The sequence below is a fragment of the Bacillus cereus group sp. MYBK95-2 genome (assembly GCF_051915225.1).
GTDB lineage: Bacteria > Bacillota > Bacilli > Bacillales > Bacillaceae_G > Bacillus_A > Bacillus_A cereus.
On sequence record NZ_JBQAEH010000007.1, the window covers coordinates 1 to 57671 of the forward strand.

Here is a 57671-nt window from a genome sequence, read left to right on the forward strand (position 1 = left end):
TACTTTAGTATAAAAGAATAAGATGGGACGCTGTATGCGATGAAAGTCGCACGTACAGTGTTAAGCGGGGGAAAAGATGGAGATAACTTCAAAGTCTTACCTATCGCAACTATTATAAAAAAATAGGTGACTCAACAATTGTGCTAGCCGAGTCACCTAGTACTATCGAACCAAATAATGTACTTTTTCTATATGTAGTTATGGGGAGTTCTTAGAGGCTAGCCCAATAGACAGTTAAGGGACAAATAAAATCATTTTAGAGAGTTTTACATTTTATTATGTTAATGCTACAACAGCAAGAGTTAAGCCCAACGTATTCAATGTATTAGAATATGGTCCTACATTAACAGTAAGAGTACTTGTTATACCTGGAGGTGTAGTGAAAATTGCGGGTGCTGATACAGAAGTGAATCCTGCAGTATATCCTAGAGAAGTACCTGAGCCAATGATAGGATTATTATTCAGATACATAGTTATACCTGCCGAATTACCTCCTGGTTGAATAATAACTTGCACTTCATAGATTGCCAAATAGGTTCTTCCACCTTCAAGTAAAACAGTTGTTGGTGGTGTGAATGAGATTGCCGTACCATTAGAATTTACCACGGTATCTAGTGGAATCGCAGAGTTTACAGAAATTATTGATGGGGTAGTTTGAACAACATTTAAACTGTTAGCCGTGGGAGATGGACAAGAACAAGGTTTGTGAATGTTAGAGTTGTTATCATTTTGGTAATTCACAAATAATCAAGCTCCTTTGCGTAAGATAATTTTTTATCTTATATAAAACGTAGCCTTTTTGTATCTAAGTTATTTTTAATAAGTTTTTAAAGATAAGTCGAATATTGTTGGTCAGTCGACTTTTGAAATTATTTGAAACTCTGGGATTTTAAAGTGCGTTTGATAAATATATATGAAAATTTTTTTAAGGACATTACTGTAAGTTAGGAAACATAATAAAAAACGGGAAAATGAGGGGAGTAAAAGGAAAAGAACCCTTTATATAAAGGGTTTTTCTGGTGATTTAATATATCAATCACATTCGTGGTAATATTCATCACATGAATCGTTATTATCGTTACAGCATATACAAAATGTTTTTTGAACAAATAAACTAACTACACTAGTAGAACCTTCCTGCTTTGTAAGAGTAAGACTTTGAAAATCTTCAACTTGAAATATTTTTGTTTGAACAGGTTGTAATGTAGTAGTAATTGGTACGCTAAATCTTCTTGTTAGAATAGTTACTTGAACGGGTGCACTCATACCGACAACGAATAACTGAATTAATGTTTTATTATGATTGTTTGTAAAATCCTCAAATACAGTTTGTGGAGCGGTGGTTTCAATGAAAACTGACACAGGTATATTTCCATTTGCATTTTCTGCAGAACCAGCTATCGTATGAGTTTCAATAAAACAGTTATTTTTTTGATTGTTGGAATGTGATTGGTTTTTATAATATTTTTTACCATCTTTATAAAAGTAATCAGCCATATGAATTTAAAGCTCCCTTCTTTTAGATATCTATATAGTCTATTTAATAAAGTGAAGTAGTGCTTGTACAACATAATAAAATCCGCTCTCGTAATTATCTAAAAATGTTATTTGGAAATTAAAGAGCGCCATTCAAGGCGCTCTCGGATAAACATTAATATTGAAAAAGAATACCACATTATATTTTATGCATGTTCTTAATAAATGTGTAGTTTTTTAGCAAAATCCTTATTTGAAAACAAGAAGCCCTAGAGTTAGGGCTCTAAGGCTTCTTATTTTGGTATTCTCACATGGTTTTTCAAAAAGAATAGAACATATTGAAGATAACATGTGAATGTTTCATAAATGTATCAAAAAAGTGAACAAAATTGCTAGTGGAGAAGAAGCAGAAATGAAGTTTCTAATACGTAAGTACGTGAAAGGTATTATTTCCAATGAATAAAATGCGCATGGGACACCTAATCATTATTTTATCGGGGGAAAAGAATATGTTATGAACTTGGTTGAATGAAAAAATGAAAATTTTACTTTTAGAGTGAAACTAAACAAAAACGCTATTTTATTAGAAAAGGAGGATGAAAATGGAGGTCCAGTTAATTCACGAACAAACATATAAAAGTCAGTATGATTTAGAAAATGCAGTAGAAAAATTCTACGATAGTCTCCCAGAAGAATTCGGAATGTTAGAGGACGAGGATATCAAGAAATTTGATCATATAAGCGGAGTATTTGAGGCGACGGCCGTAATGAAGAATGGTTTGAAATTGAAGGTAGAAATATTCTTTGCGGATTGATGCAGACGAAGATGAATCATGGGTTTGTAAAGCTTATCAAGTAGCTTAATAAAAACTTCATTTGAAAGGAAAGTGATCAAGGTGGAAGTTCAATATGATGCGCAGGGCCGAATGAAGTATCATCCCGATTACCATCCGAATCATAAGAAGCCGTATACAACGAAAGGATTAGCCTACATATATAAGTATTATGGATTCGGAAAGGTGAAGGAAATTGCTTTAGCATTAGGAAGAACGGAATTAACGATAAGGCAGCTAGTAAATACTCTCCGGAAGGAATGTTTGAAAAATATAAAACTATAGGTGAGTAATTACAATAAAAATTTCATTTTATAGAAATAAAAACCCTAGTTTCCTAGGGTAATGGTATAACAGCCAAATATATTTTATTCGTTTATATCGTAACTTAATATTACGTTAAATACATCAGGTAAATGAAACCAATTGTAGAAAATAAGAGTAGTTAACAAAAGCTAACTGCTCATCTCCAAGGGGGAACAAGGAGAAAATCTAATGTCATATATAGTATTGACGTAATATTTAGTTTTATTCGTGAAGAATTACATTTAACTTAATGCATAACCAACGATTAAAGTTAGTGTTAAAAACACTGATAATAACAATGTTAGCAGAACTGTTACTATGCTTCTAAGCATTGCTATCCAATTACCTGCTTTAGAGAAGCCTTTAATACCAGCAAAAAAAGTTCCTATTGAAAAAATGAGTACAAAAAATAAAGGGTGAAAATAAACGATATTTATAAACGACGCATTCATTTCAGGTGTGCATATTTCAAGATATATAAGAAAAAAAGCAATGCAAATGAATGAAAAAATAAAAGACCATAGATTTATATTATGCTTCATAGGTTGCTCCTTTGTTATCAAAATATTTCTATTAAATTGTAATAGAAAATATAGGAAAAATATAGTGGTTATAAATTGGAATGAATTTTTAAACAAAATAAGCCTTTTGTTTAAAGAAAAACAAGCTACCACGTTACAATAATTAGAAATATTTTCTAAGGTATCCTTAAGAGGGTGGGAATAGAAAGAATATCTTCGAGAGGAAAGGAATTAATTTATATTAGGAAATTGGTTGGGTAAATTAAAATAACCTAAATGTATACAAAGATATAAACTTATTAATAGTCATGACAATGAAGATTTTAAAACTGGTAAGATGGGGATATTTAGTTATTGTAAATGTGAAAAGTGCTGGAATTGTTCTAAAGGAAGGAATATCTGAAATATAAATATAATTGAGGGGAGTGAAATAATAATGGAAACTAGTACTTTTTTAGGGCTGTTCTGGGGATGGATGACGGTTATCGTATCGGGAATACTTTTCGTCCGTCCATCTGTGCTACGTGACTTAAAAAAATTAGTGGTTGAAGACAGAGGATTTGGTATTATGTATGGTTTTCTATCGATTTTCCTAGGATTAGGTACTGTAATTCTACATAATGTATGGGTATTCAACTGGCAGGGATTCCTAACGGTTATTGCATGGCTTGCATTATTAAAGGGAATTTACATAATTGCATATCCTGAACCCTCCAAGAAAACAGACTTTGAAGTAAGGATACTATCAACACGTATAGTACTCGCTATCATTGGTGCTTTGGCTTTATGGATGCTTATAGTAATCTATATAAAATAATCTTTTTTTAATAAATAAAAGAGCCTGATATGAGAGAAAAGGCCTTTTCAAAAATTGCATATGAGGAAAATCAATGTCAATACTTAATACCAATAAATTAGAATTAATTCCAGGTATTAAGTATTGAGAAATAAAAAATATTTAACGCAACAAAGTGGTTAACTTTATGAGCTAACCACCTGTTCCACAAAAGAAAATTAGGCCCTACAAGTAATAGATGTGTAATTTAAAGTTACAGTTATAGTGTAAGCGAGATTGAAAATGTTATACGAAAGTAATTTTGTTTAAAAGTTTTATTTTGTCATAAATAAAAGAGCATTTAGCCCAGCCTAACTGCTCGATACAGAGGTAATAGTCTAGCTACATAGATATTATATGCTGAGTTATTGATTTTATTTGTGTAAAACACAAAAGAGCAGCTAACAAAACCTAGCCGCTCTAAACAGTGATGTGTCTCTAGATGTAGTTGTAGTATAAACAGAACATTGAGTTTTATTCATGGGGAGATAGAAATGGGCTTGAAAATAGAATATAGTCCGGCTAGAAAACTAGAGGACACCAATTTTTAGAACTGCGATAAAATTGTTTTAAGAAATGGTGGTCTCTTTATTTTGAAAGGGGATTTAGGAAATGAAGGTATTAGAATAGAAATGGTTAATAAACGCATAGATTGATAAAAAGTAAAGGGCAAATCCCTTATGAGAATAAGGAATATTATCATTTTTGTTACTGTTTTCTTCTATCTTTATATATAATTAATTTGTATTTTATATATAAATTAGGAGGGAATTTATGACTACAAATAAGGACTACATTCGTTATATCCGGGGAAAAGTAGGGCATGATTTAATATTTCTTAATTTTGCTGGAGGTATTGTTTATAACGAACGAAATGAAATTCTTTTACAAAAACGGGGAGATAGAAATGAATGGGGTCTTCCAGGTGGTGCTATGGAACTTGGAGAATCTCTTGAAGAAACCGCTAAACGAGAAATATTTGAGGAGACAGGATTAAATGTTGAAGTTGAACATCTTATAGGTGTCTATTCTAAATATTCTGGTGAGTTTCCGAACGGAGATAAAGCTCAGACTATCACTCATTGTTTTCAATGTAAGCCAATTGGTGGAGAACTTACTGTAGATGGTATTGAGACTTTGGATTTGAAATACTTCCCAATTGACCAAACGACTTAAGAACATAAAATCAAATTTAGATGAGCAAAGCTATTTCAAGTGAATAGAATCCATTCTTTAAGAATACATAAAAAATATATATACAAGCGTAGTCTAATCACTACATCATTGGTGAAAGTAGAATTCTATAAATTTTTTGGAGGAAGAGATATGCAAAAAAAGGTTCTCCTGTTTACAGATTTAGGGATTGATGATGCCTTTGCTATACTGTACATCTTTTTTCGTAAAGACATTCAACTTGTAGGAATTGTGGCCGATTATGGAAATGTATCAAGAGAAAATGTAATAAGAAATATAAACTATTTAAAGTACATTGCGGGAAGAGAAGAAATACCTGTATTCCTTGGTGCTTCTGTACCGTTGACAGGTATATTAATTCAGTATTTCCCTGAGGTACATGGAAAAGTTGGATTAGGACCTATTATTCCACCTGAAATTTCATATCCAGTTTATCCTTTAAATGATATTTATCAAATTATAGAATCAAATTTAGAAGATCTTACCATTATCAATTTAGGAAGACTTTCTTCGCTAGCTACGACTTTTGTATTAAATTTAGAAACAATGCGAAATGTAAGAGAATGCATTTGCATGGGGGGAGCTTTTTTCTATCCAGGTAACGTAACTGCTGTGGCTGAAGCTAATTTTTACGCAGATCCTTATGCAGCAAACTTAATTTTACAGCATGCAAAGAACTTGACGATTATTCCTTTAAATGTGACTCAACATGCGATTGTTACACCCGAAATGGTCCAACAAATTGATGCATTTCATCGGAATACACAGGATCTTGCAGGACTCATCATCAAACCTATGTTAGATTATTATTATAATTTCTACTCCAAGTCTAATCCTGGTATAAGTGGAAGTCCTATGCATGATTTTGTAACGGTGTGGTATTTGCTGAATCAAGAGGCTGTTAGTCTTTCAAGGGTACCCATTAAAGTAATTCCTGATCAAGGGGAAGGATTTGGTCAAAGCATTGCAGACTTTCGTTTTGTTACTAATCCAGGCTATAAAACGCATAATGTAGCTTTTCAGTTTGATTATGAATGGTTCAAGAAGGATATTATGGAAACGTTCCTAAAGAAGAGAGTGTAACAGACTTTATTCACTTTACTTAACGTATAGAAATCCGACTTTTTTAGGTTGAAATTCTCTAACATACAAAGTTTCCCAATTGTTGGTACATTAAACTTTTAACTTGATGACTATGTTATTCTACCCCATTCTATACAGTTACTCATTTTTAATGTGTTGTGTAACTCAAAAGAGGAAGTGTTATGAAGCTATGAATATCAAGGGCTGTAGCATTTGACTTAGTTACACAAAATATAAGATATGGGTAAGTGAAGAAAAGGTATAAAAAAGGAGCATAGTTTGTCCAATAGATGTAATGCTCTATTACTATTAAGTTAAGAAATTCATTGTTTCCGATTAATTGCATCCGTTTTTTGTGATTGTTATTGATTTTAAAAAATAAAAAATCGCCTTATTAAAGGCGATTCATTTTGCATTCTTTTGATAAATAAATATCTTTTAAAATTAAATACAATGTTCTACATTAACATGTTTCTGGATCTTTGTCTTTTTTTCTAAGACCAAATAATCCTAGTAGTCCCAATAAACCAAGCCAAGCCCAATTATTATTTTTATTCTGATTATCATTTAAATCATTTGTCGTATTTACATTTCGAGTTCTCACATCATTATTAACTCTATTCATGTTATAGTCATTAACTCGAGTTGTAATTAGTACGAAACGTTCATAAAACCATTTTTAATATACATGATAATAGTATAAACTCTATATTTCCTTTAATAATTTAGGGCTATATCTTTTCTGCATTAGCCGCTTTTAACCACGCTTCGTAGAATTCTGTAACTGATGCATACCGTTCTGCACGATTTTCATTTACAGCACAATAGGCTACCTCATATAATTCCTTACTTGCTTCCCATTTTATAAAAGAACGATCTTTTTCGCCGCCTAAAAGTGAGAAAGCCATTGCTCCCATATTAAATACATTTGTTCTTTCATCAATTGTTGCATTTAGTTCAAATTCCTCTGGTGACATAAAACGGGAGGAACCCCATAGCCGGCCCATTCTATTTATGTAAGGTTTCTTACTGTATAAATCTATATCACAAATTTTTGTCTCGTTTGTATTAAAATTATATAAAATACTACCGTCATAAAAATCTATTGCTACATAGTTTTTCTTTTCTACATAACTATGGAAAGAAAAAATGGAATGTAAGGAATGAATTCGTTCTATAGCAGATAAATGCCTAAATTTATAAAATGGTGAGTTTGGATTTTTATATTTTTCAGGAGGTGGGAAACTCCAATGCGAATGAAGACATTCACCATCAAACCAATCGAAAATTAATACATATCCAGATTGGACTGGAAAATGATTAATTAGTCTTATGAGCGATTCATGCTTTAAATCTTCATAGATAGTAACTGAATTTTTTAGCCTTTTAATAGCATCACCCGTTGTTCCTTCATATGTAATTGTTTGTGCTCCTGCGTATTTGATAAATTTCTTATGCCCATCTTTTTCTACACCAAAACTTATATTCCCTGAATCTTGCTGGTCAAAAACTGCAAATACGGTCCCTAATTTAATAAGCCAATCAAAATTATGATATTCTTTTAATTGGAATGTTACGTTATTTAACTGAATTTCGACTGAATTATCTTTCATAGATTACCTCACATTTAATATAATTAAGTTGTACATTCCACTATTCGACATATTTTATGGAAATCCTATGCTAATAATATAAAATTTTATAAATATAATGATAAATACTTATAAAGAGGTGAATACAATGGATCAACAAATTGTTATTAAAGCATATCAAAAAGACTGGGGTGAAGAGTATATAAAAGAAAAAGAGAAATTTTGTTCCTTGTTAGGACAAGAAATAATTGCTGTTGAACATATAGGGAGCACAGCAGTAGAAGGATTAGGAGCTAAACCTCTTATTGATATGATGATTGGCGTAACAGAATTGCAAATAGCTGAAAAGTGGATTGAAGTTCTATCGGAAATTGGATATGAGTATGTTCCAAAAGATGCAACGAATTGGCGTTTTTTTAGAAAGGGAAAATGGAGAGCGGGTACTCATCATTTGCATATTTATATTTATAATAGTGATGAGTGGAGAAACAATATTTTATTTCGTGACTTTCTAATAAGCCATGAATGGGCACGTAAAGAATATAGAGAATTAAAAGAGAGGCTTGCTATTACATATGCTTTTGATCGTGTTTCATATACAAAGGCAAAAGCGCCGTTTATTCGAAAAATATTAGAATTGGCTAGAATTCAATAAATTTATAGATTCTTATCTAACTAGTTTTGAAACCTCTTCCTATACTTTTTATAGGGAGAGGATTTTTTTCATAACAAAATATATAATTTCTAATTATTGGAGGCAAACTATTTTATTTATTTTGATATTTCTAGTACATTGGAAATATTAAGGGGGAATTAAGCAATGAAAGCTATTGTACATCAATATGAAAAAGGATTAGAGGGGTTAGAATATAAATTTTCACCTGAGATAAGTCCTAATGCAGGTGAAGTGAAAATAAAGTTAAAAGCTGCAGGGTTGAATCATAGGGATTTATTTATTATAAACAATAGAAAAGAAATGGATCTACCATTAGTAATAGGTTCAGATGGCTCAGGAATTGTTACAGAAATAGGAGAAGGAGTTTCAAATATTACACTACATACAGAAGTTATTATTAATCCTAGTATTGGATGGGAACATGCTACTGAAGTACCGGAGTTACCGGAAGTACTAGGTGGGCCGAAAGATGGAACGTTTGCTGAATATGTAATTGTACCGGCTGAAAATGTAGTAGAAAAGCCGGCATATCTTACTTGGGAAGAATCAGGTGTTTTATCTTTATCCGCATTAACAGCATATAGAGCACTTTTTACAAAGGGTAGATTGAAGTGCGGTGAACATGTTTTAATTCCGGGAATAGGAGGTGGTGTAGCTACATTTGCCATGTTATTCGCGAAAGCAATCGGCGCAAAAGTGAGTGTTACTTCAAGGGTAGAGAATAAAAGGGAACTTGCTGAAAAATATGGTGCAGATATTTCTTTTAATAGTACCGGAAATTGGGAAGAGAGCTTACAAGGTGAAAAAGTAGATTTAATAATAGATAGTATAGGCCCGGCAACTTTCTTGAAATATTTTGATGTATTAAAACCAAATGGAAGAATCGTGAATTTTGGTGCAAGCTCAGGAGATAAAATTGAATTACCATTACGCGCGCTATTTTACAATCAAATTGATATTATGGGAACATCCATGGGTAGCCGTGAGGAATTTAATGAGATGATAAAGTTTATAGAAAAATATCAAATTAAACCAATTATTGATAAAGTTTACTCGTTAGAAGAGGCAATTCGAGCACTTAGCCGTATGGAACATGGAGAACAATTTGGAAATATTGTACTTCAAATGAATTAAAAAATATGATTTTGCAATTAGTATATTTAAATGAATATGTTATGTATTTCAAACATGAAAAAAATACGAACCGCCTTATTATAAAGGCTTACCGGCTTTATACATAAATAGCGTATAAAATTTGTTTAATAATTGTCACATGAGTAATAGTAAAATGAGAATTAGATGAAAAAAGTTTAAGCCTATTTTCATAATGGTATTGTATACTGTGTAAATCAAGAACACTTGTATGTAAGGAGAGAGTTTAATGAATTACACAGTATTTCAGTGGTTTAATAATTTTGCTGATTCATCCAAACTATTAGATACGTTAATGATTGCTATTACAAATAGCGCTGCATACGTAGCCGTTCTATTTATGTTTATCTTATGGTTTAATAATGGAAAGAAAGAAAAGGCAATTAGAAAACAATATACAGTTTTATATACGACGCTTTCGGTTATTATTGCATTATTAGTAAATGTTCTTATACACGCGGTATATTACCATCCGCGTCCGTTCGTATCACATGATGTACATCAATTAGTACCACATGCAGCAGATTCATCATTCGTTAGTGATCATTCTGTACTTGTATTTTCAATCGCCTTCGTATTTATTCTTAGAGGAGAAAAACTGAAATATATCGCGCTATTATGGGCAGTACTAGTCGGTATATCACGTATGTACGTAGGTGTTCATTATCCTTTAGATATACTTGGTGCAGCATTCTTAACACTTATTACGAGTGCTTTAGTAATGCAAAGTACACGTATGTTTGAACCAATAGCGAAACTTGTATTCAAAATGTATGCATTAGTAGCGAGACGAATTCCTTTCTTAGCGAAATATAACCATATCGCATAATTTTCCTATAAAAAGTTCCCCTTTGGACATCCAGAGGGGAATTTTTTTATAGGAAATACGAAAAGAGTTTAGAGTGCTCTGTAATCAAGTTGTACTAATTAATATTCTGAAATTTCACGCACCGTATTTTAAATATATAAAATAATAACACAAAATAACAACAGTTAGTTTTGCATTGTTTTAAAGGAATTAAAAAGAAAACTTCGAAACATATAGTATCGTAAACAAAAACTACAAATTTTAAAACGGATCTTCGTACGAATCCATTCCAAAAGAGAGGAGATAAGTATGCAAAAACTCCAAACGAATAAAGGCGCTCGATATATGATGATTGCTTTTATTGTTTTGTTTCTTATTATGATTTTGCGTATATTCTATATTCAGGCAGTAGGAGTCGTGCATAATGTGAATGTAAAGGATCTCGCGAATGAACAACATAATAAAAAAGGTGTTTTAGAAGCGAATCGTGGCACTATCTATGATCAAACCGGAAAGGTGTTAGTACAAGATTCTACAACGTATCGAGTTGTTGTGAATTTAAAAGGAAAAGATAAAGTGAAAAATAAAGATGAAACCGCACAACAATTAGCCGATGCGCTTGAAATTGATAAAGAAGAAGTATTAAAAAACTTTCATGAAGGGCGTACGCAAGTTGAAATTGGGAAAATTGGTCGGAACTTATCTAGGGAAAAGAAGGAAAAAATTAATGATTTAAAAATACCAGGTGTATCCTTTATGTCGGAAAAAGCAAGAGTGTATCCGAATGAAGACTTTGCATCTTATATACTTGGTTTTGCTAGACCAGATGATAAAGGGAATACGGAAGGGAAGTTTGGGCTTGAAAAGAGTTTGGATAAATATTTGCGCTCTACAAACGGGAATATAGAATATGTGGGTACACGAAGAGGGATTCCGCTTACAAATGATATAGGTAAAGTAGAACCAGCTAAAAATGGGAATAACGTATATTTAACGCTTGATAAACAAATTAATAGTTTTTTAGAAGAAGCGATGAATATAGCGCAAGAACATTATGATCCTTCTATGTTAATTGGTATTATTGCTGATCCAAAAACAGGAAAGGTTTTAGCGATGTCTAGTAAGCCTAGTTACAATCCTAATGTAGGTGATATCGAATACTTTTTAAATGATCCGATTGCAAATGCATATGAACCAGGTTCAACAATGAAAGTTTTTACGTTAGCAGCTGCCATTAATGAAGGTGTATATAACGGCAAAGAATATTTTCAATCTGGAAAATATTCCGTTGGTTCATCTGATATAAAAGATCATAATGGTGGATTTGGATGGGGATCAATTACATTTGATGAAGGTTTTGAAAGGTCATCAAACGTAGCTTTTTCTATTTTAGAAGATCAGTTACTGAAACCAAATAAATTTAAGCAATATATGAATAAATTTGGATTCAATCAAAAAACAGGAATAGATTTACCTGGAGAAAGTAAAAATACTTTATTATTAAATACGCAAATTCAACAGGTTACAACTTCTTTTGGTCAAGGTTCTACAGTAACTCCAATTCAATTAATCCAAGCGGCTACTGCTATAGCAAATGACGGGAAAATGATGCAACCATATATCGTTGATAAAGTTGTAAATCCAACAAACAAAGAAGTTATTATGGAAAATCAACCGAAAGAAATTGGGAATCCGATAAAAAAAGAAACAGCGGACAAGGTTAGAAGCTTAATGGAGCGTGTTATAACATCTTCAAAAGGAACTGGTACAATGTATAAAGTGGATGGTTATCCAATTGGAGGTAAGACAGGAACAGCACAAATCCCGAATCCTGAAAATGGCCGATATATGGAAGGGAAAGAGAATTACATTTTCTCCTTTTTAGGAATGGCTCCAATTGACGATCCGGAGTTAATCGTATACTTAGCTATTAAGCAGCCAAAGTTAAAAGGAGATGAGTATGGAGCTCAGCCTCTTGCTGAAATATTTAAACCTGTTATAAAAAACAGCCTTGAATATTTAAAGGTGAAACCGTATACAGAAAAACAAATAGCTGATGCAGCGAAACAATCTCAATTAAAAGTACAAAATTATGTAAATCAATCGATGGATACAATAGAGAAAAGTGTAGAAAAAGAGAAGCTACAGCCGGTAATTTTAGGAGAAGGAAAAATAATAAAACAATATCCACAGTCTGGCGAGGTAATGAGTGAAGGTGATCGTATATTTTTATTAGGGAATAACGCACAAATGCAAAATGTAAAAGGGTGGTCCATGCGTGATGTTATGTATTTCTCTAAACTTTTGAAATTAGATTTGAAAACTTCTGGTACGGGTTATGTAACGAGTCAAAGTATTGAAAAAGGACAAGATTTACAAGAAGGAGATATACTAGAAGTAGAATTAGAACCGCCGTTACAACCGTTAACAGAGGCGAATACGAATTAATCCAGGCATTTGGAAGGAGCTGTATGCAAATAGCTCTTTCTTTAGAGTTGCGAGTAATTTCACGCACCGTAATTTTTAGAAAAAATAATAAATAAAAGAACTAAAAGTGACACGTTGTTAAATATCTGATTATTTTTTATTTACAGTTAAATGTATGTGTGATAATATGGAAAAAATCAAATGCAGTGAAGAGAAGAGTAAATAAAATGAATTTTTCACAGAGAGCTCCATTTAGCTGAAAAGGAGTAAAAATTCTTTATTGAACCAAGCCTCTGAGCAGCACATCGGAACCTATTATTAGGGGATGGTGTGACGGGAGCTCCCGTTATAGAGCTATGGTATAAGCATGAATTAGAATGCAGTACCTGATAAGGTTAGTATGGTGACATATTAACAAACTAGGGTGGCACCGCGATGATAAATCTCGTCCCTAAGATTAAAAGTCTTGGGGGTGGGATTTTTTTATTGTTGTAAAACAATTTTGAAAGCGGGGGCCAAAAATGAAAAATTTACTTAAAGATTGGAAATATCCTTTATTACTATTGTCCGGAGTTGGTATTGCGAATTTAGGGGCATGGATTTACTTAATAGCACTGAATGTACTTGTCTATAATATGGGTGGCTCAGCCTTAGCTGTTGCTACTTTATATGTAATAAAACCATTAGCCACTTTATTTACAAACGCTTGGTCTGGGAGTATGATTGATCGTTTAAATAAACGAAAATTAATGATTCACCTCGATATATATCGTGCGTTATTTATCGCCATTTTACCTTTACTTCCGTCACTTTGGATTGTTTATGTATTCGTATTCTTTATAAGTATGGCCAGTGCAATTTATGAGCCAACTGCTATGACGTATATGTCGAAATTAATTCCAGTAGAGCAAAGACAACGTTTCAACTCATTACGTACTTTAATAGGATCGGGTGCATCATTAATTGGTCCAGCGATAGCAGGGGTTTTATTAATTGCGAGTACACCTGAGTTTGCTATATATATGAATGCTATAGCATTTCTCTTATCAGGATTCATTACATTACTTTTACCTAATCTTGATAAGAAAGAAGCTTCGGATACAACAAGTAATACATTATCTCTTACAGTATTAAAAAAAGATTGGAACACTGTTATAAATTTTAGTAGAAAACATGTGTATGTCGTATGTGTGTATTTCTTATTTCAAAGTATGTTCGTATTAGCAACTGCTACTGATTCACTTGAACTATCGTTTGCGAAAGAGGTATTACTACTAACAGATAGTGAATATGGTTTTCTAGTTAGTATAGCTGGTGCAGGATTTATTTTAGGTGCCATAACAAATACAATTTTGTCAAAAAAATTAGCACCTTCATTTCTAATTGGAATAGGATCACTATTCATCGCAATTGGTTATTTAATTTATGCTTTTTCAAATGTATTTTTAATAGCTGCTATTGGATTCTTTATTTTATCTTTCTCTATGGCATATGCAAATACAGGATTTTATACATTTTACCAAAATAATGTTCCCGTTCATATAATGGGACGGATCGGGAGCATATATGGACTTGTTATTGCGTTAGTAACAATCTTTATTACAATACTATCTGGTGTTGCGACTCAGTTCATTTCTATACAACTTGTAGTTATTGTAGGGTCATTAATAATGTTATTTATTACTATCGTCTTGTGTGTGTTTACTTTATTCCCATCACAATCTAAGTTGTATTCTACTGAGTCAATAAAGTGAAAATTTAATCAGTGGGGGTCTTACTGCTCATAAATAGCGGGATAAATTTGAAATGAACTTTGTGTTTTCATTAATAATTTATCGTATTTAATAAGAGGGTTCTTTCCTCTTTATATGGAAAAATTAATAAGAGGAAAGAACAATACCGAAAGATAAGGGTGGTTGTCGTGATAAAAACAAAAGATGAAATTGATAAAATTGTAAAAGAAATACAAAAGAAAATAGATTTCTCTGGAGTAGTTTTAGTAAAAAAAGAAAAAGATTTAGTCTATGAAACAGCATTGGGTTACGCAAACCAAAGTGAATGTATAAACAATACGATACAAACAAGATTTGGCATTGCCTCAGGATGTAAAATCTTCACTGCAATTGGCATCTGTCAACTTGTTGAAAAAGGTGTTATTTCTTTTCATACAAAATTAAAAGATTGTCTAGAGATAAAATTTCCAAACTTCGATGAAGATATTACAATACATCAACTACTAACGCATAGTGCTGGTATACCAGATTATTTTGATGAAAGTATTATGGATAACTTCGAAGACCTTTGGAAACAAACACCTATGTATCTACTAAAGAGCGTAAAAGACTTTTTACCATTATTTCAAAACAATAATATGATGTTTGCACCTGGAAATAAGTTTCACTACAACAACGCAGGTTTTATTATACTTGGATTAATAATAGAAAAACAGACGGGACTTAAATTCACGGAGTATATAGAAACAAACATTTTTAATCCTGTTGGTATGAATGATTCTGGCTATTTTTCGTTAGATAGATTACCAAGACATACAGCTCTAGGATATATAAAGGACGAAACCAACCAAAATTGGAGAACAAACGTCTACTCTATACCAATAAAAGGAGGAGCTGATGGAGGTGCATATGTTACTGCACCAGACATGCTGAAATTTTGGGCGGCACTATTTAATAATGAAATTTTAGGAAAGGAATATACAAGGTTACTTTTAACTCCCCAAATTCAAGTAAATGATAAACAATCTTACGGATATGGAATATGGATTGAAACACGAGAAAACAAGGTATTCAAATATCATGTAATGGGATATGATCCAGGCGTCAGTTTTCGCTCGGCTATATATCCAGAATTAGGAATCACTTTAGTTATTCCATCGAATAAAGGGGCAGGACCCGAAAAATTAATGACAGAAATAGAAAGAGCTTTTTAATTATATGGATATAAAAGAAGAGATACGAAAATAATTTAAACGGGTTCATGCTTGTTTCTGTTTTGAAAAATATTTTAGTTAACGAGGAACCCTTTATTTATTAAATAAGGGGTTTTTGTAATTCTGCACAATTACATATAATTATATGGATTTTTAAATTAAAAAACATTACTATATAATTGTAAATTTTAATTATTACTTCATATGAAAGGATGTGTTAACAATTTGTATATGATCAACGGTAGTTTGTTTATTATTTTAGGGGTTATTTGTTATTTAATTGTATGTGGAATATTAATTGGTACCAAAAATAAAAAACATGTGATTTGGTGGAAAGAAATAATAAGTTTTTTATTCGTGGTCTACATTTGTATGGTTGTTGCAGTAACTTTATTCCCTTTACCAATCGGTTTTCCTTCTAATATTGAAAATCTGAATCGCTCGGTCAATATAATTCCATTTGCATCAATTATTAAAGACATCAATCAAATTGGTAGTGCTTATGATGGGGATGCCCAATTTATGATTGGTCTAATTGTAAGAAATGTAGGCGGGAATATTTTATTATTAATGCCTTTAGGATTTTTAGCACCAATTTTATGGGATAAATATAAAAAGTTCAAAAATACTATTTTATTAGGATTTACTATATCAGTTAGTATTGAATTGCTACAATTAATTCAGTCTTTATTTAGTGGAGTGAGACGTATTACTGATATTGATGATGTTATCTGTAATGTTATAGGTTCTATTATTGGATATTCTATTTATAATATCTTTTTAAAAGCCATTAATAAATTTAACATTCGAGTGTTGGGTAAAACTAATTCTAAAGGTGTGGAATTAGTTGATAAATAGGAGTTTAAACGAGTTATTAAAGGCGTACGAGTAAAAAGTACGTCTTTTTATTTTTATAAATAATGCTTAAGGCTGATGAGAAATCACATTTTCCATCTTACACTTGAAAGTAGCTATCGTATTTCAAGTATGGAATGAAAAGAGGAGAATATAATTTTTAAAGATAAACAAGTTTATAGGAGGATTCTAAATGGATATTTTACTTGTTGTTCTTATTATTGTTTTGATGCAAAGTAAAGAACGAAAAGTGAAAATAAACCGTATTTGGCTCATTCCGGCTTTGTTGTGCTTTGTAACAATCCAGTCCATTATTCATATGGGACAAATAACATCCCTTGTTTAACATTGCTAAGAACGGTAATACTAATTAACATTGAACTTTTACAACAAGGGATGATAATATGATATACATTTACACAGACTTCGGCGGTACTCATACAACTTCACTTGCTGCAGCGTATCATTTAAATAAATTACCAACGGATCGTAAGTTAACGAAAGAAGAAATTTTGAATGTAGATTACTTTAATAAATTGAAAACAGAAGATATGGGAAAAATTATTTTTCATGGAATCGATGAACATGGTCATCCTGTATATACGATTGGATGTGGCGCATCAAAAGTTGTTGTACCAGCGATGAAGCATTTAGGAGAAATCTTGCAAAAACATTATCAAAGTCATGAAAAGATTATTTTTTCTAATACATCACCAACCGTACCTTTACCAATGACTTTCGGTGGGCTGTTTTCTAGAAGGTTCCATATCGATTTTATTGGTGTACCGTTACTCGTATGGGGAGCAAAAATTTGCTGTGATAATATACAAAGGCTTGTTAGTTATACAAAAGAAGCTGGCCGATTAACGAATGATTATGTTGTAATTTTAGATAATGAAACTTTTAAATAGTATATGATAACAAGAAAATCGAGCAAATTCCTTGATTTTCTTTTTTATTTGTGAAATAGACAAGAAATAGTCACATTTAATATACATCTACTATAGCCAAAACAATAAAGTCCTGTTACTATTACAGGGATATTCTCTTTTCATAACATAAATATATAGAAAAATTAGAAAAGAGGAATTGAATTAAGGGAGGAACAACATGAAGCGTGTTGCTTGGATTACTGATAGTACAACTGCGAATTTTACAACAGAAGGAGATAACTTTGTTATCCCAATCGAAGTTATTATTGATGGAATTTCGTACAAAGATTGTGAAGAAGGTGTACGTGAACGTGTTTATAATGCGTTAAACGAAGGTAAAACAGTCACTACTTCACAACCTAATATTGGAGAAATGGTAGAGTTATTTACGAAATGCAAAGAAGAATATGAAGAAGGATTTGCAGTTGCTATTAGCGGAAAAGTAAGTGGAACCTATCAAAATATGAAGTTAGCTGCAGAAATGGCAGGTTTTCCATTAACGGTATTAGATAGTGAAACAACAAGTTATCCAATGGATGAACTAATTAGAAAAGCAAAATCGTTATACAATGATGGTATGACTTTACAAGATATACACAAAACATTAGTAGATGAAAAAAGAAGACCTTTTCATGTATTCCCAAAGAGTTTAAAAGGTCTATATGCAAGTGGCCGTGTAAAGGGCATGCAATTTTTACTTGGAAGTTTATTAAGTGTTAACTTAATATTAGAAGTAAAAGGTGGAGAGCTTTTACTTGAAAAGAAAGTTCGTAAAATCCAAAAATGTCGAGAATATATTAAAAATGAACTTGAAAAAGAATTACCAAAAGTACTTCACATGTTCCATGCTAACGATAAAGCTGGAGCTGAAGAATGGATTGCAGATATTAGACAAGCATTCCCTGAAATGGATTTCAAATTATATCCATTACCAATTTCATTTGCGGTTCATGCAGGTGAAGGAACAATAGCAATTAGTTATTAAGAAGAAAACCCGTGAATAATTCGCGGGTTTTTTTATTTATAAATGGTGCACACCACGCCACCATCAAGTTGAATTTTTATAGCACTCTAGAACGAAATTTGTGTTAACTCGAAACAAAAATCTTATTTTATCGTTTTTTGGGAGCAACCGCAATTTCTTGACTTGATTTGAGATTAAAAATATAAACCTTTTCCTACTGGCTGAACAGTTTCTAGTACAATATCAACCATTTCTTCATTAAGTAGGGTCCTTATAATCCAAGCTGATAGTTCTTGAGCAGCAAAACAACCCGCGGCAGTCGAGATATTTCCTTCGTTTACGAAACTTTGCTCAATAACGTCTACATCAAATTCTTTTAGCTGTTCTACTGCGGAGGGATATGTAGTAGCTTTTTTACCAGTTAGTAATTTTTTAGCTCCTAATAGTAGTGAACCAGAACACATAGATCCTATTAATTGTCTTTGAGGATCTACATGAATGCTATTAATATATTGTTGATTTTTATATAAATCCTTTACACCTTTACCACTTGCAAATATTACAGCGTCGGCAAAAGGGATATCAGATATGCTTCCTGTCATGGGAATACGCAAGCCAGACATAGATATATGAGTTTCTGCCGTTCCTAAAAGCTGGACATCCCAATCAGAAATACCACCGACTAAACGTACACGATTTAATAAATCCCATGGTAGAAAAACATCTATATCGGTAAAGTTATCGAAACAGACTATTGCAATTTTCATTTTCTAACCCTCCACTTATGTATATCATTTTATTAATAATATAAACATCTCTTTTTTATGTTCTATATGCAGTTATAAATCCCTGTATATTACACGTATATGAAGGAGGTGTAGTGATTTTTTAACTCCTCTAAACATAAAAAGATATAAAATCTTTTTCTTGGTTTCTATCGATTTTTTGTACAAAACCAAGATCTGTAACAATAACTCGTAAGGTATTGGGGATGAAAACCTTTAAAATTCTCAAGGAAATGGGTGTAATTTATTACACATACAAATAGAAATAAAAACGTCATCCTTTCTTATGAATTCTCAGATAGAAACACGTTTTTCGTTTTTTTTTTTGGCATTTTTTCATTAGCTTGCTAATCTATATATAATATGATTTTTATAATTTCCCTAAAATAATTTTGACGTATTTATTTTTTCAATATAAAATAATATTCATCCAAATTTAACCAACAGTATATAAAAGATGTATCTTTTTATATGCATAGGTATAAATCTCTTTAGTTTTAAGGGAAACGGTTAATATGAAAGTAAAGAAACTAGTTACGCTTGCAGTACCATTTATGCTATTATACGTGTCAGTTCAATTAACTAGAATTCTTCAAGGCCATTTCAGCAACTGAACGAAATCGGACTGGATATTAATTTCGAGAAAAAGTTTCCATATAAACAAAGTATTGTAATAAACCCCGAAAAATGTTAGAGGGTATACAAGAAGGTGACATCATTTATGTTACGGACTTAACTCGAATTACTCGTAGTACAAAAGATTTATTTGAATTAATCGATAACATACGGAGTAAAAAGGCAAATTTAATATCCTTAAAAGATACATGGCTAGATTTATAAGAAGATAATCCCTACATCCAATTCTTAATTACTGTTATGGCGGGTGTAAACCGATTAGAACGTGATCTTATCCGTATGCGATAGCGTGAAGGCATTGAACTAGCTAAGAAATAAGGAAAGTTTAAAAGTCGGTCAAAGAAGTACCATAAAAATCATGCAGGAATGAATTATGCAGTAAAGCTTTATAGAGAGGGAGATATGACTGTAAATAAAAAATTATGAAATTACAAATGTGTCTAGGCCTCATTATATAGAAAGCTATCGGAAAGGAACAGTTGATGAGTTATACCAAATATCGGAAATATATAATAGAAAATAAGTTTCATATAGAGGTGAAATTATATGCCTAAAATTGACAATATGCTAGCAATTCTATGGATGCTACGTTCAGGTGAAAAAATTACTGCAAAACAGATTTCAGAAAAGTTAGAGATAAATATAAGGACTGTGTATCGTTATATTGATACAATTTCAACTAGTGGCGTACCTATAATTTCAGAACCAGGCCATAACGGTGGATACACTTTATTGAACAATTTTGTAGAGGCTCCTCTTTTTTTTGATTTTGAGGAGCAAACTTCACTATTTCACGCTGCTGTTTTTGCAGAAGAAGCCGGATATTATGGAGGTGAAGCGTTAAATAGGGCCATTTCAAAACTAAGTAAATACTCAAATCAAGAGCAGGAAACAAAAATAAACCAACATTTAACTAGTCTTGAAGTAATAAGTCGATTAAATTCACTCTCTGTAGAAACTTTTTTGAAGGAGTTGGAGCAGGCCGTAGCTGACGGGTACTCAGTAAAAATTCTTTACCATAAAAGTGGCGAAAAGCAATTAAATTATAGATTGGTCGATCCATACAGAATTATCTATTGGAATAATAAATGGTATATGATTGGATTTTGTCATCTTAGGAATGATATACGTAGTTTTAGAGTAGATCGAATTGAAAGTTTAATGTTAACCGAAAATAAGTTTAACCAGCCAGAAAATTTTTCAGCACGTGACTTTTTTATAAAAAGTCTTCTTCCACCTATAGAAGATAAGGAAATTATTATTTCTTTGGTTATTAATGGGGATAAAAGTGTATTGGCTGATATTTGCCAACATTGGTTTTTAGGACATTATTTACAAGAACGGACTTCAAATCAAGCAGTGTTTCTTCTTGAAAAAGACATGATACACACATATGTACCTTATTTACTTTTACCGTACAATAAATCTATTAAAGTTATTGAGCCAATAAGTCTTAAGAATAGAATTATTGAAGTTCTGTCTGAATTAATAAAATTTCATCAAGTATGATAACTTCCCTGACGTTAACTGTCAGGGAAGTTATATTATAATAGCTATATAAATTGTGATTGGAGTGTTATTAGATGCAAACAAAAAAAGCTTTTTTATATGTATTTAATACAATGTCGGACTGGGAATATGGATATTTAATTGCTGAACTAAACTCAGGAAGATATTTCAAAAAAGATTTAGCACCTTTAAAAGTAATTACAGTAGGAGCTAATAAAGAAATGATTACTACTATGGGAGGACTGAGCATAAAACCAGATATTTCCCTTGATGAATGTACTCTTGAGAGTAAAGATCTTTTAATTTTACCCGGAGGGACTACTTGGAGTGAAGAAATTCATCAACCTATCTTGGAAAGAATTGGCCAAGCTTTAAAGATTGGCACTATTGTTGCTGCAATTTGTGGTGCAACTGATGCCCTCGCGAATATGGGATACTTGGATACTAGAAAGCATACAAGTAATAACTTAGAATATACTAAAATGGTATGTCCTAACTATAAAGGAGAAAAGTTCTATGAGTTGGAATCTGCGGTATCTGATGTGAATTTAGTTACTGCATCAGGAATAGCTCCTCTGGAATTTGCAATGGAGGTACTTAAAAAAATAGATGTATTTACACCAGATGCATTACATTCATGGTATAACCTAAATAAGACTTATAAACCTGAATACTTCTTCCAGTTAATGAATTCAATAAAGAAATGAAATAACTAAAAAGCTCAATTTCTCTATTTTGATTTGCAGAGAAGTTGGGCTTTTTAATTTTGAATTCCCTTATCGTTGTAAATTGGCATTTTCCTGATGCTATCCCTATGTAACCTTCTATAGTAATCCTACTCCAATAGTTCAATAAATCGATGCTATAATGTCCGTTTATAGGTACATTTCATTAAGTAGAAAGTAATAAATTTATTGAGGTTTAATAATTTTAATACTGATAATTTGACATACATAAAACCAAAAGTTGCATGTTATATTATTAGGCACAACAATATAAATAATGTTGATAAAAAAGGTGAAAGGATTTTTAAAGATAAAAATAGAAATCTATATAAAAAAATATCTAAATGGTAGGGATATTATGAAAATCGGTAAGTTTGGAGAAGTAAATAACATAAGTATTGATACAATTAGACATTATATGGATCTCAGTCTCATTATTCCTGAAAAAAAAGGAGGACACTATTTTTTTGATGAGTATTGTCAAACAGATTTAGAACTTATATTACATTACAAAGATTTAGGATTTAGCTTGAATGAAATTAAAGAACTATTTTTTTATAAAAATTTAGCAAAATCTATGAATTACGAAAAAATTACCTTTTACCAATCTTTATTTAAACTAAAATATGACGAAATGGAACAGGAAATAGAACTTTTGGAGAAGAAACGGGATAAATTAAAGGAAGCGTTACATAATTTATCTATAGAAACTGAAATCTCGAGTTCAATTTTAGGGGTAGATTTAAAAGTACTTCATTTATTTAAATGTGTTAAGTGTAACGGAAATTTAATTCTTGAAGATGGGATTATTAATAAGAATCAAATTATTGAAGGAAAGTTAATTTGTAATTGTGGTGAAGAATACGCGATTATTTCAGGGGTTTTAACAGCTGGTAACTCGTTGAAAGCGTATGAAAAGACATCACTTGAAGATTCTATTTCGGATTATATCCATGAAACCGATACTGCTTTTTTGGAAAATGTTCAAAGAGGAGGAGAATGGTCAAAAAAGAAACTAATGCAACTAGATTTAAATGAAAAAATACTACTTGATTTAGGGTCTGGTATTGGGTTCTTTTTACGAAATATTTATGAAGAACTACCGGAAGATTGTTTATATATTGCTGTTGATCGAGATTTGAATAAACTTTTACTTTTAAAAGATGTAATTGAGAGAAGAAATGTGAAAAGAAATATTGTATTTATTTGTGCCGACTTTCTAAACATACCTATTCAGAGTAGTTCTATTGATATTGTAATTGATCAATCAGGTACAAGTAATTATAGTTTTGAACATGAGGAGTTCTTATTGCGCGAATTAAATTCCCTTTTTAAAAACAATTGTTATTTATTAAGTTCATTTATTTTATTTAATAAATTCAGCATAAATAGCCAAATTGCACCTAGACTCCGAGGGAATTTTACATCTGCAAAAGTAACGAAAGAAATCCAAAATTTACAGTTTCAATCGATTGATGAAAGCACTTCAAATTATTTAAAAAGAGGCGGAAAGTACGAGGATTTCTTTGTTCAAGGAGAAGAAATTTATACATATTCATTTTTCGGAAAAAGATGGGGTTAACTCCATCTTTTATTTATTTTCCCTTAAAACTTTTCAAATCGTACATATTGCTATTGGGCTGACCCAAGAACTTACAATGTACGTAATACAAAGTTATGCAGGGGGGAAAATGATGGGAAGTTTACGATTACATATAGAAAATAAAAATAGAAACCAAGAACTAAGAAATATTTGTTTATATTCAATTGCAAAAACAGTATCACTATTTGGTAGCTCTATTTATAGTTTCGCATTAGGATTGTATGTATTACAAATAACCGGATCTGCTTTAAATTTCGCGATTACGCTTATTTTAGGAACGATTCCAATGATCGTTATGAATCCATTTGCCGGTGTCATTGCTGATAAGGTTGATAAAAAGAAACTCGTCGTTTGCATGGATGTATTAAGCGGGTGCTTATTAATAACTGTTTATATATTAAGCAACTATTATGGATTAAACTTATTCATTATTTATACTACTACCTTTCTTATGACCGTATTTACAACGTTTTTTGGAATAGGATTAGAGGCCGTAAAACCGAATATGGTTACTAAAGAACGGTTAATGAGTATTAATTCTATAAGTAAAATTATTGATTCTATATCTTTAATTTTAGGGCCTATGTTAGGGGGTATTGTTTTTGCAGTCTTTGATATGAAAACTTTTATAATTATTAACGGTATTTCATTTATCCTTTCGGCTATATCCATATTGTTTATAAACTTTAAATTGTGCGAGCAAAACATAAATGAGGAATGTTCAATTAGAGAAATTAATTTTATTGAAGATATAAAGGAGGGATACTCTTACTTATTGGAGCGGAAAAGCTTAAAAAATACTTTTAGTATTTTAATTTCCCTTAATTTCTTTTTAGGCTTTGCTGTAACCGTTCCGTTGCCATACATTATTAACACAGTTCTCAATCTTAATTCTAAGCAATTTGGTATGATTCAAGGGACTTTTCCGATAGGTATGATAGTTGGTGCAATATTAGTGAAAAAGATAACTGATTGTTATTCTTATTCTTATCTATTGAAAAAAATAAGTTTTATGTTGGCAATTTTTATGATAGTTTCAGGGATACCTGTTTTATTTAAATCTATTGTAGTAAATAATTTGGTATATGTTACTACGTATTGCATGATTATGTTCTTTTTAGGATTTATGATAGCACAAATTGATATTCCTTTAATGTATTTCATGCAAAATGAGATTCCTGAAGAATATAGAGGAAGAGTTCTTAGTATTGGATTAAGCTTAGGTAAAATAATGCAACCAATAGCACTTGCAATATCAGGACTATTATTAAATTTCATTCCAGCCTACACGCTTCCCATTGCAGGGGGGATTGTATTTTTTACTTTGAATAAAATTTTAGCAAATAAGTTTAATTTAGAAATTCATTCAAAAGATTATAGTGTTTAACGTAACTTAAAAAGCGCAGGATCAGCATCCTGCGCTTTTCTATCGTAATTCAGCTGTTTTTCTAATAACGATCTTATCAATTTCATCTTCTTCATCACCAATAAATAATCCTCGTTCTTTTAAATATGCTTCAAAATATAAATCTGCTTCAGCGCGTTCGTCATATGGCTTTACAGAGAGAACGAAACCTAATTTGTTTTGTTCTTCTAAATGAGAAGTGGAGATGTAAGCCGGTACATTATGGCGTAAAAAGAGTTCTTTAACTGGAATAATCATATCTTTCATTAATTTTGTTAGCATACCCATTTCAAACTCGAAATTAAAGCGATCTATACTAGATAAATCAGCGAATACTACACCGATAAAACCTGTATTAAATACTTCTTGATATTCTACATCTTCATCATGGCCGCCATAAAAATTCTTTTCGATTAAATAATTTACAAAATAAGCAACGCCATCACTTTGTTCAAATGGTTTCGTTGAAAGAACAAAGCCAATTTTCTTTTGTTTATGTAAATACACACATGACATGTATGCTGAAATGTTATGTTCTTTAAACAAAGCGCTTGTTGCTCTAGAGAGACCATCTAATACGTGATGAACAATTTGAAGTTTTTTACGAGCGAAATAATAGGATTTCTTTTGTAACTCCAATGTATCAATAAAGACAGAGCCGATAAAGCCTGTATTTGAAATAATAGGTGCTTGCTTTTTTCTTCCTCTGCGCTTTAATGGAGCCATTGTTAAAATCATCCCTTCATGTACGTTTAAAATAAAAAAGAACGTTTGTTCGTATATTTATATTTTACTATTAAAACGCTATAAAGTAAAGGGTTTTTGATGAAAATATAACAAAAAAGACACCTTATAAAAGGTGCCTTAAACGCTGTAGGGAATAGGGTTTATCCTAACTATTTATATTATGATACAGAAACAATCTCTTCTGTATCTTCTACATCTAAATGACAGTCCATAGTACGAACATCTTGATCTTCATGACTTCCGAAATAAATAGTAATTTTCATATGTATCGCTCCTTTATTCTAGGAATACCTAAAATAATTACTAGTAATGTTAATATTTATTATATACCACTTTTTTCATTCCGACAACGTTATATCATTTTTAATTATTTTAAACTATAGAGCACAATTTAAAGAGGTACTTTTTATAAAAAAAGGTAAATTTCTAATATGTTATATTTAATATAGAGGGATTCGAGTATTACTTTTTATGAAAAGGAGAACTATTGATGAATTATAAACAATTACTAATAGATAACTTTGCATTTAAAACTTCATATGTTGCGCAATTTGTGCCCGGAATGAGTATAAAAGAAACGAAAGATTATATTGCTGTTGATTGTGGATTACCTGCCGATACATTCAATATCATTACTCTACTGAACAATAATTTAACGGAAGGGGTCGAGAAATTATATAAGGAGGTAGAATACTATAATCAAAAGAAATTTCCAATGAGTGTTTGGTTATGGGATGAGGAGCAAGAGCGGGATATACAAAGCGGGTTAAATAAAATCGGTTTAAAAGAAGCGGAGCAAAATATTGCGATGGTAGCAGACTTAAAAACAATTTCTCCAACAATACACATGCCAGTAAGTTTTACAATTCAACAAGCATCTTCACCTGGACTAATAAAAAAATTTGGAGAAACGTTAGCTAATCTATTCGGCACATCAGAAGAAGGTATACATGTACAAGCATTCTATAATCAAATTTCTAATCTTGATTTATGGAACAGTGAGAATATGAAACTATTTTTAGGGTTTTATGAAGGTGAAATCGTAACTGTTGGTTCATTGATATGTTCAAAAGATAGTATTGGTATTTATGACATAGCAACGAAAGAAGGAATGAGAGGACGAGGGTTCGGATCTGCTATGTTCAATTTCCTACTGCAAGAAGCACAAAAATTTAAAAATACGTATTGTGTATTACAAGCTTCAACCGATGGAATCAATATTTATAAAAAATCGGGATTTCAAGCTATCGGCAAAATGACTGTATTGGAAAATCGACATTTAATTGAGTAAATCATTCAAGTTAAATTGTCTTTATATAGGAGCTTATAAATCGTTATGAAAAAGATATATCTCGTTACAATAATTTGTGCCTTTATAATAATCAGTATCTTTGTTTTTCAGAAAATTAATGAACATAAGTATACTAAAGCTATGAATCAATCAAATCATATAAAAAATATCGCACATAGAGGTGCTTCTGCGTTCGCGCCTGAACATACAATAGCAGCATATCAATTAGGCCAACAAATGAATGGAGATTATATAGAAATTGATCTCCAAATGACAAAAGATGGGCATTTAGTGGCAATGCATGACGAAACCTTAAACCGTACAACAAATGGTACTGGGCTAGTGAAAGAGCATACATTAGAAGAAATAAAGCAACTAAATGCTGGTTCTTTTTTTAATGAAAAATATCCGAACTTAGCAAAGAAAGAATTTGAAAATGTTAAAGTCCCAACATTAACAGAAATTATTAAAACGTTTGGGCATAATGCGAACTATTATATCGAAACAAAATCACCTAATGAATATCCAGGAATGGAAGAAAAATTATTAGAAATTATTAATCATTATGAAATACAGGATAAAGTTATTATTCAATCGTTTAGTGAAGAAAGTCTACAAAAGATTCATGGCTTAAATAGTAATATATCCTTAGTACAATTATTACCTTATAAAAAAGCAGTTCAATTAACAGAATTAGAGATAGAAAAGTATAAAACGTACTGCATAGGTCTTGGTATGAATTACAAATATATTGATTCAGATTATGTAAAGAAAATAAAGAAAAGCGGATTAGAAGTTCATCCATTTACAGTAGATAATGAAAAAGATATGAAAAAGTTACTTTCATGGGGAGTCGATGGGATGTTTACTAATTATCCGGATCGTTTACATTCAATATTATTGGATTTGAAAAGTCATGAATAAGAAGTGTTATTCATAAAGGAAAAATTTACAAAACCTGCATATTAGGATTATCAATGCAAGAAGGCATGTAGCATATAAAAAGAAAATACCAAAAACCGCAACTTGAAGACTTAGGTTGTGGTTTTTTTATTGCTTCGATTTCAACTTACAAAGTTTGAAGCTAGAAGTGAAAACCTTTTTAGCTGAATTGGCTTCCTATGTATTTGTACTTCGTATCGTTCTAGGTATATGTACAACCCGTGAGACGAGTTTTGCATAGGATAATAGAAAAGGAGATGTTGCATATTGAAATACCACAATAGAAATGTAAGTAATCTGAATAAATTAGCGGATAATACGAAAGCTGCAGCTTTTAAGTGGTATCAGTACTGTATCGACAATGGAATTGAAGTATTAATTTATGAAACAATCCGTACAGTCGAGCAACAACGTGAATATGTTCGTAAAGGAGCATCACAAACGATGCGCTCATATCACTTAGTAGGACAGGCATTAGATTTTGTTCCAATTCAGTCGAATGGTACAGAAGATTGGAATGGCTATAATAAAGAACCGTGGGCTTCAGCAATTCGTTATGCTAAACAAATTGGTTTCGAATGGGGCGGTGACTGGAAAGGATTTGTGGATAGCCCGCATTTGCAATATAACTACAAAGGGTATGGAACGGATACTTTTGGAAAAGGTGCTCAAAACGTAGTGACTCCTCCCACGTCGAATGATAATGTAGGGGTTGCTTATATTAACGGTAGTAATGTAAATTTACGAAAAGGACCTGGTACTGGATATGGCGTTATTCGTCAATTAGGGAAAGGAGAGTCCTACAAAGTATTTGGACAAACAAATGGTTGGTTAAATCTAGGTGGCGATCAGTGGGTTTATAACGATCCATCATACATCCGTTATACGGGAGGAAATGTACCAGCAACTTCACAATCATCAAATGATGGTGTAGGTGTAGTTACTATAATCGCGGATGTATTGCGTGTTCGTACCGGCCCTGGAACAAATTACGGCATTGTGAAAAACGTGTATCAAGGTGAAAAATATCAATCGTTTGGATATAAAGATGGTTGGTATAATGTTGGTGGAAATCAATGGGTTTCTGGTGAATATGTTACGTTTGTAAAGTGAAAATAAGAGCCGTCCAGTTGGGCGGCACTTTATTTTAAATATTCATAGGGCGAGCACTTATAATATCATTCGTGATGCATAGAGTATAATTTTTCATTCTAATAATCAGAAAGTAATCAAAATGTAATTAATTTCAACTACGCTTTTTATATTTTTTTGATACACTGGCTACGAGGGGGATACCAATTAAGGTCGGTAAAAACCAAAACCATATTGGCGGAAGTAAATTTATAATGGGAATATGGATGCCGACATTTACTAAAAGTGCGGTGACTGCACCAATATAAGAACCTAACATGCCTCTAATGTGGTGATGGAGCCAATTTTTCCAACGTTTTTTTCGTGCAAGGTATCCATAAATCGCAAATGAATAAGAGAAGATTGCTACATAAAATAAATATGCGATTTTATCCCAGTTGATAATGGATAATATTATTGCCGTAAGGGTAATGACAACATAGGATGCATGATATATTTCGCCCCATTCGGTATGTTTTCCTTTCTTCTTTTGGGCAACCATCGCTACAATACCAGTGATTAAGCATATTGTTCCAAATAGGATGTGTATGGTTAAAAGAATGTTAAAAATGCTCATAATAATTCCTCCTTTTTTATTTTTATAGTATTGCAGTATAGGAGAAAAGTTGAAAAATATAGTTAGTTCGGCTTAATATATTGAAATAAAGGTACTCCTAGAACAAAACCCAATGATTTTAATATTTAGTGAGATGATTATTATGTTAAATGAAGGAGAGACTTCTATGTTTACATCTATTACATATTTACAATCTGGCAATGAGAAACAACAAAAAATATATGATGTTTTGAATAGCCTAAACATAATGGAGGATTTAGCTTTATATAATCCCGTTCTTTGCGGGACAATCCCTATAAGAATTGATACTCCTCAATCTGACTTAGATATTGTAATGGAAGTATATAATTTTGATGTTTTTGAGCAGGAAATGAGATCTTTATATGGTTCTTATGGAGGGTTCAACATAAAAAAGAAAAAAATTAAAGGTACTGAATCGATAAAGGTGAATTTTGAATTCGAAGGTTTTGAATTTGAATTATTTGCTCAACCGAAGCCAGTGCGTAATCAAAATGCATATAGACACATGATAGTGGAGCACATGCTATTAATGCAGCATCCCCATATAAGGGAAGAAGTTATTCGCTTAAAGGAACAAGGTTTAAAAACAGAACCTGCTTTTGCTCAAGTATTAAATATTGACGGAGATCCTTATGAAGAGCTTATTTTATTAGGGCAGGAAATGAAATTGTGGTAAATAAGATACATAAAAAAATCCTCCAAAAACAAAAGAGGATTTTTTTTATGCCGTTAACTTCCGAATTAATTCACTGAGCAATTTAATTCCGTTAGTCATTTGTTCTGGAGTAGCATATCCATATGATAAACGAATGTACTGATCTGATTCTTCTTCATAAATACGTCCCGGATTTAAAAGAATTCCTTTTGATAGTGCCTCTGAAAATAGTTTTTTCATCGGAATGTTATGTATAACCTTTAGCCATATAAAAAATCCACCACTAGGAATATCCCATGATGCAATATCTGCACAATATTTATTTAAAGCTCGTATCATTATTTGTCTTCGTTCTTTCAGGTGCATTCTTACGTTTGCTACATGTTCTTCATAAAAACCTTCATTTATCCATTCAGCAGCTACTCTTTGAGATAAAGAGCTGGATCCATAGTCTGTTTGCATTTTTATATCTGACAATCTATCAATAACAGGTTCTGGTCCGATTATCCATCCAATTCTAAGTCCTGGGCTAAGTGTTTTAGAGAGACTACCAATATATAATACATGTCCATGTTTATCCATCGACTTTAAAGGAGCTGGAGGTGATTCATCAAGCCATAACTCTCGGTATATATCATCCTCGATGATAGGCAATTGCTCTTTTTCACATATTTTTAATATTTCTTTTCTTCGCTCTTTGGACATCAATATCCCCGTTGGATTTTGAAAACAAGGGATTGAATATAAAATATTATTCTTTTGACTATATTTAATTCGTTTTAATAAGTCGTTAGGTAAAATACCGTGATGATCCATTGATATACCGGATAAATTTATATTTGCTGATTGAAAAACATGAAGTGAATATAAGTAAGAAGGTTGTTCAAGTAAAACAGTTGATTTTCTATGTAAAAGACCAATCGATATTAATTGTAATGCTTGGAGTGCACCAGAGACTATTAATATAGAATCCGGTGATGCATGTATTCCAAATGATCTTACATATTTGCTTATTGCTTCACGTAACGGATAAATACCTTTTTGTTCTTCATATCCGAAATAATCTAATTCCTCACTGACGTTTTTTATTATAGATTGCATAGTTTCGAGTGGGAAAAGATGAGGTGCAAGTTCACCTTTACTAAGATGGATAAGCGTTTTATTTGCTTCTGCTTCATTTATTTCTCGCACCATTAACTTACTTGGTTTATGAATACCGGCTTTTACATATTCACTCCAATCGGGCGGAGGATTAGTTGCTAATAATGACCATGTATTATTTGTTACAATTGTTCCTGCTCCGATTTGTCCTTGAATTAAACCATCTGCTATAAGTTCATCTAGCGCAGTAATTACAGTACTTCGATTTACATGAAATAATTTTGCTAACTGCCGCTGACTAGGGATTTTACTTCCAATTGGCCATTCTCCGTTTTCAATTTTTTCTTTCATATAGTCTATTATCTGCTGATATTTGGGCACTTTTTTATCGGTCGTCATATAAAAAACTCCTTCGTTTATTTAAAAGATTCAAAGTGGTTGGTTTTTCCGATAAATAACTGGTTGAAGACATTGTATCAACTATTAAATATGATGAAAAGAAATAATTGGTAATTTAAAAATGGTTGGTTTTTTAGGGAAGGAGAGAAAATATGCATAATAAAAAATGGGATTTACGCATTATATGTGCTCACGCTTTTACAATTCTTATATGGGGAACTGCTTTTCCAGCAATTCGTATGGGGCTTGAATCTTATACGCCTGAACACCTTACTTTACTACGCTTATTAATCGCCTCATTTATACTTTTGTTATTTTCATTTATATACAAACTACGACTACCGGATTTAAAGGATATCCCAGCAATTTTTATATTTGGTGCTTTAGGGTTTACTATTTATCACATCGCATTAAATTACGGCGAAAAAACAGTAAATGCTGGATCTGCAAGTTTAATAATTTCAGTCACTCCAATAGTAACGGCAATTCTTGCTTCTGTTTTTTTGAATGAAAAAATGAAATTAAATGGTTGGCTTGGTGGTGTAATTAGTCTTGCAGGAATTGCCTTAATTTCATTTAGCCAGGGCGATGCTATTCAATTGAATAGCGGGGGATTATTTATATTATTAGCGGCGATTTCAGAAAGTCTATTTTTCGTTTTCCAAACATCTTACTTAGAAAAATACGGCTTCTTACCATTTACCATATATACAATTTTGTCTAGTACTGTATGTATGCTTATTTTCTTACCCGGAGTTTATCAAGAAATACTAGCAGCTCCTCTTGAAGTTAACTTGAGCGTTATATATTTAGGTGTCTTTCCAACAGTACTCCCGTATATTGCATTGGCCTATATTATATCTCGTGCTGGTGCTTCTGAAGCAACAAGTTCTCTATATTTAACGCCAATAACTGCGTGTTTCATTGCTTGGATATGGTTAGGAGAAGTGCCAACTTTAGTTTCGATAATTGGCGGAGGAATTACTATACTTGGAATTGTGATTGCTCATATACCAATATTAAGAAAAGAAAAACATAGGAATTTAGCAAATAATCAATCCGTATAATGTAATTCAATAATAATTTTATGATACTTTTTTATATAGTTTCTTTCTTATGTTGATAAATATAATATTTTGTATTTCAGTTAAATATTGTATGTTACATTTTATGTAGTAAGCATTTTAAAAGGAGCTGACAACATAATGAATGGAAAAAGAAATATTTTTACATGTATTTCTATTGTAGGAATCGGACTAGCTAGTTTTTCTAATTCTAGTTTCGCAGCAAGTGTAACGGACAATTCAATACAAAATTCTATTCCCGTAGTTAATCAACAAGTAGCTGCTGCAAAGGAAATGAAACCATTTCCCCAGCAAGTTAATTATGCAGGTGTTATAAAACCGAATCATGTTACACAGGAAAGTTTAAATGCTTCTGTAAGAAGTTACTACGATAATTGGAAAAAGAAATATTTGAAAAATGATTTATCTTCTTTACCTGGTGGTTATTACGTAAAAGGAGAGATTACAGGTGATGCGGATGGGTTTAAGCCACTTGGAACTTCAGAAGGTCAAGGGTATGGGATGATAATTACAGTATTAATGGCTGGTTATGATTCGAATGCTCAAAAAATATATGACGGATTATTTAAAACAGCAAGAACTTTTAAAAGCTCTCAAAATCCTAATTTAATGGGATGGGTTGTCGCAGATAGTAAAAAAGCACAAGGTCATTTTGATTCTGCTACTGATGGAGATTTAGATATTGCGTATTCTCTTCTTCTTGCTCATAAGCAGTGGGGATCTAATGGAACAGTTAATTATTTGAAAGAAGCACAAGACATGATTACAAAAGGTATTAAAGCTAGTAATGTTACAAATAATAACCGACTAAATTTAGGAGATTGGGATTCTAAAAGTTCACTTGATACGAGACCATCTGATTGGATGATGTCACACCTTAGAGCATTTTATGAATTTACAGGTGATAAAACTTGGCTTACTGTTATTAATAATTTGTACGATGTTTATACGCAATTTAGTAATAAGTACTCTCCAAATACAGGACTTATTTCAGATTTCGTTGTAAAAAACCCACCACAACCCGCACCTAAAGACTTCTTAGATGAGTCAGAATATACAAATGCATATTATTATAATGCTAGTCGAGTACCTTTAAGAATTGTAATGGACTATGCGATGTACGGCGAGAAGCGAAGTAAAGTCATTTCTGATAAAGTCTCTTCATGGATTCAAAATAAAACGAATGGAAATCCTTCTAAAATTGTGGATGGTTATCAATTAAATGGATCCAATATTGGTAGTTATCCAACTGCTGTATTTGTTTCACCGTTTATTGCTGCAAGTATAACGAGTAGCAATAATCAAAAGTGGGTAAATAGTGGTTGGGATTGGATGAAGAATAAGAGAGAAAGTTATTTTAGTGATAGTTATAATTTATTAACTATGTTATTTATTACAGGAAATTGGTGGAAGCCTGTACCTGATGATAAAAAAACACAAAATCTAATAAATGATGCAATTTATGAAGGATACGATAATTAATTAAATTTGAGAATGGTTACTGAAGAAAGGAATTAGCATTCGCTAGTTCCTTTTTAATGTTTTGTAAAACATTATCCATTCTAAAATTCGCATAGATATACTTGCTTTTTTCATATACATAGTTATTGATGACTCTATGTTTTTATGAAGGGAGAGTATTTCTTGGAAAAAGTATTATTTTTCGGAGATCCAGGTATTGATGACTCATTTGCCATTATGTATGGTTTACTGCATCCCGAAATTGAAATTGTCGGTATTGTAACCGGATACGGAAATGTTGAGCATATACATGCTGCACATAATGCAGCGTATATTTTACAGTTAGCAAATAGACAAAACATTCCTGTCATTAGTGGTGCAACAAAACCACTGACAGAAGAAATCACTACGTACTATCCTGAAATTCACGGAGCAGAAGGATTAGGGCCCATCCATGTTCCAGGAAATATATTATCTATTCCAATATATAATTTCGGCAGTATTGCTGCGATTCTTATAAAGTACGGAAAAGATTTAACGATTGTTGATGTAGGAAGATCTACCTCGTTAGCAATTGCTTTTAATTTATGGAATGATTTAATGCTAAATGTAAAAGGAATCTATTTCATGGGTGGTGTTTTTTTAGAAGTAGGAAACGTTACGCCATTAGCAGAGGCAAACGTGTATGGAGATCCGATAGCAAGTAAAATTGTTTTCCATCAAGCAAAGAATTTATTCATATTCCCTTTAAATGTAACAAACAAAGCTGTGTTAACACCAAATGTATTTAACTATATTCAAGCTAATGCAAAGAATCCATTTCATATGATAATGAAACCAATGTATGACTACTATCTATCCGCATACCAAAAACTTAATCCATCTATGGAAGGACCTTTGCTACATGATGTGGTTGCAATAAGCGGATTAGTAAATCCAAGTTTTTTTGAATTTGTGCATCGTACAGTAAATGTAGATACATACGGAGATACGAAAGGACAAACATTTGCTGATTTTCGCCCTAACTCTAAATCTGAAGGAGCCCGTATAGCTTTAGAAATAGATGCAGAAAAATTCATTCAAGATTTTATAAAAATTATGTTATAAGTTGCTGTCGAAAAGGGGAATTATTTCAATGCGTTGAATATAAAAATACATCCTCTAGATAAAGGAGCTTACAATATTGAATGTCCAGTTAAAGGTTGTTACGAGAGACAATTGGGAAGATGCATTAAAGTTACAAGTTAAAGAAGATCAAAGAAAATTTGTCCCCGCTGTAGCAGTTTCACTTGCTAAAGTATATATAAAACCAGATGGTGACAATGTAGAGTACATACCATTCGCTATATACGATGGTGACCTTATGGTTGGTTTTGTTATGCATGCTGTTGTAATAGAGACATCGGATATGTATTGGATTAACGGATTTATTATTGATCAATCGCAACAAGGTAATGGTTATGGAAAAGCAGCATTACAAGAAAGTATTGATATAATAAAAAATACTTTTAAATCGTGTAAAGAAATAAGATTAACCGTACATAAAGATAATCTCTCTGCAAAGAAATTATATGAACGATATGGTTTCATATCATTAGGACAGGAGTATGATGGTGAGCAAGTATACCGTTTATTTGTTTAACTATTAAGAAGTAAAGGTGTGAAATGAAATATGCAATTTACTGAAGTGAAAATTGAAGTGTTCATTCCTGAAGAATATATTGAAACATTAAGGGATGAATTAAATAAAATTGGAGCATGTAAAACGGGCGAATATGACCATTGTCTTTCCTATAGTTCAGTGAAAGGATATTGGAGACCTTTAGAAGAGGCATCTCCTTTTAATGGAGAAATTGGTCAAATATGCGAAGGACAAGAATGTAAAGTTGAAATAAAGTGTAAACGAGAACTTGTAAAAGATGCTCTTGAAGTTATTAATGATATTCATCCGTATGAAACACCTATGATTTATATTATACCAATACTAAATGACTATTTTGAGAAACTATACATTAAATAACTAGGAGGAATATCAATTGAAAAGTAAATTTCATCATATTGTACGAGCAGTCATGATAAAAGATGAAAAATTATTAGTTACTGAATATATCGGCCATCATTATTTTTTACCTGGTGGCCATGTTGAAATTGGAGAATCAGCAGAGAATGCATTAAAAAGAGAGTTAAGAGAAGAACTTGGAGTAAACTGTAGTATACAACAATTTTTAGGCGTCATAGAAAATCAATGGCAAGATAAAGAAGTGCTTCATCATGAAATTAACCACATTTTTGAAGTAGAGTCACAAGATTTACATACGGACTTAACACCGAAATCTAGCGAGTCTCATTTAGCATTTCACTGGATAGATTATAATAAAGAAGCCTTAAATCATTATGAAATCATGCCAATGCCTTTAGTGAAGGAATTACTAGAAAGAAAGTTAAGTAATGAACTACTAAATTGTTGGATTAGTAATTTTTAAATCACTTTATTTATAGTAAATACGTCCATCGAATGAATATAAAGAAAATAGGCTGAAAAACAAGGTACATCACCTAGTGTAAGTTCATATTTTGTTGATGTACGCATTTAGTCTATAGTCTTGTTTCTACTTTGTTTAAAAGAATTTATTAACTTTAATATTTGGACGGAATTTACATTTATAAATGGAGGGTTTCATAATGAATCAGTTTCAACAAGAACTACAATCATTAAACCTTAATGATTATCAAACTGGCAATGTTGTGTATTGGGATCAACAACAAAGTCAATATCCATACTATTACATTCAAGACGATGCACGTCGTTGCGGCGGATGTGGCGGTTGTGGTGGACGTTGCGGTGGATGTGGCGGTAGATGTGGTGGTTGTGCAGGTCGTTGCGGCGGATGCATAGGATGCGCAGGATGTTTCAGTTGCTTTAATTGCTGGAACTGGTGGATTATTTAAGTATAGAAAATTCAAGTTATTTTATATGAAAGAAAGGTGTAAAAACTATTTTGCACTTTTCTTTCATGCTGTAATTTTGATGTGTATTAAGGGGGATTTATTTGTATACATATGATAAGTTGATTTCTTGGGTAGAGGATATAAAAGAAAAAAATCATAGTTCTGCTACAGCACTTTGTATTATAAAAGATAATAAAATCGTACTAGAGCATTATAGTGGTTATCACTCAAATACATCTACAACCAAGAGAGTAACAGCATCTTCACAATTTAACGTTGCTTCTGCTAGAAAAAGTTATTTAGGATTAATGATAGCGTATGCGCTTTATGAGGGGAAAATAAACTCTATTGATGATGAAGCGATAAAATATTTTAAAGACTTTGATCCTGCATTGCTTAGTAAAACGACGATAAGACATTTAGTAACACATTCGCACGGATTAGAAGAAACGAATGACAGGACAATTTTTCGTGAATTTGCACCGGGACAATCATGGGCGTATAGAGATATTAATGTAAGAATGATGACACGTCTTATTTATCAGCTATATAACAAAAGTTTTCCTGAATTGTTAAAGGAGCGTGTGTTTAAGCCTGCTAATTTTCAAGAAACAGGTTGGAGAGTTCAGCGAGATGAAAATTTAGTTGACGTTGTTAATAATCCAAATGAAGACGCAATTAGTGAAATTGGTACGGTAGATGACGGTACTGAAAAAAATTTGTTTGTCTCAGCTAGAGAATTTGCGCAGTGGGGCAATCTTCATTTAAATCAAGGTGGGATAGATGGTAAACAAATTGTTCCAAAAGAAGTTATAAAAATCGCTACGAGTTTGCAGAGTCCAACATATATAAACAAAGAGCTACCACAAAATGGATTGTTTTGGTTCATCCAAAATGAGCCTGCGCAATTAAGCGAACTTGGTGAACGTGTTCCAAAAGGGTCGTATCAAATATTAGGGATTACTGGACCGACCATTTTAGTAATACCTGAATATAATGTAGTTGTTGCAAAAATGTATAACAAAAGATATAACTACGGCGGTGATAATTACTTATATTATTTACGTGAATTTAGTAATTTAGTCGCTGATACATTTAGTAACGGTAATAGGGCATAATTACTCCTATAACAAAAAGGAGTGATTGAAAGTGAAAGATAAAGTGAACAAAAATAAAAAACAAAATATAAAAGATGTAAATACAGAGCAAAATGCGATTTATAGCGATCCTAAAGATGCAGCTAATATGCAAACTGTACCGCAGCCGAAGGATTTTGATGAAATCGAATATTAATTTTTCATCCGACTATATGATGAATGAAAAATACGTCTTAAGTCTCATCACATATAAGAAATTATTTGATAACATATATACATAAGCATTTGAAAATGGCTTATCTTAACAAAGCTTTCTTTAGAAACATCTGATATAACCTGCAAAAGGCACTTCTTTATGAAGTGTCTTTTTGTGTATATGAACTTAATTACCATTTTCCGTACAGTATCTTGCAATTTATGATGGATATACTAACTGTGAAAATTCATGTCAAGATAAAAGAAGGGGACAGTTAGTATGAAACAAACTTCTATAAATCCGTTACTAATTGTTCTAGGTACAATCATTGTTCAAATTGGACTTGGAACAATTTATACATGGAGTTTATTTAATCAACCCCTTGTAAGTAAGTTTGGATGGAATCTTAATGCAGTAGCGATAACTTTCTCTATAACAAGTTTTTCTTTATCATTCTCAACTTTATTTGCAGCAAAGTTACAGAAAAAATTAGGACTTCGGAAACTTATTGCTACTGCAGGAATTGTTTTAGGACTCGGCTTAATACTTAGTTCTCAAGTTTCTTCTTTACCACTATTATATTTATTAGCTGGTGTCGTTGTTGGTTATGCGGATGGAACAGCTTATATTACATCACTATCTAATTTAATTAAATGGTTTCCAAATCGGAAAGGGCTTATTTCAGGTATATCTGTATCAGCGTATGGAATGGGCAGCTTAATCTTTAGATATATAAACGGAAATCTTATCGATAACCTTGGTGTATCACAAGCATTCTTATATTGGGGTATTATCGTGTTACTTTTAGTGTTAATCGGATCGTTCTTCTTACGTGAGGCAATTGTAAGTAATGCTGTAACTGAAACATTACACAATGACTATACTCCGCGTGAAATGATGCGAACGAAACAAGTATATCTGCTATTTTTTATGTTATTCACTTCGTGTATGGGTGGTTTGTATTTAATCAGTATGGTAAAAGATATCGGTGTACAACTCGTTGGACTTAGCGCAGCAACCGCTGCAAACGCCGTTGCTATGATTGCGATCTTTAATACAGTAGGTAGAATCATTCTTGGGACGTTATCAGATAAAATCGGCCGAATGAAAATTGTCTCTGCAACGTTTATTATTATAGGTTTGTCAGTCTTTACTTTAAGTTTTATTCCGCTAAATTACGGAATCTATTTTGCTTGTGTAGCAAGTGTCGCCTTTTGCTTCGGCGGTAATATAACTATATTCCCAGCTATTGTCGGAGATTTCTTTGGATTAAAAAACCATAGTACAAATTACGGGATTGTCTACCAAGGTTTTGGATTTGGTGCGCTTGCAGGATCATTTATTGGAGCGATACTCGGGGGATTTCAACCAACTTTCATTATAATTGGTGTTTTAAGTGTTATTTCCTTCATTATTTCAATATTAATCCGTCCACCAACTGCAGAGAAGAAAAAGGAACTAAAACATTTACATCGGAAAGTGGCGTAATACTAAAAAGAGTCCTAATATAGGGCTCTTTTTAGTATAGAGAGAATAGAGTTATTTAATTTAAAATGAAATGATTTGAGAAGCCTCGATTCGTTCTAACAAAAGTAATGAAGTCATTGATAACACTTCTGAGTCATTATTTAAAGTAGCTACGATTACATTGGCTAATGGAGCTGACAATATCTCAATTTATATACCAATGTTCGCTAGTCAATCCTTGGAAGCAAATATCGTTACATTAATAATCTTTTTTTCCATGATAGCGATATGGTGTTTTATTAGCTACAAATTGATGAGAACTCCTATTCTAGTTAAAGTACTTGAGAACAATTGTCATATTATTGTTCCAATTGTTCTAATTGGTTTAGGAATGTTCATTCTTTTTCGCAGTGATACAATTGAATTATTGTACTAATATGTTGAAACTTGAATTAAAAAGAATCAAACGCGGTAAAAAGCCATACTACAGATAAAATGTAGTACGGTTTTTTAAAATTTTAGTGAAATGAAACAGTGCACTACGACTATTAAGTTAGACAGGATATTACGATTATTAAATTGAATAGATACTTTAAAAGGAACGTGATAATTAAAATGAAAATAGTAAAACAATGGGTCCAAGAAGATAGTGATTACATAAGAGAAAAAGTAATTGAATATAACCAAAAACATATTTCAGATGAAGAGAAAAAGCCTTCAGAAAAAATTAGTTTTATAGTGAGAAATGAAAAGGGAAAAATTGTAGGTGGAATAACTGCAATTACATTTTGGCACCACGTACATGTTGATTTCCTGTGGGTTTCTGAAGAATATAGACACGAAGGTTATGGAACCAAGTTAATAAAACTTATTGAAGAATTTGCAATTGAAAAAGGGTGTAGGTTAATTAATTTAGATACTTTATTCTAAAACTGCAAGAACGTACTTTGGATAATCTTCCTAAGGTACGTTCTTTTTTTATATCAGTAGCCTATTCTTATTAACTCCACTAATAGTGGTAAAGGCAAGACTTAACTAACTTATATATATTAAAAGGAGTTAATGGTAGAATGAATAGAAGACAGAAAATTCCTTTTATTAAAAATAGAGGAGGTACATATGAAAAAAGTTAATGTTACATACGCGATTTTGTACGATAAAACTAATGAAAAGATTTTAATGGTAAAAAACAAAGGGGAAAATGGTTCTTATTATACATTACCAGGTGGCGCAGTTAAATTAGGAGAAACATTGGAAGAAGCAGTAATTCGAGAAGTAAAAGAAGAAACAGGGTTACATATAAACGTAAAAGGGATTTGTTCTATCAGCGAAGCCTTTTTCGAGGAAAGAGATCATCATGCAATTTTCTTTAATTTTCTAGGTGAAATAATTGGCGGAGAGACATATATATCAAGGCCGAAAGAAATTGAAGAGATTACTTGGATGGAATTACATATAGCAGCTCCATATTTACGCATACCAGAACATTTACTAGATTTATTACAAAAGAAAGAAACAGTACCTTATTTTTTTAACGGAACAATCGTTCATCAATCTTCATAAAAATATTATCTCATGTAAGGCGGGGAAAAAATGGAGTTTATCGTTAATCACAAACAATTCACTCAAGCACTTTCAGAAGTCAACAAAGCAATATCAACAAAATCTTTAATTCCTATATTATCTGGTATAAAAATAACTGCAGATCAATCTGGAATTACTTTAATTGCAAGTAACTCGAATATTTTTATTGAAAAATTCATTCCTGTTTTAATTGAAGACGAAAAGATTGCAACTATTTTAAAGGAAGGAACTATTGTTGTACCTGCAAAGTATTTTATTGAAATAATAAAGAAAATGCCAAGTGATATAGCAATAAAAAGTAAGAATGAGCAAATTATTAAGATACAATCAGAAGAAATCACATTAAGTTTAAATGGATTTCCTGCAGATGAGTTTCCGAAAGTACCACTTATAGACAATCATGCAGAAATCAAAGTAGAGACAGAGCAATTGATTGAAGTATTTAAACAAACAGTTTTTGCGGTAGCAAAAAATGAATCTAGACCTGTTCTTACTGGGGTGCATATAGAGTTATCTAATAATAAGTTAATTTGTGCTGCAACTGACTCACATAGACTAGCGATACGTGAAACGCTACTTTCCTCAGATGTAAAAGCAAATTGTATTGTACCAAGCGCAACCATTAATGAACTTCTAAAATTAATGAACAGCAATTCGGAATTCGTATATATCTACTTTTCGGAGAGTCATATTATATTTACGTTTGGAACAACTACATTATATTCAAGACTAATTGAAGGGAAATATCCTAATATTTCTAACCTTATTCCAAATGATTTTAAAACGATTATTAACGTAGATAGAAAAAAGATATTACAAGGTGTAGACCGATCAAGTTTATTAGCAAGTGAATGGGCCAATAACAATGTTAACTTAGAAATCATAAACGAATCCACAATTAAAATTTCTTCAAACGCTTCTCAAATTGGGCAAATATCCGAAACGCAACAAATAGATGCAATTCAAGGTGAAAAACAATTAAATATATCTTTCGATGGGCATTTTATGGTTGATGCTTTACGAGCAATAAAAGAAGAAACGATTACTTTAAGCTTTGGCGGTTCTATGAGACCGATATTGATTGAAGCAGGAGAACAATCTGCAGCAGTACATCTTATATCACCAGTAAGAGCGTATTAGGGATAGAGGAAGGAATTACATTATGTACAAGCAGACTTTTGATTTATGAAATCATAAATCAATACATTATAAGAATGATGTATTAGTAAAGCAAACAGTTTACTAAATCCTACATAATATAATTCAATCATAGACAAAGCAGCAATGATAATCTGAAATACAAAGCAAAATAATAATAACCTCAATATAAAAGCCATAGATTAATCGATATGGGGTGAGTATGATGAAGAAAATAATTGTTTTACTCATTGGTATAGTTTTAATTACTTTTGCTTTTTATCAATACAACAAAAAAGACTATGCAGCTAAAAGTACTAACTTGTATGTAGAAAACTTTAAAGGGGCAAATGATTCAATAAAAATACAATCTGCTATTAATAAAGCAGAATCTAGTAAAATTAAAACGGTATTACTTGATGATAAGAAGTATAAAATTACGTCACCAATCATTGTTAAAAAAGGTGTGAAATTATTATTTGGTTATGGATCCCAATTTGTAGTTGAGGGAAACTTTAGAGTTCTAGAACTGGAGAACAACGCATCCATTGAAGGAGCGTATATAGCTATTGACGATCCTAAATTTAGCTCTGAAGTTATTTATTTAGACGGTAAAAATAAATATTATAACACTTGGAACAAAACACAAATAAAAGATATAAATATTATCAATTGGACGGAAACGAATAAAGGTACCGGAATTTCTTTATACTCTGCTGGAAAAGAAAATGAAATTTCGTTTGTTAACTTCGAAAACATTAAAATTGTAGGAATGGAAACCGGACTAAAATTAGTAGCAAAAAAACCGAGCACCGGACAAGCTTGGATAAATGCCAATCGTTTTATGAACTTTTCTTTAGAAGACTGTGTGAATATGATTTATATGGATAGTCAAGTAACTACGCCAAATGAAATTAGTGGGAATCAATTTACAAATCTTCAAATACAGCCTTCAAATAAAACAAAAAGCATTATAAAAGTAAGTGGTCAGTATAATGAATTTCATGGGATGGTGTGGGATTTAAATAAAATAAAACATGAAAACGAACTCATTGAACTAACTGATAAAAGTATGAATACAGTGATTGAAATGTCCAGTGTACCAGCAAATAGAGTTTTAGATAGTGGGAAATCCAATATTGTGAAATAAGTTTAAATACAGAAAAAAGAGCGAATTCTTTATAAGAGGATTCGCTCTTTTTATATTTTAAAATTAAATTTCCTTCCACCAAGCGGATGAAGGATAATTTGTAGATTTTAACGTAATAGATTCACCAATTTGAGGCGTTGTAATTTTAACTCCTAAACGGTTAGCTTCTTTCGTAATACGTTCTATCGGGTCACTCCATTCGTGTAATGCTAACGTAAAGGCACCCCAATGAATCGGAAGAAGTAATTCTCCTTTAACATCAATATGAGCTTGTACCGTTTCTTCAGGCAACATATGAATAGCAGACCACCTCGGATCATATTGCCCGCATTCCATTAATGTAAGATCGAATGGACCGTATTTATCACCAATTTCCTTAAAGTGAGGGGCATAACCGCTATCACCACTAAAGAAAATTTTAGTCTCTTGACCAAGAATAAGCCATGAACACCATAATGAACGATCTCTATCTGTCATACCACGTCCCGAGAAATGCCTTGCAGGCGCACATACTAACTTAATATTATCAAACGTAATTTCGTCCCACCAATTATGTTCACTAATTTTACTAGGCGAAACACCCCATTTAATAAGATATTGTGCAACTCCAGTTGGAACATAAAAGTGCTTTGCGCGATCTTTTAACTGCATAATACTTTTGTAATTCAAATGATCATAGTGATTATGAGAAATGATAATCGCATCAATTTCTTGAAGGTCATCACGTTCTAAAGAAAAAGTACCACTATAGCGTTTACTATTAAACAAAGGAAATGGGGAAGAGGCATCTCCAAACATAGGGTCTAATAATAGTTTTTTACCTTCTATTTTCAAAAGAGAAGCAGAATGGCCAAACCATGTAACACTCTCTAACGATTCATTATCTTTATTTGATAAAACGATAGGCAAATCCTTTATAGGACGCAGCTTTGATTTTATTTTAAAGTAATCCGTCATTAAACTTATAATATCTTTCGGTTTAAAACTCATATCAGTATGAATTTGATTTGTATATTTCTTATTCATTCGTTCTCCTTTTTACGATTAACAATTTATGTATGTTGTTATTGTAGCTATTTGTAGTTTAAACTATATTATTTTACCTTTCATCTAAATTGCCTTGTATTTCATAAATTCGTCAAATTCATTATTTGTATCTATAAAGTACAAATTGCACAGTGGCAGCTAAAACAAATATTAAGTACATGTAAATTGTTTTTATTTAGTAAATTCCTTCTTATACGCAACAAAGAACATACGTTTCGTTGTATGTTATAGAAGAAAATATGTCTCTAATAAAAGAAAGGAAGGAGAGGATGTAAGTGCACATAGAGCGAAAAAAGAAATCAAAATGTAAACTATCAAAATCTGAAATCATGCATTTGTATACTGAAGGGAAGAGCACCTCAGAAATCGCCATGCTTGCTAATGTGTCTGCAAGGTATATTCGTATGGTTTTATCAGACAATAACGTACCAAGACGCGCTATAGGGAGTTGGAAGAGAAAGTATGACATAACAGAAGATTATTTTAAAACGTGGTCAAACAATATGGCTTATATTTTAGGGTTTATAGCAGCAGATGGTGTTATACAGAAAGAAAATCAATGTGTCAGTATATCTCAAAAAGAAAGTTATATTTTAGAAGATATAAAAAAAGAACTAAAAACAAACCAGCCACTTTATCAAAACAAAAAAACAGGCGTATATATGCTAAACATTAATAGTAAAGTAATAAAAGACGATCTAATGAATATTCACGGAATCATGCCATGTAAATCTTTTAACATTGAATTTCCTTTAGTACCAGAAGAATATTTACATCATTTTGTTCGTGGATATTTTGATGGGGATGGTTACGTCAAGTATGAAACTTATACAGTTAATTTCGTAGGTGGATCATATAACTTTATGAATTCTTTACATCAAATTCTTCAAAATCGCAATTTACGAGCCGATTTACTAAATCAAAACAAACATTATCGTGTTATTTTATCTGGAAGAAAATCAATACAACTATTTTCAAATTGGATTTATAAAGACAAAGATATTTATTTGCATAGAAAATATGAAGTGTTTCAGAAAGAAAGTCTGAGTTTAGATCAATTACAAGATCGAAAATTAAAACAAACTCAAACTGCTGTTAAGCAAAGAAAACAAAGTTTCCTTGAAGAATATATGAAAAATAAATGTAATGCTATAACTTGTTCAAATTTAGAAATAAGCGAATCGGCTTTCAAACGTTGGCTAAAAAATGATAATCAATTTAAAAGAGATTATGAAAAGATTAATTTAACAATGTCCACTAGCGATAACTAAATATAAAATCCTAAAAAACCTTAGAATAGGTATGAAGATAGCTATTCTAAGGTTTTTTATTTTTAAATCATAAAGGATTCTTAATTTTATTGATTGAATATAGTAAATACATAGATTTTACAATTGTCTTGATAAAAAAGGAGAGAGACACCTTGCAAAAGAAATTTATCAATCCAGAAACGATGCCACCAACTTCTGGATATTCACATGTAGTGGAAGTTAGTAACGCTAAACGAACAATTTACATATCTGGACAAGTAGCGATTAACACTGATGGTCAAATAGTTGGCATTGGTGATTTAGCTACACAAACGCGACAAGTTTTCGAAAATATTAAAAGTGCATTAGAAACTTCGGAATTAAGATTTAATGATGTAGTAAAATTAACATTTTTCCTAACAGATATTTCTCAAATGGCCACTGTTAGAGATATACGAGATCAATACATTGATACTAAAAATCCACCAGCAAGTTCAACTGTAGAAGTTAGAAAGTTAATTAACGATAACTTTTTAATTGAAATCGAAGCAATTGCTGTAGCAAACTAATTTTAAAAACTTATTATGAATCATATCAATGCAATTCGTTTAATGTGTTCAGTTAAAACGAATTGCATTTTTTATTGTCTTAAATATAATTTATATCTGGAGACATTTTCATCAACAACTTATAAAATAAATAACTAAACAATCCATCACACAGAATGATTAAAAAGAACGAGGGGAGGCTAATCACAAAAACTAACTTACCTATAATAAGTTTATTATTTAAAGTTAGTTAACATAATATATATTATAGGCAGTTATAGAAACAAAGCAATACCAGGTATCAAAACCCAAGTAAACTATACTTAATGAGACGGAACGGAGATTTTTGGTGAGATTTACATTAAATCTTATCTAAACAAATTTCTTCAGTTTTTATCGTTTTTATTTGTTATAAATTCATCACAGCAAATCTTAATCAATAATCGCGTAAGATTTAACGAATTAAAAACATTTTTGATTGGCAAGAAATTTTTATACAGAAAAATTATTTCTATACAAAATATAAATTAGTAATTTTATTTTATGTTTTACTTAATGAATTTATTGCTATTTGCACATGTTTTACAACTTTACATTATTTGTTGTTATTTCTGTTATTTAGACTTGACTTTCATTACACTCATTGTTTTTTATTCTAGTTAACATAACGCTTATTTTTAACATAAAAAAATCCTCCTCACCTTCAGGAAGATTTTTTGTTTGCTATTATTTTATTTATACCTTCTAGTAACAATCCCAATTGTAAATGACATTGGAAAAATCTAGATTTAACAAATCTTCCTTACGTATAAAGAAATTAGCAACCCCAGAATCACCCCACATAATATTTAATGAATCGTCTGTATCGATTTGCATCAATAATATGTCATGTTGCTGGTATTTTTCTTCCCATTCCCTTGGATCTGTCTGTGTGAAAAATGGATAACCACCAATTTTATGTCCTTGATCCTTACATAAATCATCATACAGTTCGCCTAATTCTGTATTATTTTCTTCATCAACAATTTCTTCCCAATCAATGTTATCATTAAAAATCATTTCAAATCGATAATCTCTTGGTGTTACTGGTTGATATGCCAACTCAAACTTTAGTTTTGCTGCTTTGGGTATGATAAAATTCTCTAAATCTAAAGTGTTTAAATAACTAAAATCAGTAATCACCTTAGTTAAATCCGCTGTGATTGTAGAATGATAAACAATTCGAAAGTCTTTTTGGGTTGTGGGATGATCAAAATCTGCTCCAAAAAGATCTTCTTCAGCACTTATGAAAAACTGTAACATTCCATGTTGAGGCATATGTTCAATGTTTGGTATTTCTTCAAGGTTTAACTGCGCAAGTAGCATCATAGGTTGTCCGTTTGAGTCTTTAGGATGCTCTTGATCTATAGGTAAATACGGATATCCACCAAACTTACTTTCAAAAAGCGTTGTCTCTGTTAATGTTCCAGACACTTTAACATACGGTTTCACACTTTCTTCTAAAATACTACGATACTGTTCTAGTTCTTTCGGAATTTGAAGTTGATACGTATTCTTCACTATATTTGCCTCCTTTTAGTAATGAATTGAAAATGCCTAACTTAATTATATAGTAAGCGATAGCTTAATTGAAAATCGTTAAAAATCCATTTTCACCCTCATTTTTTGCGCGCTTGGTGGACAAAGTAGATTATGTTCTAATACCTTTTTATTAATAGTTCGAATTAAATCCGCTGCTTCTGCAGTATTTGTATTTTCTTTTAGCTTTTCTTTTAAATCATCAATTTCTTTTGAAAGCTCAATCCACCTAGGTAAAACGTGATTATTTGCTAAAGTTCTATAAAGTTGCTTTTCAGGATTGTACGAAAGATCTTTATCAAGATTAAGAGGTTTCCCTTTACCAGGTAAATGATCAAAAGCTCCTTTCTGTTCTGCTTGTTTAACGATAGAACTAATATGATCCTCATACGTATAAGACCAAACTTTCTCATCTTTTACTAAAATCTCTTGTTTTTTTAGTTTTTTATCTAGTTCTTCTTGATTCATAGATTCTCTCTCCTTTTTATTTTCTAATGTCGTTTTTGTAAATTCTAATGCCCTTAATCCATCGAATAGCTTTTCTCGCCACCATACGCTATCATGTCCACCTTGAAACTCTTCGTAAGTGGGTTTGGTATTTCTTTGCTTCTAAAGCTTTATATAGCCGTCTATTAGCCGTTAAAAGAGGTTCGTTTTCGAGTTCGCCTACTGCTATGTAAGAATGTAGATGAGTCACATTAGAATTTATTGATGAAATTTGATTTTCAATCCAAGGAATTGTATTTCCATAATTATCCTTTTTCCAATGTACGGATCCAGACATTGACAACACATTTCCGAAAATATGTGGATTTTGAAGTGCTGCATAAAAAGCTGCTAAGCCACCAAGACTGAAACCAGCAATTGTTGTATGATTCTTTTCTTGATAAACGTGATACTTAGCTTGAATCCACGGAAGTAATTCCTTCGTTAAAAATGCATTCATTTTATCGTTATAAGTTAGCTCTTCTAATCGATCGACAGGATCTATAGCAACAGCAATGCAAGATGGGATTTCTTTTTCGTAAATTAAATAATTAAGTGTTTTTTCAATTGAAAGGCTCTGAATGAATGAATTCCCATCAAATACAATGAGAAGTTCTTGAAGATGTGGAGTGTGAGAATAATCATGAGGCGTATAAATATGAATTTTACGTGTGTTATTTAAAATCGAACTATGAAAAGAATATGTTTCAATTCTCCCAGATGGATAATGATTTGAAGGGAAACGACTGCTATACTGCATGTCCATACTTATTTTTAACACAGACGCTTTATTGGTACCTTCTCCAAATGTATTTTTATTAAATGGGTCTAATCGATACTGTTCACTACGCTTTATCCAATTATTTTCGAAAAAATCATTTACTGTAAAATAATAAGTTGAAATAAAACTCTTATTTGTTCTAAACGTAACATACCAAATATCTGTCTGTAACAATCGTTGTAATTGATTTACAGACAAATCCCAACCAGGAAAACTACCGAATACATAAACGTTTTCAGTGTTTTGATCCCCTAACCATATATACGTTATAAGCTTATACTGATTATCTGCAGGGCATTGTTCTATTAGTGGCGTGTGATTTGACTTTATTTCATGCAAAAAAGTATAAAGAGCTTTTTCGTTTCCATTCTTTAATTGATTTTTAAGCTTCTCTAACTTAGGACTGATTATTGTAGTCACCTCTCTTCCTCCTTTGTAGTATTCTATATGTAGTTTTTTTCATTAGAATCCCTATATAAAAGTAGTCGTAAGTTATTTGTTTAGCGAAGTTATTTATTAGAAAAATAATCAATTGCCTGAATAGAAAGTTCTAATGATTTTATTCTTCTTTCTAAAAGCGTTCTTTGAGGACTCCCAAGCTTTGACTTAACGTAAATCTTTTCAATTGATGGAAGCAAACCAATTAGAACATTACGAGCTTCTGCTAAATCTTCCTGAGTATAATGATGAGTTTCTTGCTTCCAAACACTTTCTAACATAGCTAAGCCGATACTAGCTGCTTTGAGTCTTTTTTTCACTAAAGTAGTATTTGATCCTTTTTGAGTCATCTGTGATAAGGCATTTTCAAGTTTACGGATTGTTGACTGTAAAGATTTTATTGATTCCAATTTATCTATTTTTGATACGTTTTCCATGTTAATGTTGTCCCTTCTGCATTGTTGACTTATTTTGTTTAAAGCTTGATTTCACTCGAAATATTTTAACATAAATAACTAACTGTATTCGAATTGGACAATATCTTAAAGAAAAACAGCTATTCCTCTCTCCTCCCCTACATCATTCTATAATATGTACTTCTTTCTTCTCGTTAGAATTCCTATATAAACTAGTTGTTAAAATTGAATGTTTTATGAACAAAAAAACGTACAAGTAATGTAACCTGTACGTTTTCGCTTTTATTCAATAAGGTAATAAAGTAATAGCTTCCTGGTCTTCTCATAACTTATGAAATCTCTATACAAAATGGGATAATTCACAATTTCTGTTTCTAGAAAACGATATTGCGGAAACCACTCAAAAAACGATTTTCTTAACCACTTTATTTGTTGAAACGTAATGTTCTGTTCGTTTCCATTTAGTATAGAATTTAAAGTAGCTGCTGTATGCATCCAATAATGATTAAAATCAGCGTTTATACAATCATCTTCGGTAAATTTACTTTTTAAGTCTCGCTGCAATTTTGCTGTAGCACGATAAGGAAACGGTTTATGAAGTGGACTATGCATTTTCTGCAATTCCTTAAAAATAATTCGTTTTCCTAACTTCAACTTTCCACCCCTTTATTTATCTATCCAATTTAATAAGTTTTCATAATGATATTGAGCATCGATATACCCAAGATTATATAGATTAACGAGCTTTTCCTTATTTCTTTCTATTCCGCTTATAGGAAGCTGTACACTTGGTTGAATTACATAAAAATTATCTTTTTGTTCTTCTCGATTCATATAAGATATCGTCTCATTATAAAAACGATAATGGTCTACTAAATTCTCTGCGATTTTCGGATATTTTCTATATAAAATTTTAGCCAGGCCTGAAAATTTATTTCGCTGCTTCTCATATCCTTCTGGCTTTGTCATAATGACAACGTTCTTTTCATAACCATCCTTTTGGGCTTTCAAAACTGGTATAGGGTCTATAATCCCTCCATCTAATAATTTTCGATTATTATATTCTACAGCAGGTGCTATAAACGGTACAGAGCTTGAGGCGCGAATGATTTTTAAAATATCATTTCCGTGTTCTGCTTTATTATAATAAATGGCTTGTCCTGATTCGCAATCAGTCGTCCCTATGACAAACTGTTCATTACATTTTAAGAAAGTTTGAAAATCAAATGGTACAATTTTATTAGGTACTTCATCAAATAAAAAATCCATTCCGAATAATTCACGTTTTCGAATTAAGTTTCGATAAGATATATACCTGTAATCTGATACTAGCTCTGTATTTACTTTCTTATTTCTACCTTTTTGACGTGACAAATAGGTTGCTCCCATACAGGCTCCAGCTGATACGCCGACTACATACGGAAAGAATAAGTTCTTTTCCATGAAATATTCGAGTACACCTGCAGTATATAAACCTTTCATTCCTCCGCCCTCTAATACTAAACCAATATTCTTCATGCTATATCCCTCTGCTTCTTTTTTCTTAATTTCATATTAGCATAAGATTTTAAGATGAGGTTTTATAAACTAATTACAACAATAACCAGAAAATACTAAAGTAATGTCATAATATCTTTGTGAGTAACATGTTACAATATAAGTAATTCATTCCACATATATTAAAGGAGGAATTTAATATGGGTTTATTTAGCGGTATTTTAGGAAATGCATCAAATACGAGTTCTGAAAGTGTAGAACGTGATTTAGAGAAGATTATGCTAGACGATGAAAAAGTAGAGCATGCTTATAAATTAATTCGTGATCTAATCGTATTTACAAATCGTCGTCTTATTTTAGTAGATAAACAAGGAGTAACTGGCAAAAAAACAGAATACCATTCTATTCCTTATAAAAGTATTACACAATATAGCATCGAAACGGCTGGGCATTTTGATTTAGATGCAGAACTTAAAATTTGGGTGTCTAGTATGGAGGATCCAATTACGAAAGAATTTAAAGGTGACGATAGTATTTTAAGCATTCAAAAAGCGTTAGTAACCTTTACGACCAAGTAGTGGCTTTTGTATTTTTATTCATTTTTAAAATTAATAACCCGAGTATTTTGGAAGAACATACATTGTTTTTGTATATTTAATCTAAAATAACATAAAAAGGTAAAGCGTATTTTATATGCTTTACCTTTCTTTTTTGTAATAAATAAGTGTAGTTTCATCATTTAATTTCTTTATAACTTCTGTTCTTTTATACTCCATCTTTTCATACAAAAAACAATTTTTCTCTTCTTCTAAAATAGTAGCAAGTTCCCAGCTCGTTGCTTCAGGAAACATTTCCTCAATTAATGTAAGTATCTTTTGGGCAATTCCTTTTCCTTGATAACTCGGGTGAATAAACATTGGACTGATCCAAAATTTAGAGGGTGTTTCTTTTTGTGAAATGCATATCGCTCCAACAAGATTCATTGCCACTATTATTTTATAGAAGCCACCGTCTACATGATTTATTCTACAAATAGTTTTTTCGATAGTTTCATTTGCTGGATTTGTTTCATAGTCTTTATATTTATGTAATAAAGGGCTAAATGAGTCTATTTGCATTTGAAATATAACTTCTGCATCACTTTCTGTCGCCTTCTCTAATGTAATCCATGTTACCAATTAAGTCGCTTTCTTAACGAGGTAATATGAGCGGTATGATGACGACCATGCCATGCGTATAGTCCTATTGCAACAGCAAGTTTTGTTTCACCAGTTTCAGGATGGTTAAATGTCTTTTCTAAATCTTCAATTTCTAGAGAATATAAAAGGTTAACCCATCTTTTATGTAATGAATCTAGCATTACTAGTGAAACATCTACCGGTAATTTTGAATCGGGTAACTCTGCCCACTTCTCTTCTTTATACGGCTTAATAGTTGGATTCTTTTCTGTCAGTGCTAATTTAAAGCGTATGTAGCTATTCATATGGCTATCAACAACGTGATGAACAACTTGACGGACAGTCCATCCTCCAACGCGATATGGTGTATCTAACTGCTTCTGATCTAAATTTTTAATTGCCTTTGTTAGTTCATTAGGTAAATCTTCAATTTCTTGAATCCATGTATCAATCATTTCTTCAGTTATAGGACGTTTGTATGTAAATTGGCCAATTGGATAACGTAAATCATTCATGAATAAGTCCTCCTTATTATAAGCGCGAAGTATTTCTCCAAATATAGTGTACAAACTTCACATGTTCTCCATGTAATTCTACAGATGTTATATCTGATTCGTTTTGGTAAGAAGAAAATCCGCTTTTTTCTAGTACAATTTGTGATGCGAGATTATTAGTCGTTGTTTTAGCATGAACTTCAGTAATTTCATTATTTTTCGCTACATCTAAAATTAATTTTACGGCTGCTGTTGCAACTCCTTTTTTAGTAAATTTTTCTCCGACCCGATACCCGAGCGAACTAATTCGAGTTTCCGTATCTATATCTACTAAATTAATTCGCCCTACAATTTCTTTTTCTTCATTACGAATTAAATAAAAATAAGAATCTCCACCTGCTTGTTCTATTAATAAATCGTCTAGTAGTTTTTGGAAATATTCAAATTCAAAATATTTTGAGCCACGATTTGGTACCATTGTTTCAAAAAAAGATTTATTCGTAAGTTCAAACGTAAATAAATCCTTAGCATCTTGTTTCTTTAGTTGCTCTATGTATATTTCCATCCCGTATTCTCCTTCTAGATTTACTAACTGTTATACATTCTTTTTTAATCAATTATATTCCTGCTATTACTTTCGATTAAGTAATACAGATAGTAGCACTTTCGGATGAAAAAGATGAAATGGACTACGAATTAAATTCATAACTCGTACTAACCGAATATAAACATCAGAATTACTTGCGGATAGTCGATATATTTGTTTCGTATACCATAGCTGAAATTTTTGTTTTGTAGTTAATTCTCTCTTTAGTTGCGGATGACGTGATATTTCCGTTGTTGTCATATCCCATGGGGTTTCTATTATAGTAGCTGCCTTTTTATAAAATTGTTGTGTAAATGTTTTATCAAGTTGTTTTCTACCTTGCAGAAGTAATTGCAACTGGTGAGCCTCCATAGCAGCAACTGATACGCCTTGGCCGAAAACGGGATCAAAACGACATTGCGCATCTCCAACAACTAATAAGCCTTCTGGTACATTATTCACTAAATCAAATCGCCGGCGTACTTGATAAGGAATTTTGTATGTCTTTATATCAGTAATTCCCTCAGCCTTGTTTAGGAAGTCTGTAACATTAGAAATTGATAGGTTTTCAGCAAAATCATAAAACTCATCATCTGTTTGTGGTGCTTTCTCGTTTGCGTATCCACTGAAAGTAACAAAATAACGATTATCTTCTATCGTTTGAATAAGAACGCCATAAGGGTTATCAGGGAAACTCGGAGACATTAGCACATTGCAACAGTCTAATTTCTCATTTTCTTTAAGTTTGAACATTTTCGTTGCGTAAAATAAATCAATACGAACTTTCTCTTCTTGTACTTCAATTTCGTATTCTCGTAACCACTCTATACTTTTTGAGCCAAATCCACTCGCATCAACTACAAGGTCTGCATGAACTTCTTCTTGTATGTCTGTCTCTAAATATTTAACTTTTACTCCACACACTTTGTTAAGCTTTGCATCTACCAATAACCCTTTAACCAATGTTTCATATTTAATAGTAATATTTGAAATTTGATGTATTCGTTTTTGAATATGCCATTCTAGCAAAGGACGACTTTGTTGAATCATATGTACTTCCCCTATGAATGGCTGTTTCCATAAACCAAATTGATGCCATTTTAAATCACGAGTAAAGTTATTTACGATACTACCTGCTTCTATTAATTCATTCGTAATATTAGGAAACAATTCTTCAATTGCGTTTTCTCCACCTTTTAATAACACGTGAGGATGATTACTTTGTGGAACTCTTTTTCTCGAAGACTTTCCATCCCACCTTTCACCAGCTTCTATAATGATTACTTCTTTAAAAGAAGTTGATAATGCTTTTGCTGCAAACTTTCCTGCTATACTTCCACCAATAACGATAGCCTTATTAAACATATTTTCCCCCTTAATAAAAAGAGATCCTGCCTTGTATGAATGAAACAGGATCTTAAACTAATTAACTTCTTTATCATTATACTTAAAATACATCAGTAAATTGCAACATTAAAATTAAAATACCTAATCCCCATACGTAATACGCGAATACTTTTAAAGAGTGACGTTTTAAATATTGAATCATCCATGAAACGGCTATGTATCCAAAAAATGCTGCTGATAACGTTCCGACAATTAAAGATGTACTAGAAATAGATTCTGCTTTCCCTTGAAAAACGTCTACAAATTGCAAAATGATAGCTCCAACAATGGCTGGTGTCGATAGTAAAAAAGAAAAGTAAGCAGCAGTTTCACGGTCTAATTTTCTCCATAATGCAGCGACAATTGTCATTCCAGAACGGGAAATGGCTGGAAAAATAGCAGCAGCTTGAAATGAACCGATAATTAATGCGTCTTTATATGTTATGTCATCCATTTTTTTACGACCATTCTTTTGTTTATCTGCCGTGTAAAGAAAGAATCCGGTCACTAAAAACTCCCAACCGATCGTGATTCCTGTTTTTGAAATATCTTCAAAGAAATCTTTAAACAATAAACCAATTACAACTGCGGGTATTGTCCCAACGATAAGTAATAACATGAGCTTTGAAAATGGGTTTTTAATTAAATATATAAATTCTTTTTTGTAATAAATAAAAACCGCAAGTAAAGTCCCAATATGCAGCATCGTATCTAAAAATAAGCCAGCCTCATCTAATCGGAACAAATGCCTTCCTAAATAAAGATGTCCGGTACTACTGATTGGTAAAAATTCTGTTAAACCTTGAATTATACCTAGTATGAAAGCTTCTAACCAATTCATGATGGTCTCCTTTCTCTTTTGCTTGTACCAATATATGAGGGTTAAATTTTCGATATGAAAAAAACTATATTTCTCTATGAATTTACTTTTCATTTATGGATATATATGTAAAGAGGGTTAAGGAGGGTTATTATGTGGAAGCACACAAAATTCGGTAATGTATTACTTTGGGTGGGCCCTATCCTTGTATTTTTAGGACTATGTATGACAAATGTTATTTCAGATATTCCTTTCTTTGAGGGAAAACATAAAACGGTTGGTATTGTACTTATATTTATAGGTGTAATCTGTTTTGTTGCTGCTAATCATTTGAAAAAAGGAGAAAGATATGAAGAATAAATCTAAATAAAAAACAATCCTGGCATATTAGCTAGGATTGCTTTTTATTAATGTTGATTATTTGTAGAATACTTTATCAACGTTATATTTCGCTTTGTATTCATTAATGATATATGTTTCGTAAATTTCTCTTTCTGTTGGATCTTCTACGATACATGCATCAATGCGGTATACTTCATCACGGTGATTTTTAATTGGTGAAACATTATCTTCAAAATGCTTCTTAATACGTTGTCTAATTTTACGAGCTTTACCTACGAAAAGAAGTTCGTCATTAATATTGTAAAACATAAAAATGCCGCCTTTATCTCTAGGGAACAAGTGGAAATCGATAAATCCATTAATTGGAGTAATGATTGGCTCGTCTCCTTTAATAACTTGTTTACGTTCAGTAATTGAAACATCAGCTTCAGGAATATTAATTTTAATCAAGTTCATTCACGTCCTCTTTTATTATAAAGATAAATAATAGCATACATAAGTAAGAAAAGCTATGTTCAGAGGCATATTTCATTTTATAATTCAAATATTATAGGTGTATCATGTAAACTT

At 31.6% G+C, this 57671-nt stretch carries 58 protein-coding genes, 7 pseudogenes and 1 other annotated feature (1 of these 66 running past the window's edge); of the genes and pseudogenes, 43 read left to right on the plus strand and 22 right to left on the minus strand.

The features are described from left to right. Window positions 1-276 precede the first annotated feature (276 nt). Together ACTFN4_RS21095 and ACTFN4_RS21100 are read right to left on the minus strand one after the other, a co-directional pair. Window positions 277-741: a hypothetical protein gene (locus tag ACTFN4_RS21095; RefSeq protein ID WP_025710270.1), complete on the minus strand. Its 465-nt coding sequence runs from the start codon at window positions 739-741 to the stop codon at window positions 277-279. Window positions 742-1032: 291 nt separating this feature from the next. Further along, the gene (locus tag ACTFN4_RS21100; RefSeq protein WP_439962743.1) at window positions 1033-1497 is read right to left on the minus strand and encodes an exosporium protein D; all 465 of its coding nucleotides are present in this window, start codon (window positions 1495-1497) and stop codon (window positions 1033-1035) included. A 581-nt stretch (window positions 1498-2078) separates the two neighbouring features. On the opposite strand from ACTFN4_RS21100, the pseudogene ACTFN4_RS21105 reads away from it, so the two are divergent. Together ACTFN4_RS21105 and ACTFN4_RS21110 are read left to right on the plus strand one after the other, a co-directional pair. Then, window positions 2079-2340: pseudogene (locus tag ACTFN4_RS21105) on the plus strand (hypothetical protein). Window positions 2341-2372: 32 nt separating this feature from the next. After that, window positions 2373-2602 (plus strand): annotated as a pseudogene (locus tag ACTFN4_RS21110) (DNA-entry nuclease). A gap of 255 nt (window positions 2603-2857) precedes the next feature. Here ACTFN4_RS21110 and ACTFN4_RS21115 read toward each other — a convergent pair. After that, window positions 2858-3157: a hypothetical protein gene (locus ACTFN4_RS21115; protein ID WP_025710268.1), complete on the minus strand. Its 300-nt coding sequence runs from the start codon at window positions 3155-3157 to the stop codon at window positions 2858-2860. A 415-nt stretch (window positions 3158-3572) separates the two neighbouring features. Between ACTFN4_RS21115 and ACTFN4_RS21120 the strand changes: the two genes are divergently transcribed. From ACTFN4_RS21120 to ACTFN4_RS21130, 3 genes and pseudogenes are all read left to right on the plus strand, one after another. Continuing rightward, window positions 3573-3953 (plus strand): hypothetical protein, encoded by a 381-nt coding sequence (locus tag ACTFN4_RS21120; protein WP_000450247.1) that lies wholly within the window; start codon window positions 3573-3575, stop codon window positions 3951-3953. Window positions 3954-4745: 792 nt separating this feature from the next. Beyond that, window positions 4746-5138 (plus strand): annotated as a pseudogene (locus ACTFN4_RS21125) (NUDIX hydrolase); the annotation flags it as partial. Between the two features lie 159 nt (window positions 5139-5297). Then, complete coding sequence (locus ACTFN4_RS21130; RefSeq protein ID WP_001170283.1) at window positions 5298-6248, plus strand: nucleoside hydrolase; 951 nt, start codon at window positions 5298-5300, stop codon at window positions 6246-6248. Window positions 6249-6711: 463 nt separating this feature from the next. On the opposite strand, the pseudogene ACTFN4_RS21135 reads toward ACTFN4_RS21130, so the two are convergent. Further along, window positions 6712-6900, minus strand: a pseudogene (locus ACTFN4_RS21135) (WGxxGxxG family protein); the annotation flags it as partial. Between the two features lie 79 nt (window positions 6901-6979). Further along, entirely contained in the window at window positions 6980-7861 is an 882-nt protein-coding gene (locus tag ACTFN4_RS21140) for a protein kinase domain-containing protein (RefSeq protein WP_439962744.1), read from the minus strand. Window positions 7862-7988: 127 nt separating this feature from the next. Between ACTFN4_RS21140 and ACTFN4_RS21145 the strand changes: the two genes are divergently transcribed. The 10 genes from ACTFN4_RS21145 to ACTFN4_RS21190 all read left to right on the plus strand — a co-directional run bounded on the left by ACTFN4_RS21145 (window position 7989) and on the right by ACTFN4_RS21190 (window position 18622). Beyond that, window positions 7989-8495, plus strand: coding sequence for a GrpB family protein (locus ACTFN4_RS21145; protein WP_000372673.1), 507 nt, complete (start codon window positions 7989-7991; stop codon window positions 8493-8495). 165 nt (window positions 8496-8660) lie between these two features. Next, complete coding sequence (locus tag ACTFN4_RS21150) at window positions 8661-9650, plus strand: zinc-binding dehydrogenase (protein WP_000644511.1); 990 nt, start codon at window positions 8661-8663, stop codon at window positions 9648-9650. A gap of 247 nt (window positions 9651-9897) precedes the next feature. Continuing rightward, on the plus strand, window positions 9898-10497 hold the full coding sequence (locus ACTFN4_RS21155) for an undecaprenyl-diphosphatase (protein WP_001110124.1): 600 nt from the start codon (window positions 9898-9900) through the stop codon (window positions 10495-10497). Between the two features lie 288 nt (window positions 10498-10785). After that, complete coding sequence (locus ACTFN4_RS21160; protein WP_439962745.1) at window positions 10786-12924, plus strand: penicillin-binding protein; 2139 nt, start codon at window positions 10786-10788, stop codon at window positions 12922-12924. Window positions 12925-13100: 176 nt separating this feature from the next. Then, window positions 13101-13359 (plus strand) — a binding site (T-box leader). Between the two features lie 65 nt (window positions 13360-13424). Further along, on the plus strand, window positions 13425-14657 hold the full coding sequence (locus ACTFN4_RS21165; RefSeq protein WP_439962747.1) for an MFS transporter: 1233 nt from the start codon (window positions 13425-13427) through the stop codon (window positions 14655-14657). 167 nt (window positions 14658-14824) lie between these two features. Continuing rightward, window positions 14825-15850, plus strand: a complete 1026-nt coding sequence (locus tag ACTFN4_RS21170; protein WP_439962748.1) for a serine hydrolase domain-containing protein — start codon at window positions 14825-14827, stop codon at window positions 15848-15850. A gap of 225 nt (window positions 15851-16075) precedes the next feature. Continuing rightward, a complete protein-coding gene (locus ACTFN4_RS21175) occupies window positions 16076-16708 on the plus strand; it encodes a VanZ family protein (protein ID WP_157673786.1) in 633 nt (210 codons plus the stop codon). A 190-nt stretch (window positions 16709-16898) separates the two neighbouring features. Next, window positions 16899-17051 (plus strand): hypothetical protein, encoded by a 153-nt coding sequence (locus ACTFN4_RS21180; protein ID WP_000353713.1) that lies wholly within the window; start codon window positions 16899-16901, stop codon window positions 17049-17051. Between the two features lie 58 nt (window positions 17052-17109). Continuing rightward, a complete protein-coding gene (locus tag ACTFN4_RS21185; protein ID WP_000639421.1) occupies window positions 17110-17616 on the plus strand; it encodes a DUF3189 family protein in 507 nt (168 codons plus the stop codon). 199 nt (window positions 17617-17815) lie between these two features. Next, a complete protein-coding gene (locus tag ACTFN4_RS21190) occupies window positions 17816-18622 on the plus strand; it encodes a DegV family protein (protein ID WP_243821030.1) in 807 nt (268 codons plus the stop codon). Between the two features lie 173 nt (window positions 18623-18795). Here the strand turns inward: ACTFN4_RS21190 and ACTFN4_RS21195 are convergent, their stop codons facing one another. Continuing rightward, window positions 18796-19368 (minus strand): DJ-1/PfpI family protein, encoded by a 573-nt coding sequence (locus ACTFN4_RS21195; RefSeq protein ID WP_087875417.1) that lies wholly within the window; start codon window positions 19366-19368, stop codon window positions 18796-18798. A gap of 568 nt (window positions 19369-19936) precedes the next feature. Here ACTFN4_RS21195 and ACTFN4_RS21200 point away from each other — a divergent pair. From ACTFN4_RS21200 to ACTFN4_RS21220, 5 genes and pseudogenes are all read left to right on the plus strand, one after another. Continuing rightward, a pseudogene (locus tag ACTFN4_RS21200) lies at window positions 19937-20505 on the plus strand (recombinase family protein). A 63-nt stretch (window positions 20506-20568) separates the two neighbouring features. Then, window positions 20569-21531 carry a helix-turn-helix transcriptional regulator gene (locus tag ACTFN4_RS21205; RefSeq protein ID WP_152122413.1) on the plus strand — a complete coding sequence of 321 codons (963 nt, stop codon included), beginning with the start codon at window positions 20569-20571 and terminating at the stop codon, window positions 21529-21531. A gap of 74 nt (window positions 21532-21605) precedes the next feature. Further along, entirely contained in the window at window positions 21606-22238 is a 633-nt protein-coding gene (locus ACTFN4_RS21210; RefSeq protein WP_048567649.1) for a type 1 glutamine amidotransferase family protein, read from the plus strand. 376 nt (window positions 22239-22614) lie between these two features. Further along, window positions 22615-23838 (plus strand): methyltransferase domain-containing protein, encoded by a 1224-nt coding sequence (locus ACTFN4_RS21215; RefSeq protein WP_439962811.1) that lies wholly within the window; start codon window positions 22615-22617, stop codon window positions 23836-23838. 112 nt (window positions 23839-23950) lie between these two features. Then, window positions 23951-25246 (plus strand): MFS transporter, encoded by a 1296-nt coding sequence (locus ACTFN4_RS21220; RefSeq protein WP_025687543.1) that lies wholly within the window; start codon window positions 23951-23953, stop codon window positions 25244-25246. A gap of 39 nt (window positions 25247-25285) precedes the next feature. Here the strand turns inward: ACTFN4_RS21220 and ACTFN4_RS21225 are convergent, their stop codons facing one another. Beyond that, complete coding sequence (locus ACTFN4_RS21225) at window positions 25286-25990, minus strand: hypothetical protein (RefSeq protein WP_439962749.1); 705 nt, start codon at window positions 25988-25990, stop codon at window positions 25286-25288. Window positions 25991-26501: 511 nt separating this feature from the next. On the opposite strand from ACTFN4_RS21225, the gene ACTFN4_RS21230 reads away from it, so the two are divergent. The 3 genes from ACTFN4_RS21230 to ACTFN4_RS21240 all read left to right on the plus strand — a co-directional run bounded on the left by ACTFN4_RS21230 (window position 26502) and on the right by ACTFN4_RS21240 (window position 29357). Beyond that, the gene (locus tag ACTFN4_RS21230) at window positions 26502-27302 is read left to right on the plus strand and encodes a GNAT family N-acetyltransferase (RefSeq protein WP_025687542.1); all 801 of its coding nucleotides are present in this window, start codon (window positions 26502-26504) and stop codon (window positions 27300-27302) included. Window positions 27303-27347: 45 nt separating this feature from the next. Then, on the plus strand, window positions 27348-28226 hold the full coding sequence (locus tag ACTFN4_RS21235; RefSeq protein ID WP_242278185.1) for a glycerophosphodiester phosphodiesterase: 879 nt from the start codon (window positions 27348-27350) through the stop codon (window positions 28224-28226). Between the two features lie 285 nt (window positions 28227-28511). Further along, complete coding sequence (locus ACTFN4_RS21240; RefSeq protein ID WP_000873738.1) at window positions 28512-29357, plus strand: SH3 domain-containing protein; 846 nt, start codon at window positions 28512-28514, stop codon at window positions 29355-29357. Window positions 29358-29490: 133 nt separating this feature from the next. Here the strand turns inward: ACTFN4_RS21240 and ACTFN4_RS21245 are convergent, their stop codons facing one another. Next, the gene (locus ACTFN4_RS21245; protein WP_000021744.1) at window positions 29491-29952 is read right to left on the minus strand and encodes a DUF2306 domain-containing protein; all 462 of its coding nucleotides are present in this window, start codon (window positions 29950-29952) and stop codon (window positions 29491-29493) included. Window positions 29953-30118: 166 nt separating this feature from the next. Here ACTFN4_RS21245 and ACTFN4_RS21250 point away from each other — a divergent pair, with 166 nt between their 5' ends. Beyond that, a complete protein-coding gene (locus tag ACTFN4_RS21250; RefSeq protein WP_000495197.1) occupies window positions 30119-30649 on the plus strand; it encodes a DUF4269 domain-containing protein in 531 nt (176 codons plus the stop codon). Between the two features lie 45 nt (window positions 30650-30694). Here ACTFN4_RS21250 and norG read toward each other — a convergent pair whose 3' ends face one another. Next, window positions 30695-32128, minus strand: coding sequence for an efflux pump transcription regulator NorG (norG, locus tag ACTFN4_RS21255; protein WP_000205593.1), 1434 nt, complete (start codon window positions 32126-32128; stop codon window positions 30695-30697). A 152-nt stretch (window positions 32129-32280) separates the two neighbouring features. On the opposite strand from norG, the gene ACTFN4_RS21260 reads away from it, so the two are divergent. The 15 genes and pseudogenes from ACTFN4_RS21260 (at window position 32281) to ACTFN4_RS21330 (ending at window position 44254) form a co-directional block, all read left to right on the plus strand. Beyond that, on the plus strand, window positions 32281-33195 hold the full coding sequence (locus ACTFN4_RS21260) for a DMT family transporter (RefSeq protein ID WP_439962750.1): 915 nt from the start codon (window positions 32281-32283) through the stop codon (window positions 33193-33195). A gap of 138 nt (window positions 33196-33333) precedes the next feature. Then, on the plus strand, window positions 33334-34695 hold the full coding sequence (locus ACTFN4_RS21265; RefSeq protein WP_001013617.1) for a glycosyl hydrolase family 8: 1362 nt from the start codon (window positions 33334-33336) through the stop codon (window positions 34693-34695). Window positions 34696-34857: 162 nt separating this feature from the next. Continuing rightward, window positions 34858-35781: a nucleoside hydrolase gene (locus ACTFN4_RS21270; RefSeq protein WP_342761894.1), complete on the plus strand. Its 924-nt coding sequence runs from the start codon at window positions 34858-34860 to the stop codon at window positions 35779-35781. A 76-nt stretch (window positions 35782-35857) separates the two neighbouring features. Then, window positions 35858-36316 carry a GNAT family N-acetyltransferase gene (locus ACTFN4_RS21275; protein WP_001102671.1) on the plus strand — a complete coding sequence of 153 codons (459 nt, stop codon included), beginning with the start codon at window positions 35858-35860 and terminating at the stop codon, window positions 36314-36316. Between the two features lie 30 nt (window positions 36317-36346). Continuing rightward, entirely contained in the window at window positions 36347-36694 is a 348-nt protein-coding gene (gene cutA, locus ACTFN4_RS21280; RefSeq protein WP_001160791.1) for a divalent cation tolerance protein CutA, read from the plus strand. A gap of 16 nt (window positions 36695-36710) precedes the next feature. After that, window positions 36711-37157: an NUDIX domain-containing protein gene (locus tag ACTFN4_RS21285; RefSeq protein WP_439962752.1), complete on the plus strand. Its 447-nt coding sequence runs from the start codon at window positions 36711-36713 to the stop codon at window positions 37155-37157. Between the two features lie 199 nt (window positions 37158-37356). Beyond that, complete coding sequence (locus ACTFN4_RS21290; protein ID WP_001071389.1) at window positions 37357-37623, plus strand: heterocycloanthracin/sonorensin family bacteriocin; 267 nt, start codon at window positions 37357-37359, stop codon at window positions 37621-37623. 101 nt (window positions 37624-37724) lie between these two features. Next, the gene (locus tag ACTFN4_RS21295) at window positions 37725-38741 is read left to right on the plus strand and encodes a serine hydrolase domain-containing protein (RefSeq protein WP_000288894.1); all 1017 of its coding nucleotides are present in this window, start codon (window positions 37725-37727) and stop codon (window positions 38739-38741) included. A gap of 31 nt (window positions 38742-38772) precedes the next feature. Next, complete coding sequence (locus ACTFN4_RS21300; protein ID WP_000653680.1) at window positions 38773-38916, plus strand: hypothetical protein; 144 nt, start codon at window positions 38773-38775, stop codon at window positions 38914-38916. Between the two features lie 279 nt (window positions 38917-39195). Next, a complete protein-coding gene (locus ACTFN4_RS21305; protein WP_048538320.1) occupies window positions 39196-40404 on the plus strand; it encodes an L-lactate MFS transporter in 1209 nt (402 codons plus the stop codon). 85 nt (window positions 40405-40489) lie between these two features. After that, window positions 40490-40819, plus strand: a pseudogene (locus ACTFN4_RS21310) (cadmium resistance transporter); the annotation flags it as partial. 179 nt (window positions 40820-40998) lie between these two features. Beyond that, window positions 40999-41313, plus strand: a complete 315-nt coding sequence (locus ACTFN4_RS21315) for a GNAT family N-acetyltransferase (RefSeq protein WP_075677086.1) — start codon at window positions 40999-41001, stop codon at window positions 41311-41313. A 189-nt stretch (window positions 41314-41502) separates the two neighbouring features. Further along, the gene (locus tag ACTFN4_RS21320; RefSeq protein ID WP_000757601.1) at window positions 41503-41946 is read left to right on the plus strand and encodes an NUDIX hydrolase; all 444 of its coding nucleotides are present in this window, start codon (window positions 41503-41505) and stop codon (window positions 41944-41946) included. 30 nt (window positions 41947-41976) lie between these two features. After that, the gene (gene dnaN, locus ACTFN4_RS21325; protein WP_439962754.1) at window positions 41977-43107 is read left to right on the plus strand and encodes a DNA polymerase III subunit beta; all 1131 of its coding nucleotides are present in this window, start codon (window positions 41977-41979) and stop codon (window positions 43105-43107) included. A 223-nt stretch (window positions 43108-43330) separates the two neighbouring features. Beyond that, window positions 43331-44254 carry a hypothetical protein gene (locus ACTFN4_RS21330; protein ID WP_439962756.1) on the plus strand — a complete coding sequence of 308 codons (924 nt, stop codon included), beginning with the start codon at window positions 43331-43333 and terminating at the stop codon, window positions 44252-44254. A gap of 63 nt (window positions 44255-44317) precedes the next feature. On the opposite strand, the gene ACTFN4_RS21335 is transcribed toward ACTFN4_RS21330, so the two are convergent. After that, on the minus strand, window positions 44318-45280 hold the full coding sequence (locus ACTFN4_RS21335; RefSeq protein WP_001037060.1) for an MBL fold metallo-hydrolase: 963 nt from the start codon (window positions 45278-45280) through the stop codon (window positions 44318-44320). A 296-nt stretch (window positions 45281-45576) separates the two neighbouring features. Between ACTFN4_RS21335 and ACTFN4_RS21340 the strand changes: the two genes are divergently transcribed. Further along, window positions 45577-46572 (plus strand): LAGLIDADG family homing endonuclease, encoded by a 996-nt coding sequence (locus ACTFN4_RS21340; RefSeq protein WP_000546829.1) that lies wholly within the window; start codon window positions 45577-45579, stop codon window positions 46570-46572. A 152-nt stretch (window positions 46573-46724) separates the two neighbouring features. Next, the gene (locus tag ACTFN4_RS21345) at window positions 46725-47120 is read left to right on the plus strand and encodes a RidA family protein (RefSeq protein WP_439962757.1); all 396 of its coding nucleotides are present in this window, start codon (window positions 46725-46727) and stop codon (window positions 47118-47120) included. 723 nt (window positions 47121-47843) lie between these two features. On the opposite strand, the gene ACTFN4_RS21350 is transcribed toward ACTFN4_RS21345, so the two are convergent. The 5 genes and pseudogenes from ACTFN4_RS21350 to ACTFN4_RS21370 all read right to left on the minus strand — a co-directional run bounded on the left by ACTFN4_RS21350 (window position 47844) and on the right by ACTFN4_RS21370 (window position 52316). Continuing rightward, window positions 47844-48659 carry a YwqG family protein gene (locus ACTFN4_RS21350; protein WP_439962758.1) on the minus strand — a complete coding sequence of 272 codons (816 nt, stop codon included), beginning with the start codon at window positions 48657-48659 and terminating at the stop codon, window positions 47844-47846. A 78-nt stretch (window positions 48660-48737) separates the two neighbouring features. After that, a pseudogene (locus ACTFN4_RS21355) lies at window positions 48738-50364 on the minus strand (DnaJ family domain-containing protein). A gap of 89 nt (window positions 50365-50453) precedes the next feature. Next, the gene (locus tag ACTFN4_RS21360) at window positions 50454-50819 is read right to left on the minus strand and encodes a hypothetical protein (protein ID WP_439962759.1); all 366 of its coding nucleotides are present in this window, start codon (window positions 50817-50819) and stop codon (window positions 50454-50456) included. A gap of 261 nt (window positions 50820-51080) precedes the next feature. Then, on the minus strand, window positions 51081-51452 hold the full coding sequence (locus ACTFN4_RS21365; protein ID WP_000765935.1) for a YxiJ-like family protein: 372 nt from the start codon (window positions 51450-51452) through the stop codon (window positions 51081-51083). A 12-nt stretch (window positions 51453-51464) separates the two neighbouring features. Continuing rightward, window positions 51465-52316 (minus strand): patatin-like phospholipase family protein, encoded by an 852-nt coding sequence (locus ACTFN4_RS21370; protein WP_000789276.1) that lies wholly within the window; start codon window positions 52314-52316, stop codon window positions 51465-51467. Between the two features lie 179 nt (window positions 52317-52495). Here ACTFN4_RS21370 and ACTFN4_RS21375 point away from each other — a divergent pair, with 179 nt between their 5' ends. Next, entirely contained in the window at window positions 52496-52873 is a 378-nt protein-coding gene (locus ACTFN4_RS21375; protein WP_000522472.1) for a PH domain-containing protein, read from the plus strand. A gap of 120 nt (window positions 52874-52993) precedes the next feature. Here ACTFN4_RS21375 and ACTFN4_RS21380 read toward each other — a convergent pair whose 3' ends face one another. From ACTFN4_RS21380 to ACTFN4_RS21400, 5 genes are all read right to left on the minus strand, one after another. Then, window positions 52994-53413 carry a GNAT family N-acetyltransferase gene (locus tag ACTFN4_RS21380; protein WP_439962812.1) on the minus strand — a complete coding sequence of 140 codons (420 nt, stop codon included), beginning with the start codon at window positions 53411-53413 and terminating at the stop codon, window positions 52994-52996. A gap of 53 nt (window positions 53414-53466) precedes the next feature. Next, window positions 53467-53988 carry a YfiT family bacillithiol transferase gene (locus ACTFN4_RS21385; protein ID WP_439962760.1) on the minus strand — a complete coding sequence of 174 codons (522 nt, stop codon included), beginning with the start codon at window positions 53986-53988 and terminating at the stop codon, window positions 53467-53469. 16 nt (window positions 53989-54004) lie between these two features. After that, window positions 54005-54532, minus strand: coding sequence for a GNAT family N-acetyltransferase (locus ACTFN4_RS21390; RefSeq protein WP_439962761.1), 528 nt, complete (start codon window positions 54530-54532; stop codon window positions 54005-54007). A gap of 66 nt (window positions 54533-54598) precedes the next feature. Next, entirely contained in the window at window positions 54599-55918 is a 1320-nt protein-coding gene (locus ACTFN4_RS21395; protein ID WP_103622019.1) for an FAD-dependent oxidoreductase, read from the minus strand. 82 nt (window positions 55919-56000) lie between these two features. Next, the gene (locus tag ACTFN4_RS21400; protein ID WP_001104304.1) at window positions 56001-56780 is read right to left on the minus strand and encodes an undecaprenyl-diphosphate phosphatase; all 780 of its coding nucleotides are present in this window, start codon (window positions 56778-56780) and stop codon (window positions 56001-56003) included. A gap of 132 nt (window positions 56781-56912) precedes the next feature. Here ACTFN4_RS21400 and ACTFN4_RS21405 point away from each other — a divergent pair, with 132 nt between their 5' ends. Further along, window positions 56913-57119 (plus strand): hypothetical protein, encoded by a 207-nt coding sequence (locus ACTFN4_RS21405; protein WP_000265477.1) that lies wholly within the window; start codon window positions 56913-56915, stop codon window positions 57117-57119. Window positions 57120-57176: 57 nt separating this feature from the next. Here ACTFN4_RS21405 and ACTFN4_RS21410 read toward each other — a convergent pair whose 3' ends face one another. Continuing rightward, on the minus strand, window positions 57177-57557 hold the full coding sequence (locus ACTFN4_RS21410) for a nucleotide excision repair endonuclease (RefSeq protein ID WP_001048941.1): 381 nt from the start codon (window positions 57555-57557) through the stop codon (window positions 57177-57179). A 77-nt stretch (window positions 57558-57634) separates the two neighbouring features. Further along, window positions 57635-57671, minus strand: the 3' portion of a protein-coding gene (locus ACTFN4_RS21415) for a GNAT family N-acetyltransferase (RefSeq protein ID WP_000185966.1). The gene runs 527 nt beyond the window's last position; only the last 37 of its 564 coding nucleotides appear in the window; its start codon lies beyond the right edge, outside the window — the gene reads right to left on this strand; its stop codon occupies window positions 57635-57637.

Bases quoted from the DNA above. Each gene is read 5' to 3' on its own strand.
- ACTFN4_RS21100 (WP_439962743.1), bottom strand. From the start codon at position 1,497: ATGGCTGATTACTTTTATAAAGATGGTAAAAAATATTATAAAAACCAA.
- ACTFN4_RS21115 (WP_025710268.1), bottom strand. From the start codon at position 3,157: ATGAAGCATAATATAAATCTATGGTCTTTTATTTTTTCATTCATTTGC.
- ACTFN4_RS21120 (WP_000450247.1), top strand. From the start codon at position 3,573: ATGGAAACTAGTACTTTTTTAGGGCTGTTCTGGGGATGGATGACGGTT.
- ACTFN4_RS21130 (WP_001170283.1), top strand. From the start codon at position 5,298: ATGCAAAAAAAGGTTCTCCTGTTTACAGATTTAGGGATTGATGATGCC.
- ACTFN4_RS21140 (WP_439962744.1), bottom strand. From the start codon at position 7,861: ATGAAAGATAATTCAGTCGAAATTCAGTTAAATAACGTAACATTCCAA.
- ACTFN4_RS21145 (WP_000372673.1), top strand. From the start codon at position 7,989: ATGGATCAACAAATTGTTATTAAAGCATATCAAAAAGACTGGGGTGAA.
- ACTFN4_RS21150 (WP_000644511.1), top strand. From the start codon at position 8,661: ATGAAAGCTATTGTACATCAATATGAAAAAGGATTAGAGGGGTTAGAA.
- ACTFN4_RS21155 (WP_001110124.1), top strand. From the start codon at position 9,898: ATGAATTACACAGTATTTCAGTGGTTTAATAATTTTGCTGATTCATCC.
- ACTFN4_RS21160 (WP_439962745.1), top strand. From the start codon at position 10,786: ATGCAAAAACTCCAAACGAATAAAGGCGCTCGATATATGATGATTGCT.
- ACTFN4_RS21165 (WP_439962747.1), top strand. From the start codon at position 13,425: ATGAAAAATTTACTTAAAGATTGGAAATATCCTTTATTACTATTGTCC.
- ACTFN4_RS21180 (WP_000353713.1), top strand. From the start codon at position 16,899: ATGGATATTTTACTTGTTGTTCTTATTATTGTTTTGATGCAAAGTAAA.
- ACTFN4_RS21185 (WP_000639421.1), top strand. From the start codon at position 17,110: ATGATATACATTTACACAGACTTCGGCGGTACTCATACAACTTCACTT.
- ACTFN4_RS21190 (WP_243821030.1), top strand. From the start codon at position 17,816: ATGAAGCGTGTTGCTTGGATTACTGATAGTACAACTGCGAATTTTACA.
- ACTFN4_RS21195 (WP_087875417.1), bottom strand. From the start codon at position 19,368: ATGAAAATTGCAATAGTCTGTTTCGATAACTTTACCGATATAGATGTT.
- ACTFN4_RS21205 (WP_152122413.1), top strand. From the start codon at position 20,569: ATGCCTAAAATTGACAATATGCTAGCAATTCTATGGATGCTACGTTCA.
- ACTFN4_RS21210 (WP_048567649.1), top strand. From the start codon at position 21,606: ATGCAAACAAAAAAAGCTTTTTTATATGTATTTAATACAATGTCGGAC.
- ACTFN4_RS21215 (WP_439962811.1), top strand. From the start codon at position 22,615: ATGAAAATCGGTAAGTTTGGAGAAGTAAATAACATAAGTATTGATACA.
- ACTFN4_RS21220 (WP_025687543.1), top strand. From the start codon at position 23,951: ATGGGAAGTTTACGATTACATATAGAAAATAAAAATAGAAACCAAGAA.
- ACTFN4_RS21225 (WP_439962749.1), bottom strand. From the start codon at position 25,990: ATGGCTCCATTAAAGCGCAGAGGAAGAAAAAAGCAAGCACCTATTATT.
- ACTFN4_RS21230 (WP_025687542.1), top strand. From the start codon at position 26,502: ATGAATTATAAACAATTACTAATAGATAACTTTGCATTTAAAACTTCA.
- ACTFN4_RS21235 (WP_242278185.1), top strand. From the start codon at position 27,348: ATGAAAAAGATATATCTCGTTACAATAATTTGTGCCTTTATAATAATC.
- ACTFN4_RS21245 (WP_000021744.1), bottom strand. From the start codon at position 29,952: ATGAGCATTTTTAACATTCTTTTAACCATACACATCCTATTTGGAACA.
- ACTFN4_RS21250 (WP_000495197.1), top strand. From the start codon at position 30,119: ATGTTTACATCTATTACATATTTACAATCTGGCAATGAGAAACAACAA.
- norG (WP_000205593.1), bottom strand. From the start codon at position 32,128: ATGACGACCGATAAAAAAGTGCCCAAATATCAGCAGATAATAGACTAT.
- ACTFN4_RS21260 (WP_439962750.1), top strand. From the start codon at position 32,281: ATGCATAATAAAAAATGGGATTTACGCATTATATGTGCTCACGCTTTT.
- ACTFN4_RS21265 (WP_001013617.1), top strand. From the start codon at position 33,334: ATGAATGGAAAAAGAAATATTTTTACATGTATTTCTATTGTAGGAATC.
- cutA (WP_001160791.1), top strand. From the start codon at position 36,347: ATGCAATTTACTGAAGTGAAAATTGAAGTGTTCATTCCTGAAGAATAT.
- ACTFN4_RS21290 (WP_001071389.1), top strand. From the start codon at position 37,357: ATGAATCAGTTTCAACAAGAACTACAATCATTAAACCTTAATGATTAT.
- ACTFN4_RS21305 (WP_048538320.1), top strand. From the start codon at position 39,196: ATGAAACAAACTTCTATAAATCCGTTACTAATTGTTCTAGGTACAATC.
- ACTFN4_RS21315 (WP_075677086.1), top strand. From the start codon at position 40,999: ATGAAAATAGTAAAACAATGGGTCCAAGAAGATAGTGATTACATAAGA.
- ACTFN4_RS21320 (WP_000757601.1), top strand. From the start codon at position 41,503: ATGAAAAAAGTTAATGTTACATACGCGATTTTGTACGATAAAACTAAT.
- dnaN (WP_439962754.1), top strand. From the start codon at position 41,977: ATGGAGTTTATCGTTAATCACAAACAATTCACTCAAGCACTTTCAGAA.
- ACTFN4_RS21330 (WP_439962756.1), top strand. From the start codon at position 43,331: ATGAAGAAAATAATTGTTTTACTCATTGGTATAGTTTTAATTACTTTT.
- ACTFN4_RS21335 (WP_001037060.1), bottom strand. From the start codon at position 45,280: ATGAATAAGAAATATACAAATCAAATTCATACTGATATGAGTTTTAAA.
- ACTFN4_RS21360 (WP_439962759.1), bottom strand. From the start codon at position 50,819: ATGGAAAACGTATCAAAAATAGATAAATTGGAATCAATAAAATCTTTA.
- ACTFN4_RS21370 (WP_000789276.1), bottom strand. From the start codon at position 52,316: ATGAAGAATATTGGTTTAGTATTAGAGGGCGGAGGAATGAAAGGTTTA.
- ACTFN4_RS21375 (WP_000522472.1), top strand. From the start codon at position 52,496: ATGGGTTTATTTAGCGGTATTTTAGGAAATGCATCAAATACGAGTTCT.
- ACTFN4_RS21380 (WP_439962812.1), bottom strand. From the start codon at position 53,413: ATGCAAATAGACTCATTTAGCCCTTTATTACATAAATATAAAGACTAT.
- ACTFN4_RS21385 (WP_439962760.1), bottom strand. From the start codon at position 53,988: ATGAATGATTTACGTTATCCAATTGGCCAATTTACATACAAACGTCCT.
- ACTFN4_RS21390 (WP_439962761.1), bottom strand. From the start codon at position 54,532: ATGGAAATATACATAGAGCAACTAAAGAAACAAGATGCTAAGGATTTA.
- ACTFN4_RS21395 (WP_103622019.1), bottom strand. From the start codon at position 55,918: ATGTTTAATAAGGCTATCGTTATTGGTGGAAGTATAGCAGGAAAGTTT.
- ACTFN4_RS21400 (WP_001104304.1), bottom strand. From the start codon at position 56,780: ATGAATTGGTTAGAAGCTTTCATACTAGGTATAATTCAAGGTTTAACA.
- ACTFN4_RS21405 (WP_000265477.1), top strand. From the start codon at position 56,913: ATGTGGAAGCACACAAAATTCGGTAATGTATTACTTTGGGTGGGCCCT.
- ACTFN4_RS21410 (WP_001048941.1), bottom strand. From the start codon at position 57,557: ATGAACTTGATTAAAATTAATATTCCTGAAGCTGATGTTTCAATTACT.